40 protein-coding genes are annotated in these 42,612 nt (G+C 59.5%); 16 read left to right on the top strand and 24 right to left on the bottom strand.

Translation table 11 applies throughout. From position 1 onward, the window contains the following. Positions 1-726: 726 nt before the first annotated feature. The 12 genes from WA367_RS00200 to WA367_RS00145 form a co-directional block, all read right to left on the bottom strand. Complete coding sequence (locus WA367_RS00200) at positions 727-1,461, bottom strand: heparan-alpha-glucosaminide N-acetyltransferase (RefSeq protein WP_106573531.1); 735 nt, start codon at positions 1,459-1,461, stop codon at positions 727-729. A 95-nt stretch (positions 1,462-1,556) separates the two neighbouring features. Beyond that, positions 1,557-2,213: a DsbA family protein gene (locus WA367_RS00195; protein WP_106573530.1), complete on the bottom strand. Its 657-nt coding sequence runs from the start codon at positions 2,211-2,213 to the stop codon at positions 1,557-1,559. Beyond that, a complete protein-coding gene (locus WA367_RS00190) occupies positions 2,210-2,659 on the bottom strand; it encodes a disulfide bond formation protein B (RefSeq protein ID WP_106573529.1) in 450 nt (149 codons plus the stop codon). Before WA367_RS00190 ends, WA367_RS00195 begins: the two co-directional genes overlap by 4 nt. A gap of 3 nt (positions 2,660-2,662) precedes the next feature. Continuing rightward, positions 2,663-3,283 carry an SCO family protein gene (locus tag WA367_RS00185; protein ID WP_106573528.1) on the bottom strand — a complete coding sequence of 207 codons (621 nt, stop codon included), beginning with the start codon at positions 3,281-3,283 and terminating at the stop codon, positions 2,663-2,665. Then, positions 3,280-3,747 carry a copper chaperone PCu(A)C gene (locus WA367_RS00180; protein ID WP_106573536.1) on the bottom strand — a complete coding sequence of 156 codons (468 nt, stop codon included), beginning with the start codon at positions 3,745-3,747 and terminating at the stop codon, positions 3,280-3,282. Before WA367_RS00180 ends, WA367_RS00185 begins: the two co-directional genes overlap by 4 nt. 128 nt (positions 3,748-3,875) lie before the next feature. Further along, positions 3,876-6,554, bottom strand: a complete 2,679-nt coding sequence (locus WA367_RS00175; protein ID WP_106573527.1) for a heavy metal translocating P-type ATPase — start codon at positions 6,552-6,554, stop codon at positions 3,876-3,878. A gap of 81 nt (positions 6,555-6,635) precedes the next feature. Further along, on the bottom strand, positions 6,636-8,813 hold the full coding sequence (locus WA367_RS00170; protein WP_336054883.1) for a peptidylprolyl isomerase: 2,178 nt from the start codon (positions 8,811-8,813) through the stop codon (positions 6,636-6,638). A 2-nt stretch (positions 8,814-8,815) separates the two neighbouring features. Beyond that, entirely contained in the window at positions 8,816-9,940 is a 1,125-nt protein-coding gene (hflK, locus tag WA367_RS00165) for an FtsH protease activity modulator HflK (protein WP_336054882.1), read from the bottom strand. Next, entirely contained in the window at positions 9,940-10,902 is a 963-nt protein-coding gene (gene hflC / locus WA367_RS00160; RefSeq protein ID WP_106573524.1) for a protease modulator HflC, read from the bottom strand. The genes hflK (WA367_RS00165) and hflC overlap by 1 nt, the downstream gene beginning before the upstream one ends. Before the next feature lie 23 nt (positions 10,903-10,925). Then, positions 10,926-12,473 (bottom strand): FtsH protease activity modulator HflK, encoded by a 1,548-nt coding sequence (gene hflK, locus WA367_RS00155; protein ID WP_106573523.1) that lies wholly within the window; start codon positions 12,471-12,473, stop codon positions 10,926-10,928. A gap of 348 nt (positions 12,474-12,821) precedes the next feature. Next, complete coding sequence (locus tag WA367_RS00150; RefSeq protein WP_106573522.1) at positions 12,822-14,258, bottom strand: ATP-binding protein; 1,437 nt, start codon at positions 14,256-14,258, stop codon at positions 12,822-12,824. Continuing rightward, positions 14,255-14,983: a response regulator gene (locus WA367_RS00145; RefSeq protein ID WP_199190557.1), complete on the bottom strand. Its 729-nt coding sequence runs from the start codon at positions 14,981-14,983 to the stop codon at positions 14,255-14,257. The genes WA367_RS00150 and WA367_RS00145 overlap by 4 nt, the downstream gene beginning before the upstream one ends. 217 nt (positions 14,984-15,200) lie before the next feature. Here WA367_RS00145 and WA367_RS00140 point away from each other — a divergent pair, with 217 nt between their 5' ends. Continuing rightward, positions 15,201-16,181: an endonuclease/exonuclease/phosphatase family protein gene (locus WA367_RS00140; protein ID WP_106573521.1), complete on the top strand. Its 981-nt coding sequence runs from the start codon at positions 15,201-15,203 to the stop codon at positions 16,179-16,181. A 70-nt stretch (positions 16,182-16,251) separates the two neighbouring features. Further along, entirely contained in the window at positions 16,252-16,749 is a 498-nt protein-coding gene (locus tag WA367_RS00135) for a hypothetical protein (RefSeq protein WP_106573520.1), read from the top strand. A gap of 11 nt (positions 16,750-16,760) precedes the next feature. Here WA367_RS00135 and WA367_RS00130 read toward each other — a convergent pair whose 3' ends face one another. Both WA367_RS00130 and WA367_RS00125 read right to left on the bottom strand, forming a co-directional pair. Then, a complete protein-coding gene (locus tag WA367_RS00130) occupies positions 16,761-18,107 on the bottom strand; it encodes an Nramp family divalent metal transporter (RefSeq protein ID WP_106573519.1) in 1,347 nt (448 codons plus the stop codon). A 149-nt stretch (positions 18,108-18,256) separates the two neighbouring features. Further along, on the bottom strand, positions 18,257-18,670 hold the full coding sequence (locus WA367_RS00125; RefSeq protein ID WP_106573518.1) for a MerR family transcriptional regulator: 414 nt from the start codon (positions 18,668-18,670) through the stop codon (positions 18,257-18,259). Positions 18,671-18,817: 147 nt separating this feature from the next. Between WA367_RS00125 and WA367_RS00120 the strand changes: the two genes are divergently transcribed. The 9 genes from WA367_RS00120 (at position 18,818) to WA367_RS00080 (ending at position 27,351) form a co-directional block, all read left to right on the top strand. Further along, positions 18,818-19,330, top strand: coding sequence for a copper chaperone PCu(A)C (locus tag WA367_RS00120; protein WP_245414227.1), 513 nt, complete (start codon positions 18,818-18,820; stop codon positions 19,328-19,330). Between the two features lie 147 nt (positions 19,331-19,477). Further along, entirely contained in the window at positions 19,478-20,134 is a 657-nt protein-coding gene (locus WA367_RS00115) for a transglutaminase-like cysteine peptidase (protein ID WP_106573516.1), read from the top strand. Positions 20,135-20,297: 163 nt separating this feature from the next. After that, positions 20,298-21,409, top strand: a protein-coding gene (locus WA367_RS00110; protein ID WP_336054881.1) for an IS3 family transposase whose coding sequence is annotated in 2 segments (ribosomal slippage) — positions 20,298-20,550 and positions 20,550-21,409 — 1,113 coding nt in all. Because the reading frame shifts where the segments join, the coding sequence is not laid out codon by codon here. 546 nt (positions 21,410-21,955) lie between these two features. Next, positions 21,956-22,942: a L,D-transpeptidase family protein gene (locus WA367_RS00105; RefSeq protein WP_106573534.1), complete on the top strand. Its 987-nt coding sequence runs from the start codon at positions 21,956-21,958 to the stop codon at positions 22,940-22,942. Between the two features lie 503 nt (positions 22,943-23,445). Further along, positions 23,446-24,111: a L,D-transpeptidase gene (locus WA367_RS00100; RefSeq protein ID WP_442935507.1), complete on the top strand. Its 666-nt coding sequence runs from the start codon at positions 23,446-23,448 to the stop codon at positions 24,109-24,111. A gap of 65 nt (positions 24,112-24,176) precedes the next feature. Then, positions 24,177-24,809 carry a DsbA family protein gene (locus WA367_RS00095; protein ID WP_106573513.1) on the top strand — a complete coding sequence of 211 codons (633 nt, stop codon included), beginning with the start codon at positions 24,177-24,179 and terminating at the stop codon, positions 24,807-24,809. A gap of 10 nt (positions 24,810-24,819) precedes the next feature. Next, a complete protein-coding gene (locus WA367_RS00090; RefSeq protein WP_106573512.1) occupies positions 24,820-25,695 on the top strand; it encodes a peptidylprolyl isomerase in 876 nt (291 codons plus the stop codon). Continuing rightward, entirely contained in the window at positions 25,685-26,293 is a 609-nt protein-coding gene (locus WA367_RS00085) for a L,D-transpeptidase (protein WP_245414223.1), read from the top strand. The genes WA367_RS00090 and WA367_RS00085 overlap by 11 nt, the downstream gene beginning before the upstream one ends. 17 nt (positions 26,294-26,310) lie before the next feature. Then, on the top strand, positions 26,311-27,351 hold the full coding sequence (locus WA367_RS00080; RefSeq protein WP_245414226.1) for a flavin-containing monooxygenase: 1,041 nt from the start codon (positions 26,311-26,313) through the stop codon (positions 27,349-27,351). Between the two features lie 128 nt (positions 27,352-27,479). Here the strand turns inward: WA367_RS00080 and WA367_RS00075 are convergent, their stop codons facing one another. From WA367_RS00075 to WA367_RS00045, 7 genes are all read right to left on the bottom strand, one after another. Then, positions 27,480-27,935 carry a pseudoazurin gene (locus tag WA367_RS00075; protein ID WP_106573510.1) on the bottom strand — a complete coding sequence of 152 codons (456 nt, stop codon included), beginning with the start codon at positions 27,933-27,935 and terminating at the stop codon, positions 27,480-27,482. 19 nt (positions 27,936-27,954) lie between these two features. Continuing rightward, the gene (locus WA367_RS00070; protein ID WP_245414222.1) at positions 27,955-28,644 is read right to left on the bottom strand and encodes a class I SAM-dependent methyltransferase; all 690 of its coding nucleotides are present in this window, start codon (positions 28,642-28,644) and stop codon (positions 27,955-27,957) included. 174 nt (positions 28,645-28,818) lie between these two features. After that, positions 28,819-29,562, bottom strand: coding sequence for a DsbA family protein (locus WA367_RS00065; RefSeq protein ID WP_106573508.1), 744 nt, complete (start codon positions 29,560-29,562; stop codon positions 28,819-28,821). A gap of 21 nt (positions 29,563-29,583) precedes the next feature. Then, entirely contained in the window at positions 29,584-29,943 is a 360-nt protein-coding gene (locus tag WA367_RS00060; RefSeq protein ID WP_106573507.1) for a TFIIB-type zinc ribbon-containing protein, read from the bottom strand. Positions 29,944-30,097: 154 nt separating this feature from the next. Further along, on the bottom strand, positions 30,098-30,658 hold the full coding sequence (locus WA367_RS00055; protein WP_106573506.1) for a manganese efflux pump MntP: 561 nt from the start codon (positions 30,656-30,658) through the stop codon (positions 30,098-30,100). Positions 30,659-30,962: 304 nt separating this feature from the next. Continuing rightward, positions 30,963-31,583 carry a methyltransferase family protein gene (locus WA367_RS00050; RefSeq protein WP_146149226.1) on the bottom strand — a complete coding sequence of 207 codons (621 nt, stop codon included), beginning with the start codon at positions 31,581-31,583 and terminating at the stop codon, positions 30,963-30,965. A gap of 4 nt (positions 31,584-31,587) precedes the next feature. Further along, positions 31,588-32,739, bottom strand: a complete 1,152-nt coding sequence (locus WA367_RS00045; RefSeq protein WP_106573504.1) for a cell wall hydrolase — start codon at positions 32,737-32,739, stop codon at positions 31,588-31,590. 202 nt (positions 32,740-32,941) lie between these two features. On the opposite strand from WA367_RS00045, the gene WA367_RS00040 reads away from it, so the two are divergent. Both WA367_RS00040 and lnt read left to right on the top strand, forming a co-directional pair. After that, complete coding sequence (locus WA367_RS00040; protein WP_106573503.1) at positions 32,942-33,670, top strand: cytochrome c biogenesis CcdA family protein; 729 nt, start codon at positions 32,942-32,944, stop codon at positions 33,668-33,670. 97 nt (positions 33,671-33,767) lie between these two features. Next, positions 33,768-35,282 (top strand): apolipoprotein N-acyltransferase, encoded by a 1,515-nt coding sequence (lnt, locus tag WA367_RS00035; RefSeq protein WP_106573502.1) that lies wholly within the window; start codon positions 33,768-33,770, stop codon positions 35,280-35,282. Here lnt and WA367_RS00030 read toward each other — a convergent pair. Then, positions 35,266-35,868: a transglutaminase-like cysteine peptidase gene (locus WA367_RS00030; RefSeq protein ID WP_106573501.1), complete on the bottom strand. Its 603-nt coding sequence runs from the start codon at positions 35,866-35,868 to the stop codon at positions 35,266-35,268. The two genes, lnt and WA367_RS00030, sit on opposite strands and share 17 nt — an antisense overlap. 201 nt (positions 35,869-36,069) lie before the next feature. Between WA367_RS00030 and lspA the strand changes: the two genes are divergently transcribed. Next, positions 36,070-36,567 carry a signal peptidase II gene (gene lspA / locus WA367_RS00025; protein WP_106573532.1) on the top strand — a complete coding sequence of 166 codons (498 nt, stop codon included), beginning with the start codon at positions 36,070-36,072 and terminating at the stop codon, positions 36,565-36,567. Positions 36,568-36,644: 77 nt separating this feature from the next. Here the strand turns inward: lspA and WA367_RS00020 are convergent, their stop codons facing one another. Next, positions 36,645-37,373: a universal stress protein gene (locus tag WA367_RS00020; RefSeq protein WP_245414221.1), complete on the bottom strand. Its 729-nt coding sequence runs from the start codon at positions 37,371-37,373 to the stop codon at positions 36,645-36,647. A gap of 112 nt (positions 37,374-37,485) precedes the next feature. Next, a complete protein-coding gene (locus WA367_RS00015) occupies positions 37,486-38,790 on the bottom strand; it encodes a cytochrome b (protein WP_106573500.1) in 1,305 nt (434 codons plus the stop codon). Between the two features lie 356 nt (positions 38,791-39,146). Between WA367_RS00015 and WA367_RS00010 the strand changes: the two genes are divergently transcribed. Next, on the top strand, positions 39,147-39,614 hold the full coding sequence (locus WA367_RS00010) for a Fur family transcriptional regulator (RefSeq protein ID WP_106573499.1): 468 nt from the start codon (positions 39,147-39,149) through the stop codon (positions 39,612-39,614). A gap of 158 nt (positions 39,615-39,772) precedes the next feature. Further along, positions 39,773-42,274: a heavy metal translocating P-type ATPase gene (locus tag WA367_RS00005; RefSeq protein ID WP_106573498.1), complete on the top strand. Its 2,502-nt coding sequence runs from the start codon at positions 39,773-39,775 to the stop codon at positions 42,272-42,274. The last annotated feature ends 338 nt before the right edge of the window (positions 42,275-42,612 follow it).

Here is a 42,612-nt window from a genome sequence, read left to right as displayed (position 1 = left end):
CAAGCAGGGGTGGGTTCAAACATGGGTCACTTCTCGATGGAAAAATCCCTCAATCCCGGGTCAGTTCTCGGCGGAAATCAACACGGAGACAGTCCGGCGAATGCGGCGAAATCCGGCAGGCGAGCAACGCCTTCACAGAGTCGTGCATTGATTTCGGCGACCGCCGAGGCTACGCGAGAGTCGATGACTGCCGGTGCGACGTCACCCTTTTGCATCCATTGTGTCCAAAAATTAGTCCTCCGCCCCGCGTCCAGTACAATAATCGCCTTCTGCTGCGCGAGTCTTTCCCGCAACGGACCTTCCATGGCTGCAGGGACCGAGGGCGGTTCAAGGAAAACCATGTCGGCGTCTCCGCCTTTTTTCGATGCGATGGGGGGTGAGCGGTTCGACGAGGATGCATTGTCCCGACACTGGCCGGTTGTTCGCATCGAACACGGTTATCGAGTGCGCCGTGAAAATCGCTTGAGCGCAGAAGTGGTGGTGCAGATCACTATCTCCGATCGATCCGGTCCATCGCGCCCAGCGGTCGCCGATTTCGATTTTCCCAAACCAGTCCTGCACTCAAATCGTCATTCAATTTATGTCCGGGGATCACCAGATTCCCCGATGGCACCTCGACCATCATCGGTCGCGTTGGCACACCAGACCTTCGTTGGGATCGCCGCGGCGATCCGGCGACGCCGTGCCCCGAAGAGTTTGCCTGCATGTCTCGAACGGATGGCCCAATCAGCTTTGCGTGGTGAGTGCCCACGAGAGTGGAATGATAATCGCAAGCAGTATCGGTTGATGTATGAGATAGATCAGCAAGCTGCGATTTCCCATCCAGACCAAAATCCTCGTAAGCCATCCTTGCTGCGTGTGGTCGCCCAGAGAACTCCGATCACGTCGAGATGCGAACAGCTTTGCGCTTGCCATGCCCAGAAGCGTGACGCCGACCCACGGAAAAATGGGGACGAAATCGTTGCTGGGTGGAGGGTGTTCTGCAAATCCGATCCAAGCCAGCCACCGCGTGTTGAATGCCGGTGCATCCACAACGAATGGCAGCATCAGCACTATTGTCGCCGCGCCCAAACAGACTAAGGCGCTAGCGCGCAAGAACAGTATACCAAGCAGCGTGGCAGCCGCGATCGCGTGGAGAATACCGAAAAAGATGAAGCTGTCCGGAAAAACGAACCAGGTGATCAGCGTGATGACCATCGCGTAAGCGATGATGGTGAAAAGGCGGCGGGTAAAGGATCTCACGTGAACGGTTTCGCGATGTGCGAGCACCAGACTGACACCCACGAGAAACATGAATGTTCCGGCAAGGCTTCGTCCGAAAGCAAGCCAGACGGGATGTCGTGCTACACCGCTGATCATGCCGGTGAATTCCAGATCCCACACAATATGAAACAGGACGACGCCTGCGATCGCCAGTCCCCGTGCGACGTCAATCGCTACAACGCGCTGGCCGTGGGCCAATGTCTTTGCCTCTTCTCTGCGCAGTGGATTCGCAGATCCTCTCACGCGGCGCTCCGGCCTTGGCTAACGGGTGGGCATCGCTCCACGCGTGCGGCTCATTGAGTCCCTTGAGCGAGCTTGACTTCGCTCTCGACAAGATCGACGAGCTGTTGCGGCCCAAAGGTTTGCATGCTCTTGCCGTTGACGAAGAACGTCGGGGTCTGCTCAACCCGCCACGTATCGATGTCCTTCGATTCCTGATCGAGGACTGCTGTCACGTCCGGTGAAGAGGCGTCTTGCCGCGCGCGCTCGAGGTCCAACCCGGCAGCGGCGGCGGCCTGCCATGCCTTGTCAAGGACCGGCCCGCTATGCGGGGCCCATTCCGGCTGCGCGGCCAGGAGAGCTTCCAAGACGGGTTCGAAGAGATCTTGCTTTCGTGCGGCTTCAAGGATTCCTACTGCCTGGTCCGAACCGTCGTGGAATGCGGCGTATCGTAGAACGAGTCGGACGTCCTGAGGATATTGTGCAAGGATATTCTTTACGATGGGATAGAAGGCGCGGCAGGCTTCGCAGGACGGATCGAAGAACTCCACGATGGTGACAGGGGCGCTGGCCGGTCCGATGACTGGCGAGTAGTCTCTGACGAGGCTGGCATTGTCGGAGATCGCCTCAGCACTGCTTCCACCAACACGGTCATAGTAGAACACAGACCCCGCGAAGAGGATGGTGGAGACGACGGCAGCGGAGACGACTATCACCTGTCGACGGTTCATCGATAAACTCCGGGGCGGCACAGGAAAAGGAGCCCGCCGATTGCCGCAAAGGCAATCAGCGAGGCGAGCGGCAAGGGCACGCTGCCCAGAATGGTCATAGCTTCTCCAGCGCAAGATGGCCCGGCGCGCGTGCACGGGACTATCGCTTCTTCTAAAAGCCCGAAGTAGATCAATGTGTGAAGCAAGGCGATCGCCGCGCCCAATCCAACGAGCGGCAATGCATAGAATTTGATGCTGGAATCAGACCGAAATGCCGCGATTCCCAAGATAATTGCGAGAGGAAACATAAATATCCTCTGGAACCAGCAGAGATTGCATGGTGTCTGCCCAACGATCTCTCCAATGAACAAGGCAGTGAGCGTTGCTGCTACCGCGATCATCCAAGCGAACAATAGCCATAAGCCATTGCGCTCCTCCACCACGTCGTTGGACAATTTGTTCAACATTCATCAAGAACCCGTGACTTGATCTCTTGCTATGCGACGAAGCTTTTCCAACCGCGTCTCGCGTGGCTCGTGCATATCCATCATACCGCCAAAGCTGCCATCCGATTTCATGAGGAACACGCCGGCAGTGTGGTCCATCGTGTACTCGCCGGCCTCCAAAGGGACCTTTTTCGCGTAGGCGGAAAAAGCCTTGAGCGCGGCATCTGTCTCGGCAGCCGTACCGCGAAGCGCCAGGATCCGGCTGTCGAACGATGTCATGTAACTTGCCAAGGCTTCTTGGGTATCGCGCTCCGGATCGACCGTGATGAATAGAACCTCGAAACCGTCGGCTACAGGTCCCAGTTCCGTCATAAGGTCCGTTAGCTCGAACAGCGTCGTCGGACAAATGTCGGGACAGTAGGTAAATCCGAAGAAGACTAGATAGGGTCGACCGACCAGCGACTGATTGTCGACGCGTTCGCCGGTATGCGACACCAAGGAGAAAGGCCCACCAACTTTCGCGGTGCCAGTTGAAGTCTCGCCGGTGGGACTGCCACCGGATAGTTGCGTCGACACGATCACGAACATGCCGAGCACCACGATGGCGGCCCACACCGTGAGCCGGAAGGCCCGCAGTCCGCTCACGGCGTATGACCGCCGTGCTCATTGCCGCTGCCCGTTTCCACCGTGGGGTTTCTCTGCACGACAAACTCGATCTCTACGGTTCCGGCCCGGGCGAACTCCAATGTCGCCTTGAAGCTGCTCCCTTCGATCAGCTGCTGGTTGGGTTTGATGAGCATAAGGTGGATGCCGCCTGGCGCCAGCTCGACCGAGGCTCCTGCAGCGATCTCGATTCCATCGGGAAGTGGACGCATCCGGGCTATGCCGTCATCCATGGTCATCTGATGGACTTCGATCCGATCAGCTATCGGTGTCGAACCGCCGGTCAGTCTGTCGGGCTGTGAACCTGAATTTGTCACCGTCAGATAGGCTCCGGCGACCGGGGCAGCGGACGGCGTGACCCGTGACCACGGATGGCCAATCTTGATATCACCTTGCGAGAATTGGTGCGCAAAAGCTGACGTAGAAAGCAGCATCGCGGCCAACATGCAAATGGGCTTTACTGTCAGCTTGAACCCGGAAGACAATGGGTTTCCTCCAACTATTTTTCTGTCGCAGCTTTGTCGCCCTTTCGTGTCACAGGGACCACTACGCACTTCGCCGCATAGGCCTGCCATCATGTTTCACGAAGCCCTTTCCAGGCGAGCAGGCGCATGGCATTGGCGGTGACCAATACCGTCGCGCCGGTATCGGCAAGAATGGCGGGCCACAGCCCGGTCACGCCAAGAACCGTGGTTACGAGGAACACGGCCTTCAGGCCAAGCGAGAGGGTGATATTCTGGAGGATGTTACGCATGGTGAGGCGAGACAACACCACCATATTGGCGACGTCCTTGACACGGCCATGCAAGACGGCCGCATCGGCTGTTTCCAGAGCAACGTCCGTGCCGCTGCCCATGGCAATGCCGATGTCAGCAGCTGCGAGCGCCGGGGCATCGTTGATCCCGTCACCGACCTTGGCCACGAACTTGCCCTTCGCGCGCATCTCGCCGACGATCTTCTGTTTGTCCTGCGGCATCAGTTCAGCGCGTGTTTCCATGCCGAGCGACGAGGCTATGGCTTTCGCTGTCCGCTCATTGTCGCCCGTCAGCATGACGGTTTCGGCTCCAAGAGCGCGTAGTGCGGCTATACCGGTCTTGGCGTCCTCTCGCGGCTCGTCGCGTATTGCGAGGAGGCCCGCCACCTCCGTTCCGGCAAGCAGCACCGAGACAGTCTTGCCTTCGTCGTTCAGGGCGGCGATTTGCGATAGCAGCCCTTGGTCCAATGTGACCTTTTCGGCCGCAGCGCGCGGTGAAGCCAGAAAGAGCTTCACCGCATCCACTGTCCCCACCACACCCTTGCCGCCAACAGCGCCGGCATCGGTAGCGGCGACGACACGAACCTTGTCAGCCTCCGCCCTTGCCAGGATGGCCACAGCCAGCGGATGGCTCGATCCGGCCTCGAGGGCCGCTGCGAGCCGCAATACCTCACGCTCGTCGCGTGCCACACCGATGATGTCGGTGACCTTCGGCTTGCCTTCGGTAAGCGTCCCCGTTTTGTCGAGCGCGACGTAGTTGACTTTGCCCAGATTCTCCAGCACCGCTCCGCCCTTCATCAGGAGACCACGGCGTGCGCCGGCGGATAGCGCCGCGGCGATCGCCGCAGGCGTGGAGATGACCAGCGCGCAGGGGCATCCGATCAGCAGAACTGCGAGGCCACGATAGATCCAGGTGTTCCATTCCGCGCCGGCCAGCAGCGGCGGCAAGATCGCGATCAGTGCAGCCACCACCATGACGCCCGGGGTATAATATTTCGAGAAGCGATCAATAAAGCGTTCGGTCGGCGCCTTGGACTCCTGGGCCTCCTCGACCAATGCGATGATGCGGGAAATGGTGTTGTCGGCCGCTGCTGCCGTTACGCGCACCCGGAGCACGCCTTCCTGGTTCACAGTGCCCGCGAAGACCTTGTCATCGGGTTCCTTGCGCTTCGGCACGGACTCGCCGGTCACCGGCGCCTCGTCGACCGCGCTTTCACCGGAGAGCACGACGCCGTCGGCCGGCACACGGTCGCCGGGCCGAACGAGCACCACAGCATCTACCGTCAGGCTTTCAGCGGGAACGGTCTGCGTGGTGCCGTCGCGCTCAAGGAGCGCAGTCTTCGGCATCAGTGTTGCGAGCGCCCGTATTGAGGCGCGAGCCCGGCCTGTCGCTATCCCTTCAAGTAGCTCACCGACAAGAAACAGGAAGACGACGACGGCGGCCTCTTCGGCCGCATTGATGATGACGGCTCCGACTGCCGCGACCGTCATCAACGTCTCGATTGTGAACGGGCTCCCGTTTGCAGCACCGAGCAAGGCGCGTCGCGCAATTGGTATGAGCCCGACGGCCATGGCAATGATGAAGCCCCACGGCTGGGTCTGCGGAAGAACCTGCGAAAGCCCAAAGGCGACGGCCAGCGCGATGCCGCAGATGATCGTCAATTGCGCTTTAGAGGTTTTCCACCAGGGTCCGTCCTGCGGCCCGTGATCGTGGCCGTGCATGCCTTCCAGGGCATCAGGCGCCTCGGTAGCGATCCCGCTTCCTGTCAGTGCTTGGTCATGCCTACCGTCCGGCCGATGGACATGGTTTGCGGGGACGGTGGCCGGCTTTTGTCCGGCAGGGCCTATCGGCGCGGCTTTGTAGCCAAGGCTGGTGACCTTGCGGGCAAGTCCGTCGAGGTCAGCCTTGCTCCCGTGCGTGACGGTCATGGTGCCAGCAACAACTGAAACCTTCACATCGGTGACATCCGGCATGCGGCGCACTGCCGTGTCGATCTTTGCCGCACAGCTCGCGCAATCCATGCCGGCGACGCGAAAGCGGGTCTGATGAGCGCCTGCCGACGTAGTCTCCTCGATGGAACCACTCGCAGCGCGATCTTCGCCTGAATGACTGTCCCCCGCGTGATAGCGATCAGCATGGTCGTGCTTGCAATCCGGCCCGTGAACATGCCCGGCATGGTCATGGTCAGAATGATCGTGATCGTGGTCGTGGTCCGAATGGTCGGACCTCCGGTCTTGACCGTGGGCGGGCTCCGCAGCCTTCGACTTTTTCACCGCACCAAGGCGTGTGGCCTTATAGCCTAGCCGGTTGACCTTTTGGGCCAGTGTGTCGAGATCGAGCTTGTCTCCGTGTTCAACGCTCATGGTGCCAGCAACAACCGACACGTTCACATCTCTGACATCCGGTATTCGTCGGACCGCTTTGTCGATCTTGGCGGCGCAACTTGCGCAATCCATGCCTTCAACCCGAAAGCGGGTGCGGCGTGCTGCAGCGGTCATCTCAATGTCTCCTGTCTCGCAGGGACTACGTCATAGGACCTATAGCAGCTAGAGGGTCAAGGGGCTTTGAGAGATTCTTCGCTACTGCGATGGCGGTTGGTCGCGAGAGGCCGAGCGCGTGAGATATTTTTCCAGAACCTGCGGATACAATTGCACCTTGGCTTCTTGGAGTTGCCGCCTCTGCAATTCCTCGGCCATAGAGCGATGCTGTTGGTTGGTCAGGTACTCTTCGATAAAGGGTTTTGCCTCGTCAAGAGTTAACTGCTGCGGCGAGGTTCGTTCCGTCACTTCCACGATGTAGATGCTGCCTCCCAACTCGAAAGGTTTGCCAACTTTTCCCGGCTCCATGTCTTGAATCGCTTCATGGAATGGGTGGCTCATCAGTTCGCCTAGTGGATCCCCGCTTTCGCCGATCCAATCAGGGAACTCGCCACCCTTTGAAGCTGTTTCGACATCCTCGGAATACTCTTGCGCCACCGAGGCAAAGTCCGCCCCCGGGACAGCTCCGGTCAGCTTCCGAAAGGCTTCGTCTGAACGTTCGCGTGCACGACTCGCGTCCGCCTCGCTCGATCCAAGACCGATACGGACATAACGGATTCTCGACTTCGGAGGACTCACAAGGCGATCGCGATTGTCGGAGTAGAATGCTTGAATTTGCTCGTCGGTGACGTCGATCCGGTCGTCCACCTCTTCCTGCTCCATCATTTGCCGCAGCAGACGAAGTCGCGTTTCGTCGGCAAGGGGTTTGTTTGCGACGTCGAGCAACCTGTCATAGGTGTCCGATACCAGGAGCATGCGATCAATCAGCGCGTCTGCCAAACGTTTGAGACCCTCTGCTCCTTCGAACTGGTCGCGAAGTGACGCTTCCTCGTATTCCTTGTAGAAATCGCGAAGGCTGTAGCGCTGTCCCTTGATCGTGAAGAGCGTCTTTTCGCCGTTATCCGCGAACCATCGCTGTTCCTTTTGCGTGCGTACGGTTGTCATGATCGTCGGGCGGACTTCGGCTAAGCTCTTTGCGCCCGCGGGCATGACCTCCTGAAGGTGGACGACGTAATACGATCCGCCTGCCTGAAACACGCTCGCCAGTTCCCCGGGAACCAGTGCAAAGACGTTTTTGTCCCAATCGGGGTTCTTGCTGCCTTCGGGCACCTCCGCCCGGGATGAAAAACGTGCCTTCGAGAATCGCTCTGCTGTCGCCTGGAATGTTGCACCGCCCTGGATGCTCAGTAAGGCGCTGGCCGCCTCTTGTTGGGCCTTCGGGCCGAATTGTGATGCACTAAACTCCAGTTCATCAACGATGGCGCGGCGTGGCAATTTGAATTGGTCGATGTTCTGTCGGTAGTAGGTCTCAAGCTCCTCCTGGCTCGGAGCAGGTACATCCAGGAGATCGAAACTGCGAGTGATCGATCCGCTCGTTCGCAGCTTCTCCAAATAATCTTCGACAAAAGCGGGTTCCTGCTCGGCAACCAGGGTCCGCCGTATCTCATCGCGCACTTCGGTAAAGCTACGTCCTTCATAGCGTGCTTTGTTCTTATCGTAGTATTCACGCATGCTGCTCTCGGAGATTGAGATGCGCTCGGTATGAAGCTGGTCCGCGAAGGATTCGAGATTGAGATTTTCATTTATGTGTTTGATCGCATGTTGGAAGCTCTCGTCGGCTTCCGGCTTTCGATTTGCCGCCCATCGGAGAATTAGTTGATCGGATACGAGATCTTCAACCGTCTCAAGAAGCGCTTCTTGCGACATGGGACCAGGGCTGCTGGTGGACGAGGAGAGCACATTCAGGTGAGATTCGATGTCTTCAAGGGTTATCTGTCCCCCCTCGAATGTCGCGACGACGTTGGGGGCCGGAGGAGATGGGAGCGCCATGTCGGCGAAATAGTCCGACGTGAAGAAGACGAGCGCGGCGGGAATGGTCGTGATCGCGAAAATGCTCGCCACATACTGACCCAGTGTCGGTCGCCGTGCTGGCGCCGGCTGAGCCTGATCTGAGTCTGCCGTCGATTCTGCCTCCGACGGTGGGCTTTCCGTGGGCTGGCGGGTGAGCTGCTCCGAGTCATCGGGCATGGAATCCGCTGCGGCCGGATCGGACGCAGGAGGTTCTGGCGAGGCAGTCGCAATTTGTGGACCGGGTGCGATGGTAGCGTGACTGTCAGCCGATTCTGGAGGTTCGACCGTGCGATCGCTGTCCGGATTCGATGGCTTTCCTCTGAGGCTATCGCGAAAATCGGACCAGATCTGACGCCAACCATCGGCCATGGCTAGCGCTCTGCCTCACCGTTTGTTGGTGCGCCATTCTGAGCGCCATAAAGTCTCAGGTTGAAGCTGCCGCCTTTCGCGGTATCCAGAGCATAAACCTGCACGCGAGGCATGATTTTCTCGATGGTCTCAAGATACATCCGATATCGGGTCACATCTTCGCCGTAAGCTTCCGCGTTCTTTCGATACTCGTCCCAAAGAAGATCGAACGCGCGTGCCGTTCCGCTTGCGCGCGCCAGAACGGCGGATCGATAAGCGGCAGCCTGCGCCTTCAGCTGCTGTGCCTGACCCCTGGCTTCCGGGACGAGGCTGTTCGCATATCCTCGTGCCTCATTGATCAGACGGGCCTTTTCCTCGCGCGCGGTATTGACGGCTGTGAAGGCATCCGCGACGTTGGCAGGAGGGAACGCTTTCTGCAGATCAACGCCGACGATAACGAGGCCGGTCCGATACTGATCCAGACGCGATTGCGTCTCCTCGCGGATCGCTTGTTGCAAGGACTGCCGTCCGCTGGTTAGCAATGCATCAACCGGCAGACGTGTTACCAGCCTGGTGACCGATGCCCGGAGGGCGTCTCGGACGATGCGATATGGAGCGTATTCGACGTTGAGTATGTAGTTGGCTGGCTCGCGCACCTGATACTGCACGATCACTTCTACATCGACAACATTGGTATCGCCGGAGAGCGCCTGAAGTTTCGCCGGAGGTTCAGGATGTATGTGCTCTTCCTCGGGAGCGCTTATGCCTACTTGCTCACGTCGGACACTGGTAACATCGACGATATCCACGCGGTCGACTGGCCACGGTAGCCGATAGTGGAGTCCCGGTTCAACACTGGGTTGGACAATCGCACCAAAGCGGCGCACAACCGCGGCTTCTCCAGGCGCGACCGAATAGACGCCGGTCAAAGCATAGCCGATAGCGATCAGCATCACCGCACCCGCAAGCAGAGGGCCGGGCCTTAGGTGGCCGAGAGCGACCTTGAAGTCTGCAAATGCGAACCGCCCACCCTCCGCAATGGCGCGAACAAGGAGCTTCGATTTGATCGCGACGTCGCGGGCAATTTTTCCGCTGCCATCGTCCGCCGTCGACGGGGACTTTGGTGATTCTGCCACATCCTCGTCCATCATCTGTCGCGCTCCGAATCCGCGGTCACCTTGGGCGATCCGGCCGGCGATCCGGCAGTCGCGGTCGACGATGGAGGAAGTTTCAGAGCGTTTCGTGGATCCAGATACTGAAGCAGTTCGGAATCGGCGGGCAAAATCAACGTCGTGCCTTCATCAATGAACTTGTCGTAGGCTTCTAGCGTTCTGGAGAAGCGGTAAAAATCCTTGTCCCTGCCGAAGGAGCCCGCATAGATCGCAATCGCTTCCGCATCGGCTGTCCCACGGATCTCGGCGGATTCGCGGCTCGCGGTGGCGAGAATCTTCGCCTTCTCGGTATCGGCTTCCGCTCGTATGCTGGCTGCTTCTTCCGCGCCTTCCGAGCGAAACTGGCGTGCGATCGCCTCGCGCTCCGAGCGCATGCGCTGGAAAACGCTTGTGAGGTTGGCCTCCGGGAACGTGAGCTCCTTGAGCTGGATATCTGTGACCGTGAAGCCATAAGCACCCGTGCGGGCTGCAGCCCGCTCCTTAACGGCGTTCAAGGTGTCTGGAAGGCTCGCCTGTGAGGTATCGACTGTGACGAGATTTCCGAGCTCGACCTGGCCCAATGCCGCTCCGAGCTCAGCTTTAATAATATCGTTGAGCTGTGTGCTGGCGCCGCGCAGGCTGTTGACGTTCTTCAGAAACGCCAGCGCGTCCGTTACTTGCCAGGTGGCATAGGCCTCCACCATAATGTTCTTCTTGTCGCTACTTAGGAATTCCGTTTTCGGTAGGTTGTAGACTTGAATTTGCTTGCTGATTTTTAGAACGCTTTGAATGGGGTCGGGCGCTTTGATATAGAGACCAGGGTCACTGAGCACGCGGACGGGCCGTCCAAACTGCGTCACGATCGCGTACTCGGTGGTGTCGACCTGATAGAGGGTCAATGTTGCTCCCAGGAAGCCAAGGCCCAAGACGCCAAGAGCGGCAATTCGAACTGGTTTCATGTCGTAGTGGTCCTCGCCCGTCCCTATTGCATTGGGGGCAGCAGTTGAGCCTTGCCCGGTTGCGTTATCCAAAGATCCGTCGATTGCGGAATGATCGTCGGGTCCATCACGAATTTCTTGGCGCCGGCTAGCGATTTCTCCACGGCCTCGAGGTAAAGGCGCTGGCGGGTGATCTCCGGCGCCGCCGCGTAGGCTTGTCGCCGCGATTCGAAGTTCGCGGCATCTCCAGCGGATGTGGCGAGCTTTTCAGCGGCATAGGCTCGCGCGGCCTGCCGCGCGGTGTCGGCATCGCCGCGTGCGGTCGGAAGAACCTCGTTGCGGTAGGCGAGCGCCTCGTTGACGAAGGTGTTGCGATCTTCCCGCGCGCTCGCGACGTCGCGAAATGCATCAGCCACTTCGGGAGGCGGCGCACTCTCGAGCAATTGCACGCCGACGATCCGGATCCCCGCAGCACTCCGGTCGAGCGACGCCTGGGCAGCCTTCGCGGCTTTGTCCTGTATGGCGGTCTTGTCGACCGTGAGGACAGCGTCAACCGCGTCCTCACCAACGCTCTGGCGCAGGGCTCCCACGCCGGCCTGGAGGACGAGGTCGTCCGGCGCGGATACATTGAGAACGAATGCCGAAGCGTCGCCAACTGAGAAGTGAACGCTCGCCCGGACAGAGATGAGGTTCTCGTCGCCCGTCAGCATCTGGAGAGGGCCGGTCTCGATTCGTCTCACCAGATCGAGCGCAACCACGTCGACGGTCTCCATCGGGCTTGGCCAGCGATAGTGCATTCCAGGCCCGGCCTCTTCGATCACCTTTCCGAAGCGCCTCACCACCGCCACTTCCCCGGGCTGGACCGTGTAGATGCCGGTCAAGAAATAGAGAGCTATCAAGGCGAGCGATGCGATAGGAGCATAAATGCGAAACCAGCCGCGGCTATGGAGGTGACCGTGTGCGTCCTCGGCTTCCACTTGCAGCTGCTCACGATGGCGCAGCGCAGTGATCGCAGCAGCGGCGATCTCGAATCCAGAGAGAAAAATCATGACGACGACGATGGCCGCTGCAGCCGTGTCCAGGTTCTCCAGGCCGAGAGCGGCGCCTCCCAAGCCGGCGACAACGACAATCGACGCATATATGTCGACTTGAGAGTGGTAGCCGCTGGCAATCAATGCCGGGGAATCTGTCTGGCGGCCCACATAGAGCTTGTAGCGGGCAATGACGTAGGCGACCACGACGGTAACGAGAGAGGCCAGGGTGATAGGCCCAAGGTTCCTCAAATCGGGAGGCTCGCCTGCAAGGACCTCCCCGACAATGTCCAGCCCGACATAGAAGATCGCTGCCGAAACAAGGAGCGCCACCCAATTTTCCACGGCGCGAGCCCCGTTTTGCGCGGCTGCCGCCAGCTTCGTACGGCTCAGGAACAGACCAATCAGAACGAATACGCCGATCGCAAGATCCGCGAGGGAATGAATGGCGCTGGACCGGAGCGCCAGGCTTCCGGAAGCTGCTGACAACCAGAACTTGAAAAGGATCAGAAGTCCGTTGATGAGGATCGTAACGAATACGGTGCGCTCTTTACGATCCATCGGCTGTCGACTCTCGCGAAATGGAAACAGCTTCGGCGGCCGCGACGCTCCTTCGGGGGAAACGGCGAGACAAAGGGGGCTGGGTCAACAGCGGCGGCGAGCGGCTGACGACATCTCCCTCTGTTCACAACCGAACGGAGAGCCACGGTGCTACGCTGCACATACACGACAGAATTTACAGGAGTTCGTCGCAACCTCGCCCGGACATGGCGGAATTCGTCAGCACAGGACTTCTGACACATTCTGCAACACTTTTCTGAAGCGTCGCCCTCAGCTGACGTGGAAGCGATCATTCCGGTCCGTCGGTCACCGGCGCATTGACGCCGGCTACTTGCGTGGCTGGCGAGATCAATGCCTTGGGGCGGCCCCGCGATTGGCGACGTTTGTCCCTACTGGCATCAGGACCCGTACGCAAAGACCGCCAGCTTCGCCGCGGTTTTCCAGTTGGATAGATCCGCCGTGCATATCCAGAGCCATCTGGGCGATGGCCAGTCCAAGGCCGGCGCCACCGGTGTTGCGGTTCCTTGAGCTTTCAATGCGGTAGAACGGTTGGAATATGCGCTCCAACTCTTCATTCGGGACTCCGGGACCTTGATCGGTGATGCTGATGTCGATCATCCCTTCCCTGATCTTGGCAACCACATGAGCGCGCTCCCCATATTTGACCGCGTTGTCGATGAGATTGGACAATGCTCGCTTCAAAGCCAGTGGGCGGCATGCAGCGACTATTGTGCCGCAAGGCACAAAGCTGACGTCGTGCCCGATGTCCGAAAAATCGCTGCAGATCGCCTCCAACAGCGATCCGATATCCGTTGCCTGCGGCTCCTCCTGCGCGGTGCCCTCCCTGGCAAAAGCTAGCGTGGAAGCAAGCATCGCGTCCATCTCCTCGATCGCCGCGAGGATCCGCTGCCGGACCTCGGAATCGCCCAAACTCTCCGCCCGAAGACGAATTGTCGTCAGCGGCGTACGCAAATCGTGTGAGATGGCCGCGAGCATTTGGGCACGCCCTTCGATCGTCTGAAGGACCCGCTTCTGCATGTTGTTGAACGCCCGGGCGGCTTCCCGGACTTCACTCGGACCTGTCTCGGGCAAGGACGGCGCATAGACATTCCGAGCGAAAGTGGTGGCGGCGTGCGCAAACAGTGCCAAAGGGCTCGACATCTTCCTGATGGCCCACAGGGAAAGCGCCAATACGATGACCAAGAACGTCCCGGTAACCGCCAGCTGTCGCTCCCATCCAGGCGCCGAAGCCAGCGGCATCGATGTCGAGAAATTGAGCCTTTGACCCTCTGACAGCGGAACCGAGACCAGCACAGCCTGGTCGCGGTCGTGCCCATAGGCGAGGCGACTGATCCGCGAACCCAGCCACCGGCGCCAGCTATCTGGCGCAAGCGGCGTATTGCCGGGGTTAGCGTCGCTTATGTCCACCGATATCGGTTCGCCCGTGCCCGGTCGAACCTGTCGTAACAACAGGTCGGCCAGCGTGCTGTTGCTGGTGCCAATAGGTTGAAGCGTGTTGTTGGTGTCGTCCTGCGTTATTCTGACGTTGAACAGGTGGCCATCAGAGGAACGAACGATCCGATCCCTCCATTCGCTTGGAACGTTTGAAACAATATTCGCAATAGACGCAATATGCTGGGCGATGTGTTGCTCTTCTGTGCGCGTCAACGACTCAACTCGATCTTCTGACAGTACGAGCAGGGTGACGATATGCGTCGCAATAAGGCCCGTCACAAGAATGACAACTGTCCGGCCGCTCAGGCTTTTCGGGAGCAAACCGATCATCCACGCGACACGTCGGCTGCAAATACATAGCCGTCGCCCCACACGGTCTTGAGGATTTGTGGGTTTTGGGGATCCTCCTCGATCTTCCGCCGCAACCTGCTGATCCGGGTGTCGATGCTGCGATCAATGAATTCGGACTCACGGCCCCGGGTCAAATCGAGGAGTTGATCCCGCGTGAGCACGATCTGCGGCCGCTCAACGAATACTTTCAGCAGGTTAAATTCGGCAGTGCTCAAGGAAAGCAACGCATCATCTATCGACTTCAGAGAGCGTGTCGCCGTGTCGAATGTCCAGCGGTCGAACCGCCACAAGCACGCAGTTTTGCTTCGCGTTCCTGCGGGAACGGATCGCGTCCTTCTGAGAACCGCGCGGATTCGGGCCACGAGTTCCCTGCCGCCGAAAGGCTTTGTCAGATAGTCGTCAGCGCCCATCTCGAGACCGAGGACACGATCAAATTCGTCGCCTTTCGCGGTGAGCATGACAACTGGAATGTTGGTCGTGGCTCTGAGATCGCGACAAAGGGTGAGCCCGTCCTCTCCTGGCAACATGAGATCGAGAACGACAAGGTCGACGCTGCTTTCGATGAGCTGCCGACGCATTTGTCGTCCATCCGCGGCTGCGCTGACACGGTATCCTTCTTTGGCGAGCAGCCCGGCGACCAGGTCTCGAATGTCCTGATGGTCATCAACCACCAGGATATGTCCGTTCAAAACATCCACTGACACACAGGTCACTCCCTGATCGCTACCACAGGGTGAGCGACGTTTGCGGGCTTCCTGTCTCAGCCGATCGATAAGTCTCGCTCCAGCCTAGCGTACAATCTCAAGCTGCTAGAGATTCAAGAGGGTTCTGACGTAGGTCGCCGCGTTAGTTTGACTCACTGGCAAGAGCGAGGAGGAGGGACTATTCGTTCATGCGTCCCGACCGTCTTGCGGCTGCAGAATGCTCGATACGCTTTCACCAAGTAGTCTACATAGGGCGGGCATCGTCGCGATGGCAGCCCTGTGCATAGGGTTTTCCGCAGCATCGTTGGGATCGATGGTTCTCGCGACCACCATCTGGATTGCTGATCTCGCTAACTTCCTGCGCCCGCATCTTCTGCTCACTGCGACGTGCCTGTTTGTTCTTGGCCTGGCCTTCCGCCACCTCGTCGCGGCACTTTTCGGGACACTAGCGCTGCTGAGCGGTGTATTCCCGTTCTTTTTCCTACCACCGCCTGCTTCTTCGCAGATCGGCGCGCCGCTTACGGTGGTGACCGCCAATGTCTATGTCGATAACCCCGATCCGGCGGACTTTCTCTCGCTTCCATCAATCGCGGCCGCCGACATCCTGGTGCTCCAGGAGATGACGCCGCGATGGCAGGACGCGTTGGCAGCCAGCGGCATCTGGCCATTCGAAAGCAGTCGCGACCTACACGCCAACACGGACATGAAGCTGTTCAGCCGATTTCCGATCCTGACCGCGAGAACCGTGTCTCCCGAAAGCGCCGACACGGGCGGCAGGTTTGCCGTCCGTTATGAACTGCGTGTGGGAGGCCGGACCCTCATCGTCTATGCGGTTCATCCGCAGACGCCGAGAAGTCCGCGCATGTGGCGCGAGCGGTCGGCCTATCTGCGTGATCTTGCACGGGCGCTCATGTCCGAACGCCAGGACACTCCCGTTGTCGTCGCGGGTGACTGGAACACCGGCTCGTGGTCTCCCTTCTTCAAAGACCTGTTGTCCTCCACGGGTTACAGGACGACTGAATCCCGATGGTGGCCCCTGCCGACCCGATTCAGCATAAGGTTCGGATCGTGGACGCAGCTCGGGACACCAATTGATCGCATCGTGCTGTCGCCAGCGGTGGGATTGGACAGTTTGGCGACGGGGCCAAAATTCGGCTCAAATCACCTTCCAGTCATTGCGAGGCTCACACTTCCATAGGTCAGGCCATCGATCCCAACTTCAGGCACGGTGAACGGATGCATCAAGACGCGCGGATCGGAAGGCGAGCATGCGGCTAAGGCAGACAATCGGCGTTTTGCTTGCGGCATCGCTTGCCGGCGTTCTACCGGCTTTGGCAGAACCGCCGACGGGCGCGTTCCTGTGGTTCCCAGAGCAAGGAGCAGTACCTTCCTCCGCGGACTGTGATGCGCTCGTGCGGCGCATCAGGCCGTCCCGTGAGAAGGCCGACGCATTGCTTTGGGGCCGAGTGCCGTTCGGTTCGGACATGGAATACTATCTGTTCCTGGATCAAAGGAGGATGGAGACGACCTATGCCGCGGAGGGCGACTACGATACGGGGTCGGTCCGTTTCGGCCAGACCCGCGGGGACGAGACCGCCTTCGAGCTCATCCCCGATGACCATCCGACGGTGACGATTGCCGGGAATATCATTGCGCCTGCGGGCAGCTCGGTCGTCAAGGTCATTCTGCGCAACGTTCCTTCATCCAATGGCGCCGCCGATAGGGTGACCTATTTCTGCCGGTTCGAGGACAACACGGAGGCGTGAGGACGCCGGGATCAAGCCGCAGACGCAAGAAAGTCGAAGAGCAGCTTGACGTTCAGGGCAGCGATGGCAAAGGCGATAAAGAAGGCGATGGCGACCAGCGCACGGGGCGCCACCAGTTCACCCATCTTTTTCCGGTCGGCCGTGAACATCACCAGGGGAAACACCGCGAAAGACAGCTGAAGGCTGAGGATCACCTGGGTCAAGATCAGGAGCTGGGCGGTGCCGCTCTCTCCGTACCAGATGGTGATCGCCGCGGCCGGAATGATGGCGATCGCCCGCGTGATGAGCCGGCGAAGCCAGGGTGGCAGCTTGATATCGAGGAACCCTTCCATGACGATCTGTCCCGCCAGGGTCGCCGTCACCGTCGAGTTTATGCCACAGCACAGGAGCGCGATTCCGAACAAGGTCGGCGCGATGGCCGCGCCCAGCATCGGTGCCAGCAAGCTGTGGGCCTCGCCCAATTCGGCGATTTCCGTCCTCCCGGTCGTGTTGAACGTGGCGGCAGCAAGGATGAGGATCGACGCATTCACGCAGAGCGCGAACATCAGTGCGACCGTGGAGTCGATCGTGGCGAACTTCAGCGCTTCGCGCTTTTCCGGCAGGCTGTCGCCATAATTCCTCGTCTGCACGATCCCGGAGTGGAGATAGAGGTTATGCGGCATCACCGTCGCGCCGAGGATGCCAAGGGCGAGGTAGAGCATTTCGGGATTGGTGACGATCTCGGTGGTCGGGGCGAACCCGCGGATGACGTCGCCCCAGTTCGGATCCGCCAGGGCAATCTGAAGCACGAAGCAGACGGCAATTACGGCCAGCAGCGCGATCACCAATGCTTCGACCCAGCGGAAGCCAAGTCTTTGCAGATAGAGAATGAGGAAGACGTCAAGCGCGGTGATCACGACGCCAATTTCCAGCGGGATGCCGAAGAGCAGGTTCAAGCCGATGGCCGTTCCGATGACCTCGGCGATGTCGGTCGCGATGATCGCGATCTCGGCCAGCACCCACAGGGTACGCGACACGGACTTTGGATACGCATCCTTGCAAGCCTGCGCCAAGTCCCTACCGGACGCGATGGCGAGCCGCGCGCAAAGGGATTGGAGGATGATCGCCATGATGTTTGAGATCAGGGCCACCACGAGCAGGGTGTATCCGAAGCGCGATCCGCCTGCGATCGACGTCGCCCAGTTGCCCGGGTCCATGTAGCCGACAGCGACAAGATAGCCCGGGCCGATGAAGGCGGCGGCCCGGCGCCAAGACGAGTGCATGCCCTGCACGGGCACTGACCGGTGCACATCGGACATCGAAGGGGCGCTCGACCTGCCCTTCCAGCCGTTGGCGACGTCCGACGTCGGATCGGTCATATTGATCTCATGTCTTGCAGTTGCGACTTATTTGCATTTAAAGCTAGGAAAGCGCTTTTTGCAAGAGGCGCTGGCTGACGTCGCGCCGCAATTCAGAAATCTTTCTGGGATCGTGCGAGAAGCCGACGTTTGGATTCTCGCTAAGGTCGCTAGTGTTCGCTCACGCACATGTCGTGGTTGGCGAGAGACCGCAGGACGTAGCAGTGTTTGATCTGGTCGTCGTGGTTGCGGGACGTCATGCGATCAAGCTCCTTCTCGAGAAGACGGAGCTTGGCGATCTTGTTGCGAACGGCTTGAAGCTGCCGAACGGCGATTTCATCGGCATCCACGCAAGGACGGTCGGGATGGGCGCTTAGTTCCAGGAGCTCCCTGATGGCCTCGATTGTGAACCCCAGATCCCGAGCATGCTTGATAAACGACAGGCGCTCTCGATCATGTGATTCATATCGCCGCTGGTTGCCCCCGGAGCGTTCGGCAGCAGCCATCAATCCCATCTGTTCATAGTACCGTATCGTAGGAATTTTGACGCCGGTTGCCCGCGACAGTTCTCCAATCGTCAGCATGTGTTCCTCCAGTATCTATAGTTATTATGGCTTAGGATTTCTCCCTGCAAACGCGTTCAATTGCCGCATTGTCCGGCAGCATTGAACACAGGTTTGCCCAGATTGTGCTCAACTAAGGGGCAGGCACTGGAGAGGGAACAATTGCTTGTGAATAGAGCACTTTTGACAGCGGCGCTGGCAATCTTCGTCTTGGCCACGCAGCTGGACGCATCCAACGCCGTACAAGATCATGGCAAGCCGCCGCCGATTTTGACGGTCGAGCACGCGGAGATTCTAGTGGCAGACAACGAGGACGACAGCGCTGAAGGCTATCTCACAATCTGGAATGGCACCAATCAGCAGATCAGCCTGGAGGCGATCCGAAGCGATGCATTCGGCAAAATCTCCATCTTGCGAACCGAAATGAGTTCGGGCCGGACCAGCACCGGGCCAGTGGAAGGAATTGTTCCTGTGCCGGGTCACGCCGAATTGACGATGCGCCCTAGCGGCATTCGCTTGCTCCTGGAGGATCCCCTGCCCCGAACTGACTGGTTGGCCGACAGCCGCCTTACGCTGGTCTTCGAAGGTGGCCAGGAACTGGAAGTTACCGCCAATGTCGTCCAATCTCGCGATCAGTTGACGGTACATCATCACGGCCAGGGAGACGTCGCCGTTGACTGATCGCGTATGCGGTCCCCATCGGTGAATCAAACATTGAAGCGGCGCATAAAATTTTCGGATAGTTCTCCCTTAATTTAACTCACTGATTTTCCATCGTTTTGAGGCTTGTATTGTATCTGTTTCCCAACACTACGGGGAGACGGTTCAATGATACGCTTTGTTGTTTGCGCCCTGGCTCTCGGGTTGTCCTGCGTCGTAGCTTCGGCCAACGCCTTTCATTTCAATCCGACCCAACCGACCAATGCGCGCAATATGCTCACGTACGGCGCGACAACCATGCCGGTGGGATACTACGAATATTGTCGTCGCTACCGAAAGGAGTGCGCGCGCGGACCGGAGGGGATGATGATCAAGCTTACCGAGCCTCGGTGGCGCGAAATCGTCTCGGTCAACGCTGAGGTCAATGCCGCGGTTGCGCCGTTGACCGATATGGAGATTTTCGGAGTTGAGGAGCGATGGGAGTACCCGACGACGGTGGGGGACTGCGAGGACTACGCCCTTGAGAAACGCAAGCGCCTGAACGAGAGGGGCTATCCCTTGGGAGCCCTCTTGTTGACGGTCGCCCGTGATGCCAAGGGCGGTGGACACGCCGTTCTGACGGTGGTCACTGACCTCGGCGACTTCATCCTGGACAATCTGGAGCAGAAGGTCCTCCTGTGGAAGGACACGGAAATCTACTATCTGAAGCGTCAGTCAGGAGATGACCTGAATCGCTGGGTCAGCCTGGTGAATGAGGAAGACCTTCTAATCTCGTCGGGCAGGAGCCAAGCGCCTTCCACAGCGGCGGCGAGTGTCAAAAGATAGACAGCGGTCCCGCCGTACAGCATCTCAATGGTGTTGTGCCCGAGCCCGACGCACACCATCCCGAACAACGTGGCCAATGCTAGGTAGGCTATCGGTGCTGACCTGCTCCCCTGAGATGTTCCCGATTTTGGGTTAGCCTGTTCCTCGACAAAGGAGACAGGCAATGAAGCGATCACGGTTCTCGGAAGAACAGATCATCGGGGTTTTGAAGGAGCATCAGGCCGGCATGACGGCCAGCGAGTTGTGCCGCAAGCATGGCATCTCGGATGCGACCTTCTACACCTGGCGCAAGAAGTATGGCGGCATGGAGGTGTCGGAGGCCAAGCGGCTGAAGGCGCTGGAGGAGGAGAATGCGCGCCTGAAGAAGCTTCTGGCGGAGTCGATGATGGATGTATCGACGCTGCGCGAGATGCTGACAAAAAACTTCTGACGCCCGGCTCGAGGAGGAATGCCGTGAGTTGGGCAGTCGAAAAGAAGAAGTACTCGCAACGGCGGGCCTGCGCCCTGGTTGGCATTGCGCCGCGCGTCTACCGCTATCGCTCATCGCGGCCGGACGATGTCGGCCTGCGCCAGCGGCTGCGCGAGCTGGCGGCGGAGCGCCGGCGCTTCGGCTACCGCCGCCTGCACCTGCTCTTGAGGCGGGAGGGCATGACGGTGAACTGGAAGAAGCTGTATCGCCTCTACAAGGAAGAGCGGCTGACGGTTCGAAAACGCGGTGGTCGCAAACGGGCTCTGGGCACAAGAGCACCGATGGCCATCCCGCAGGATCCGAACCAGAGATGGAGCCTCGACTTCGTGTCGGACACGTTGGTCGACGGCCGCCGCTTCCGCATCCTGTGCGTGATCGACGACTTCAGCCGGGAATGCCTGGCGACCGTCGTCGACAACTCGATCTCGGGCGAGCGGGTTGCCCGCGAACTCGACCGGATCGCCGAACGGCGCGGCTTTCCCTGCATGATCGTCTCCGACAACGGCACGGAACTGACCTCGAATGCCATGCTCAAATGGCAGCAGGACAGGAGTGTCGAATGGCACTACATCGCGCCTGGCAAGCCGATGCAGAACGGCTTCGTGGAAAGCTTCAACGGTCGGCTCAGGGACGAATGCCTCAACGAGCATCTGTTCCGCAGCTACCGCCATGCCCGTGAGGTCATCGAGAGATGGAGGATCGACTACAATCTGAACCGACCCCACACGAGCCTCGACGGGCTCACCCCGAACGAGTTTGCAACCCGGTCGAGAATGGACCACAACGTGAACAGGGCTAGCCTATGAATGGGTACATCAAGGGGAGCAGGTCAGTGCGACCAACGCAAAGCAGGCCAAGCGCAAAATCATCGAGAGATGGACCGAACTGGACTTAGGTCGGTCCACTTTCTCACCGACAAGGGCGATCGGCCACTCAAGCGTGGGTGATTGGACCGTTATCCAGTTCGGAGGATGACTGAGTTTCGTTCGTCTCAGTCCGAACGTGGCTGAAACTTATCCAGTATACGGCAACGACGAAGGCCACCAGGAGCCCGCAGATCACCCAATTCATGCGTCGCCTGCGCCGTGCAAGTGTCTTGGACTCGTCTAGGGTGAGGTGTTCAGATCCTTCCGGCATGGCGTGGCTGGGTCTCTCTCCTGGGGCACTTGGTCCTGCTCTTACCTAGTTGATCTTCGGCACAGCGGCATAGTCTATTTGCTGCGGTTTTTTGACGCTCGCGAATTTGTGGGCGGAAACGTCATCTTAACTATGATACGCGAACTTTCGGACAAGCCGCCGGAAGGGGTGGGCGCCGACACATATGGTTCTAGATGATACTTACGGCCGTCAGGATGGGGGGAATTGCAGCGCTTGCGCTCTTTTTGAGCGCATGTGTTTCCACTGTTCTCGACGTTGACGGGAAGGCAACTCAGCCGATTCCCGCCGCCCTCGTGGCGGATATGTCGCGCAAATCCATGTCTCCCTCGGCACCTGTCCTCGTCCGGATCTTCAAGCAGGAAAGCGAGCTGGAGGTCTGGAAGCGCGATCGCAGCGGCAAGTTCGCCCTGCTCAAGACCTACCCGATGTGCCGCTGGTCCGGAAAGCTCGGCCCCAAGAGGCAGAATGGCGATCGTCAGGCTCCCGAGGGCTTCTACCATGTGTCCGCCGGGATGCTGAACGCCAACTCTCAATACTACCTGTCGTTCAACCTCGGCTATCCGAACAGGCTGGAAGCGGCTCTCGGCTACACGGGAGAGGCGCTTATGGTCCATGGCGCCTGCTCGTCGTCCGGCTGTTTCGCACTAACGGACGAAGGCGTTGCCGAGATCTATGCCGTCTCGCGCGAGGCCCTGAAGGGCGGCCAAGGGTCGTTCCAGGTCCAGGCGTTTCCGTTCCGGATGACGCCTCAGAACATGGCGAAGAACCGGAACGACCCGAACTTTGCATTCTGGTCGGACCTGAAGCTGGGCTACGACATTTTCGAGGTCACACGCCGGCAACCGAAGGTTTCCTATTGCGAAGGACGCTACGTCTTCGACAGGGAGTTCGAAGGTGGAGAGCCACGGGATCCTTTGGCGTCATGTCCGCCAGCACTGAACGCTGCTGATCCGTTGGTCGCCGGACGGCAGCAATCCGATCGCGTCGCTATGGACGATCTTCTTTCGACCGGCAGCGTGCTTTCGGCACATGCCTATGCCGACGGAGGCATGCATCCGAGCTTCCGCAAGTTGCTGGAACGCGGCGGTCAGTCCGCTCTCGCCAAGCGGACCTCGCTGACATCAGTGCCGATCAGCCGTCCCGACGCTGCACTGGCCGACCCTCACTCGCCAGATGAGTGACGCGATGGGACGGACACTGCTCGCTCTCCTGATGCTATGTTTCGTCAGCCTTCATGCTGCGCTGCCGACGGCTACGGCCGGCGAGCAGTCCGTCACGATCGTGTCGCTAGTCGCGGGGGATGCAGTGGAGGGCGACGATGACGCCGCCGCACCTGTTTCGCCCGACGCGGCAGCGAAGTGCCATGACGGGTGCAGCTGGCTTGCGGAGTGGCATGTACCTGCCGTCGGTGGAGTACCTCAATCGCTTCCCGAGAGGCGCACGCGAGCGATCCCTCCCGGCCTCATCTCCTTAGATTCCCCACCGCCCCGATAACGTCTCGAACCGAGAGCGCGCGAGCGTTGCGCCGAGCTGGACATGCGCCAGACCCGACAGCGTGATGCGTGTTTCTTGCCTTTCGGCTTCGCTTGCCCAGCAAGCGCTGGATTTTCGATGACCTATTGCGAGCGGAACAGTGACCTCAAAAGACGTTCGAACGACACCATCCCGGCGACAATTTCTAAGTTTGGCTGCGGCGGCCGCAGGCGGACTGGCCTTGCCCGCCTGCTCGACTACGGGGGACCCGACTGCGGTACCGGCACCGGAAAAGCCCGCCACCGACCCATCCTATGTCTCGATGTACCGGGCGATGCCGGAGGAAGATTTCCCGATACCGGCGGTCGACCTTACCAAGGTCGACAAGCGCTTCTACAGGCAGCTTGTCGACGATCCCACGGGTGAACGACCCGGCACAGTCGTTGTCGATACGAGATCGTACTTTCTGTACCTCGTCCGGCCAGGCGGCAAGGCAATGCGGTATGGGGTGGGGCTCGGTCGGCAGGGATTCACCTGGTCCGGCGAGGGTGTCATCCAATGGAAGCAGAGGTGGCCAAAATGGACGCCGCCGGCGGAAATGATTGCCCGGCAGCCCGAGCTTGAAAAGTGGAGCGCGGACAATGGAGGCCAGCCACCCGGACTCGACAACCCTCTCGGTGCCAGAGCCCTTTACATTTTCCAGAACGGTGAAGACACGCTTTATCGTCTTCACGGCACGCCCGAATACTGGACCATCGGCAAGGCCGTTTCCAGCGGCTGCGTCCGGTTGATGAACCAGGACATCATCGACTTGTACGACCGCGTCGCGACGCCGACCCCCATCATTGTGCGGGGTGGTACCCGCGCATTTGTATGAAAAAGCCCCCTTGCCTCTCAAGGGGCTAGAGCTTGCACAACCCTGTCCTCGCGAAAGGACCCAAGATGAAACGTCGCAGTTTGATTTTCGGCATGGCTGCCGTCGGTATGTCTGCCACATATCCAGCCCTGCTTTCGGCCCAGCCTACGCCGGAGGCCCTGCTGGCGCCGGGACCGCTGCCGGAGAAGAGTTTCGGGCCCGAGGACGCGCCTGTCACCATCATCGAATACGCGTCGCTGACCTGCCCCCATTGCCGCACTTTTCATGTGAACGTGTGGCCCGAGCTCAAGAAAAAGTATGTCGATACGGGTCAGGTCCGCTTCATCATGCGGGAGTTTCCCTTTGATCCCCGGTCCTCGGCCGGCTTCATGCTTGCGCGGTGCGTCAGCGACGACAAATGGTACCCCACCATCGACCTGCTCTATCGGACCCAGGACAATTGGGCGCGGGTGTCAGACGGCACGGCCGCGCTCAAATCCGTCATGGGCATGACCGGGATGGGCACCGCCGACTTCGAGAAATGCCTTCAAGACCAGGCTCTGCTCGAGAAAGTCACAGCCGTTGCCGAGGGGGGCCGATCCTTCGGCGTCGATTCCACGCCCACCTTCTTCATCAACGGCCAAATGCAAAAGGGCGCGCTCAGCATCGAGCGCTTCAGCGAGATCATCGATCCGCTGGTAGCCGCCGCCAGGCAATAGGGAGGTTCTCATGATGGGTTGGACCAAGAACAGGTACCGGGAGAGCGGGATTTTGATCGGCACGACGATCGTTTCGCTGTCGCTGTTGCTCGGCTCGGTCGCCGGGGCGCAGGACGCGAGTGTTGTCGGCCGCGTCAACGGCCAGGACATCACTGCAGATGATCTTGCCATTGCCGAGCAGATGTATTCCCAGCAGCTCGGACAGATGCCCGAAGATGCGAAGCGCTCGATGCTGGTGGACGCCCTGATCGAGCTCAGGATTGTCGCCGAAGCCGCGCTCAAGGCCAACGTCGCCGACCAGGAAGCCTACAAGCGGCAACTGGCCTTCTTCGAGGCGCAGAGTTTGCGCTCGCTCTTCCTCGAGCAGCGCGTCGCCGCGGCGGTGACGGATGAGGCGGTGAAGGCGGCCTATGACGACCAGGTTGGGAAAATCCCGCCCGTTCTTGAGCGCCGACTTCGTCACATATTGCTTCGAAGCGAGAGCGATGCCGTCGAGGTCATTGAGGCCCTGAAGGGGGGCAAGGCCTTCGCGGAGCTGGCGCAGGAACGCTCGGCCGACGAGGTCTCCAAGGTTAAGGGCGGAGACCTCGGCTTCGTGGCGGAAGGCCAGGTCGTACCCGAGGTCGACGCGGCGGCGGCGAAACTGCAGCCCGGAGAATTCACGCAGTCACCCGTTGCGAGCGCCTTCGGCTTCCACGTCGTTCTGGTTGAGGAGACACGCAATCGGCCTGCCCCAGCTTTCGAGGCCGTCGCAGCGCAGGTTCGGCAAGCACTCGAAGCCACGGAGGAAAGACGGATCATTTCCGAGCTTCGGGCGGCCGCGAAGGTGGAGAAGCTTGTTCCGGATGTCGCGCCGCCAGAGGGAGACGATGGCCATGAGCATTAGTTCCGAGGAAATCGGGGATGTTCGGTCGCCTCTCGGGATTGGTCGACGGACTTTTATCCTTGGCATGTTCACCTTGCTGGCGGCACCCGGGCAGGCCTTGGCGAACGGGGCGCAACGCAAGTTCGTCCTCGAGGAGCGCTTCCTTCCGCAGGTCGTAAGGACACCCTATGACTATCTGGCCGGAACGATCGTCGTGGTTCCGCGCGAGAGATTTCTCTATCTGGTCGACGGTGCGGGCTTTGCGCGTCGCTATGGCATCGGTGTCGGCAAGGCAGGCCTGGCGTTTTCGGGTTCGGCGATCATCGGCAGGAAGGCAAAATGGCCGTCATGGCGTCCGACCGACAACATGATCCGCCGCGATCCCAAGAAATATGCCCGCTATGCTGGCGGCGTGCCAGGGGGGCCGAACAACCCATTGGGGTCACGGGCTCTCTACCTTTATCGTAACGGCCGCGACACGCTCTACCGTATTCACGGAACGACCGAGCCTTGGACCATCGGCAAGGCTGTTTCCAACGGCTGCATCAGGATGGTGAACGAGCATGTTGAGGATCTTTACGAGCGTGTGCCCGTAGGAGCCCAAGTCGTCGTTGTCTGATGGAAAGACCTGTCTTGGTGATCGGAGCCGGACAGGGGGGGCTCGCAGCCGGGTATCACCTGAAGAATGCCCGCGTGCCGTTTGTCATCATCGACAGTCATCGTCGGGTGGGAGACAACTGGCGGGTGCGCTACGACTCGCTCACTCTGTTCACGCCACGCCAGTTCAGCGCCCTGCCGGGACTGGACCTGGCGGGCAACCGGGAACTTTATGCGAGCCGCGACGAGTTCGCCGACTATCTTGAAGCATATGCGACACGTTTCCGACTGCCGATCCAGCTTGGTCGACGTCTGATCCGCCTCTCGAAGGCTGGAGACGGTGAATTTGAAGCTGCGTTGGACGATGGATCGCGTATCAGAGCCAGCGAGGTGATCGTCGCGTCCGGAGCGTTCCAGGTCGCGCTTGTGCCGAAGGTCGCGGCGCAGTTCGGACACGAGGTGCTCCAGCTGACCACCGAAACCTACCGCAATCCGAACCAGCTGCCCGACGGTCCGGTCCTGGTGGTCGGAGATGGAGCAAGCGGGCGGGATATCGCTGTGGAAGTGCAACAAAGGCAGCCCGCCATGCTGGCGACGGGCAAGCCTCGCAAGCTCTTTCCCGAGCGAGTGCTTGGCAAGTCGATCTGGTGGTGGCTCAACCTGTTTGGCGTACTGAGAGCCCCCGCGGAGTCGCGGATTGGCAGAAAGCTTAGACAATCCGATGCGTTTCCTGACCGTGACCGGAGCATCGAGAGCCTCGCGAAGCGCGGCATCCGGGTGCTGCCACGTCTCATTGAAGCAAGCGGCGAAGCGGCCCGGTTTGCCGACGGCGCGACGGCGGACGTCCGGACTGTTATATGGGCTGTCGGCTATCGGGACGACACAACCTGGCTCGATATCGAAGATGCGAAGGGGCCTGACGGAGCTTTCCTGTACGAAGCCGGTATCTCGGCGGTGAAAGGCATCTACTTTGTCGGCCGGCCATGGCAACGCAATCGAGCATCGGCGTTGATCATGGGAGCCGGGTCGGACGGAGAAATTATTGTCCAACGATTGCTGTCGGACAGGGCAAAGCCATAGTCATCAAGCGTCGAAACACCGCTTTCAAGGTGCTTCGACGCTTTTCTTCCTAGAGATGGGAGCTTGCAAGTCGTCTCCGGATGGTCGCCTGCTGCCAGGCACAGTTGCCTGGCGCAATCCGGAATGGATCAAGCCGCAGGAACGTCGGCAAGCAGCTCGTCAAACAGCTTTTTTGCTTTTGGCGGATGCTTGACTGCCCTGGCTTCATCCAGGTTGCTTGGCGCCCCGACGGCGATAAGCATCACCATCCCCATTCCGTAGTGCGGCACACATTTTACGCCATAGACGCCTTCTTTCTCTATGGTGATGGTGATCTGTTCATTCAGCTTGCCTTTGAAAGGGAGCGCGTTTTCAGGCAGCATCCCTTTTATGCTCTCTGCGTTGTGGGACTTGTCGGTTGGAATGAAGGTTATGGTATCGCCGGGGGAAGCAGCCACGAAGTCCGGCTCGTACACCATTGCGCCCTTCTTCCCTTTGTTCAGCATCTGGACCTTATGGTTGACCCCGGTCTGTGCTCGCGCGGGCAGTGCCGCCAGGGCTGCAAAAGCCGTTGTGCCGGCCAGCATCTCGCGTCTCGTGAACATATCGAGCTCCTTGCTCTTTCTATTGACTGGAAACCCGTTCCCCTTCCCAGCACATAGCGGCCGGGTTTTGCCTATGGATGAGAGCTGTATGGGCGTGGGCGTCTGCCACCACATGCGGTTCGGAGGCTGATGCCACCTTCGGATCAACCCGCGTATGTGAAATCCGATAGACCGACGCCGGCGGCAGGTTCCACATGACGGTCCCAAGCAAACTCGCTTCCAGGCCCAGCCTCTCAAGTATGGCGTGCGCAACGGGGCACCGAGCGCCATAGGTGAATTGATAGAGATTGCCGCTGGGCCCGAGCCTGCGCGCTACGCCCTCGACGATGCGAAATACCGTGCGGGAGGGCATCGAAAGGAGTGGCAACCCGCTGATAACCGCACCGTATGCGACATCTCTCCCGACGCCCGCCCCTGACAAGCGAGCCGCACTGCCCTGGACAATTCGAGCGCCCGGAAACCGGCGCGAGAGCAAATAGGCAAATCTCTCGTCCAGTTCGACCAGAGTCAGTTGTTCCGACACCAAGCCACGTTTGAGGAGAGCCTCGGTGAAGACGCCGGTGCCGGGTCCAAGTTCGAGAACTGACCCCGTGTTGCGGTCGATTGCCTTTGTCATCAAGTGGGCAAGAGACGTACCTGAGGGGAGCACCGCCCCTACCCTCAGGGGGTTGGCGAGCCACTGGCGCAGGAATGTCAAACGCTGCGGCATCTGAGGCATCCAGCGCCAACCTTTCTTGCCAAGCGATGTGGCATGGCGTGCCGGTTGCCGCTGATCGTCGGGCGCGACAGTGAGGCTGGGTTGGCGAGATGCTTCAATCCAAGGTACCGAAATCGGATGCTAGGTTTGCTGTCCAAAGAGGCAGAGGATTGGTCTCCAGAGGGCTCATTTCTGGCGGACCGCTTCGATTGCATCGGCAAGCGGTTCCTTTCCAACGGCGCCCTCGATGATTTGATCTCCAACGACGAACGAGGGCGTTCCTGTCAGGCCGAGCCGCTGCGCCAGCGCGAGGTTTGCCGCGATGATGGCCTCGACCGCGGGAGTAGCCATTTCATCCGACAGCTTTTTGCGGTCGAGTCCCATCTCTTCGGTCAGGTCCAAGGCCCGGCTAGCGTTTATCTGCCCTTGCATTTCCATCAATCTGACATGGAAATCACGCGCAGCGGCGGCGCCAGCAACGCGCCTCACGGACAGGGCCACTTTCGCGGCCTCGACCGAGCCCGGCCCAAGAATGGGAAACTCCTTCAGCACGATCCGCAGCTTGGGATCCTCGGCGACAAGTGCCTTGACGTCAGGCGCCGCCCGCTTGCAATAGCCGCAGTTGAAGTCGAAGAATTCAACGAGCGTAGCATCCCCGTCCGGATTTCCCAGGATCACATCGTCGCTCGATCGGAGCAACGCATCAGTCTCGGCCGCTATCGCTTGTGACCTGGCCTCGGCCTGAGCTGTTTGGTTCCGCTTCTCAAGCTCCGCAAGTGCTTCCTCGATGATCTCCGGGTTTTGCATGATGTATTCGCGGACGATCTTCTCGACCTCCGCCCGATCGATCGATTGGGCATAGGTCGGCGAGGCCGTTGTCAACACGGCAATGGCGTACCACCCTAGCCGACCAATGCGCGCAGCCTTCATGGTTCCGCTCCTGGTGGGGTGTCAGTCGAACAATCGGCCGAGGAACGAACCGTGCCTTCGACCATGGTGTCCGCCATGACGATCATGGTCGCTATAATCGCGGCGGTGATCTTCGCGGCAGTCGTTCGATGTATTGCGTGAGGCTGCTTGCGCACGGCCGCGACCGGCTTGCCCCTGGGCGTACTGGGCCTCCTCCGCCGCGCTCCGTTCGATAATCTTGTCGAGTTCGCCGCGATCCAGCCACACGCCGCGACATTTCGGGCAGTAGTCGATTTCGATACCCTGACGCTCGCTCATAACGAGGTCGACCCTGCAATGTGGACAAAGAGCCCCGGTGGCTTTGTCGCCTGGTCCTAGCGAGTTGAGAAGCGTTCCTGACATCGCGATATCCAACCTATTTGAGTGCACCAAAGCACCCCGCTAACGGAAAGGTAGGACCTCGAGCAGGCTGAGGTTCAAGTGTTCAAATGTCGCAGCTCCCTTTTGGAAAGCGACGCCGCTAAACTGTTGCGCGGCCACGATTTCAAACGTCTTTTCACATCGGCGACAGGTGTTCGAGCAGGATCATCGTCCCCAAGCCGCAAAGTGCAAGACCTGCAATCAGTTCGGCTAGTCTGCCGAGGCGATGGCCAACCAGCCTCCCGACAAGCAGGCCGCCCGAGGACATCACGAAGGTGGCAAGCCCTATTGCTACCGCGACGATGACGATGTTGACCTGAAGAAATGCGAGAGAGATACCCACTGCCATGGCGTCGATGCTGGTTCCGACAGCGGTCGCCATCAGGGCGGCGAGCGATCTTCCCTTGGACGGGTTATCAATAGAACCCCAGATTGCCGCGCAGAGCATATGAATGCCGACGCCCGCGAGGAGGGCGAAGGCGATCCAATGATCGACAGCTTGGACAAAGCGGCTGGCTGCAACGCCGGCGATCCAACCGAGAATGGGTGTTGTCGCCTCGACAATACCGAAGATCAAACCTGTCCGTAACGCATCTCTCAGGGGCGGCGAGCCGATGGCGGCCCCTCGTCCGACAGAGACAGCAAAGGCATCGATCGACATGCTCAGGGCGAGCACGGCAGTGGTGTAGGGCGACATTGGACAGCGATCCCGACGGACATCTACCGGGGCGCCAACCTCTGCTCGTCCGCATAGGAGAAGTGGCGCCACAGTCTTGTCGGGCCGTTGAATCGGCTGACCGCGCCATGCGCATGCGCGCAAGCCTGTTGACACGGTCCCGCGCGGGCGCGGTGACTACTCCCTGATTGGCCGGGAGATAGGAACGTGAATCCAAAAAGTCAAATTAATTCAGCTAGATGAGCACTTGATACTCATTTGCATCTGGCCGGACTTCGCGTGAAGCGTGGCGTCGCCGACGCAGCACTACACGGAGCGGGCCAGCCTACAAGGGGAGTTGCCAGCCAGAGATCACCGCCGCTTGGCGCAGTTCTTCAAGCACTTCAATTCCGACGATGGCGACAAGGAACCACATGACTTCCGTCAACGACCGTACAAATGCCCGAGAGTGGACAATGACGGTGTCTTCGCTTTCCGGCAAATCGAGGCGAGGAAAGAAGCGAGGAACTCTCGCCATGTATAGCAGGTAATCCGGCCCAAAGAGGGACAGCAACCGCTTTTCCTCATTTCTGATTACCGGTCGATAGTAAACCAGGAATGCGACCGCGCTTATGATCATCAAGACAATGTTCTGAGCCGCAAGGCAGACGCCGACGAGCCCGAGAAAGGAGAAGAAATAGAGAGGATTGCGGGTAAGGGAATACGGACCGCTTTGGCAGAGATCCAGATCCTTCCGACCTCCGATATACAGAGTGCACCAGAGCCTTCCGAGAACGGCAGCAAACACCAGGAAGAATCCGAGAAACTCGATCAGGCTGTAGCCCAACGTTTCGAAGCCTTCCGGCTGCGTAGCGACAAGCATCGCAAGCCAGGCTGGGGCCAACAGCCAGGTTACAAAAGTCCTCCTGCGTTCGACCGGGGATTTCGTACCAATAGTCCCTAACAACGATCTAACTCCACCCCCCGCCGAATGTGCGGTAGAATATATGGGAACCGATCTGGGTCATGCGCTCCATGGAGCGAGCCCAACGCGGGCTGACGTAGGTGGCATTGTAATGGGTCGATGACGCGACTTCGGGTAAGAATATCTTCCCGCCGGTGACTGCCATGGCCACGTCCTTTGCCAGACGATACGCGCGCCGATCTGCAATGACATCCGGAATGCCGTCGCAGGCAAAGGAAAACTGGCATTTGTTGATCCAGCTGTCATTTTGATAAACTACGTCGCAGACGCTTGCTGGATATGCAGGGTTGCGCACCCGATTGAGAATGACCTGCGCGACCGCGGCCTGCCCCCTCACCTCCTCGCCCCGAGCCTCGAAATAAATTGCGGTGGCAAGGCACTTTTGCTCGGCTGTCGAGAAGACGGATTCCGGTAGAGGCTGCTTCATCCAATCGTGGTCACCTTCCATCGTGGGCGGAACGAAGCGACCGGCTGTCTCGTCGGTGCCGAGCAAAGCCGCGAAGGCATTGGAGGAGGCGTGGAACTCATCCTTTGGGGCGTAGGCCGTGGCCAGGATGTCGGCGCCATCGTTGCTGACCAGGTCGGCGAGCGCCGCCGGCACACCGGCCAGACGGTCGTCCGCCGGGCTATGAAACGTAGACAGGCCCGCCACCATTTCGGGATCTGCCTGTTTTGAAAAGCCCCGCAGAAAGTATGACGCGTCGGTCCCCGACGAAAGTAGCCGCGAAGTCAACGCCTGCTCTCCAACGGGGGTCTCCAGGTTTTTCCGATACGCCACGCTGACCAGACGTGGTTTCTTCGCTTCTTCAACCACCCGCTGGGACGTGGAAGAAACCTCTCGATCCGCCCGCAAATTGACCCGTTGACCGCCGAGCACCAGATCCAGGTTTTCGTCATCGCCAGGAATAGCGGCACTGGGCAGCCGGAGCTCCTTCAGATGAGAGCAGGTGTCGGCCTGCTCGACATATACCGCCCAGCGATCCGGCCCGGGAGCGATTCCCAACTCGGATTTGGTGCCCTGGATCCCCGTGGGCGATGCGAAGCCGAACACGAACCAACTTGCGCCGAGAATCGCGAGCACACGCCGATGGCCGTTCGATGATCGTCGCTCGAAAGCGGCTTTCGGTTTGGACCGCAATATCTCATTCTCCGGATGCCCCACGCAGAAGGAGAATCGATTGTTAACCTTGATGGAAAGTTAACACTACTGCGACTGCGCGTCGCAATGTCACGGCAGGCTTATCCAGGCTCCCATTGAACCTCATGTCGCTTGAGCATTTAGACCGACACACAAATGGGGTGAATCGGGGATTGCAGTCGACAGAGGAAGGACGACAGCCTTGGCGATCGATGTCTCAGCCGTCGGACTTCTCACGGCCATTGTGGCGGGTGCCATATCATTCGTTTCCCCATGCGTTCTCCCGCTTGTGCCGGGCTATCTTTCGTTCGTGTCCAGCGGCGTCGATCCTGCGTCCAGGCAGCTTGCCGATCGTATCAGGGTCGTCTGGTCAGCGCTTTTTTTCATAGCCGGGTTCTCTACCGTCTTCGTGATTCTTGGGCTTGGCGCGCAGGCGTTCGGCGGCATTCTCCTGCGGTACAATGTCGAGGCAAATCTCCTTGGCGGGGCGCTGCTCGTTTGTTTCGGCCTTGTGATGACAGGACTGATCAAGATACCGGCGCTGCTCAGAGATTTCAGACTGCCTGGGCCGCAGACCATATCGGGACCAGCCGGAGCGTATACGCTTGGACTTACATTCGCTTTTGGATGGACGCCGTGCATTGGCCCGGTGCTCGGCTCGATCCTCACCCTTGCGGCGGTGTCTGCCGGAAGCGGTGCGGTTCTCCTTGCAGCCTATAGCGTCGGGTTGGGAATCCCCTTTCTGATAGTTGCGGTCGCCTTCAGCAGCATCGCGGCCGGGTTCAAGCGCATGCGATATGCCGGCCATATCCTCAACGTCCTTGCCGGCTGCATCATGATCGCCATGGGAATATTGATGATGACAGGCCGTCTTACGCTGATCGCATTCTGGCTGCTCGAGCGCTTTCCGGGACTGGGCTACATCGGCTAGCGCGGTGCGGCGTGATCCACGAAGAACGGGGGCCGATTCAATTTCGCGGATCAAGTCGCGCCAACGCTATCGTCACTGCGTCCCCATTGCAGTCACGATGGGCGGCCTGAGCGGCCTGGGGTTCGCACCCTATTTCGTCTTTCCTCTCGCATATTTGGGCCTTGCCGCGTTCGCCTCTCTGACACGTCATAGCCAAAGCGTCCTGGCTGCATTCGTCGCCGGATGGGCCTTCGGCCTGGGTCAGTTCATCGTTGGCCTGAGCTGGATAACCGAAAGCTTTGCGGTCGAAGCCGAACGATTTGGAATGCTGGCCTGGCCCGCGGTGACCGCTCTTTCGGCATTGCTGGCCTTGTTCCCGGCATCCGCGGCGATGGCTGCTCGTTGTCTCGGCGGATCGGGGCCGGGTGCGCTCATCGTCCTCCCGGCCACGTGGTCCATCGCGGAGATGGCCCGCGGCGCCATACTGACGGGATTCCCCTGGAACCTCACTGGATACGCCTGGGGATTCAGCGATGAAGTTCTTCAGGCCATTTCGGTCACGGGCATCTATGGCCTCGGGCTTCTGACAGTTCTCCTGGCGGTCTTGCCACTCCTGATCACCGAGAAGTGCAAGCTGGGCCGTCGGTCCGCGGCACTCCTTCTGATCCTGGTGCCAACGATCGCTTTCGCCGCTCTATGGACTGGCGGGGCGATACGCCTGGCCGCAGCCGACATCGGGGAAAATGGACAGCGCGTTCGGATCGTCCAGCCGAACATCCCGCAAAACCAGAAATGGGAGGCCGGCCAAGCGAACGCAATCCTCGACAAACTTCTGGCGCTCAGTACGTCCGGTGAAAGCGATCGGCCACGCTACGTAGTCTGGCCCGAGACGGCGTATCCTGTCCTGTTTGAAGCTGGTCGCAACATCCATCCAGCCCTCACCGCCAGCGTACCGACTGGGGGCCTGCTTCTCTTCGGGGCGGTCAGGGAAGCTCCTGCGCGTCGCGCTGATGATCCTGCCCTACTGAACAGCGTTCTCGCACTCGATGAGATGGGAGGCGTCGTTGCAGCCTACGACAAGAGGCGATTGGTGCCCTTCGGTGAGTTCACCCCATTCAAGTGGGTTCTCGGCGCCATGAAAATGACTGTCGGCGATATCGACTACATTCCGGGTGAGAGCAGCGCGCCGATTCAGCTTGTCGGATTGCCCGCCGCGAGGGTCTTAATCTGCTATGAGGCGATATTTCCACGTTCGGGCGACGACCAAGCAGGGTGGATCCTGAACATCACGAATGACGCGTGGTTTGGCATGTCCGCGGGACCCTACCAGCATTTCCTTGCCGCGCGAGCGAGAACGCTTGAGGCGGGTCTGCCGCTCATCCGGGCGGCCAACAGCGGTGTCAGCGCGATCGTCGACAGCTATGGTCGGGTGACGGAGATACTTCCCCTGAACGTCAGCGGGGTCATTGATGGTCCATTGCCCGCACCAGCGCCTACTGAGACATTGTTCCGCCGGGCCGGAAACATTCCGGTCGTGGTGTCCATAGCGCTGCTCATTGCCGCTGGCGCGGTCACCCGACGACGATCACGGCAAACCCCAGGAGTTGCTGTGGCCCCTAGTGGACGGAGCTGACCAGCGGCGTGTCCCCGTCTCGTATCGAAACCCATCGACCGGTATGATCGATCGCTTGTCGCTTCAGGTAGGTGTATCCGGTTTCATCCCAGTTCAAAACCGTGTCCGTGAGATTGTCGAGAACAATGTCTCCCCCATCGGTTCGAACGGTCAGCACCGCATGCCCATCGCCGTTCGGGCGTCGCAGCACAGTCAGGAGCAGGTTGGATGCTGAGATGCCGTCTTCCATCAGGACGCGGCGCTTCGCCAGCGCATAGTCCTCGCAGTCCCCCGCATCTACGGGATAGGTCCAGTATTCTTCCTTGCCATACAGCTCGAGGTCGCTTTTCGGCTGAATGGCCTGATTCACGGTGACCGTGAGCTTCTCCAGACGCCCGAGGAGCTCCGTCGACATCTTCAGCGGCGTCACGTCGCGGGTGCGAATTGAGCATTCTGAAGCGTTGCGCTTGCAGAACTCATAGTGTCCGATCGGTTGCGATGTGAGGCTTCCTGTCATCATCGCGGACGGATGGGCCCATGCACTGCCGGCGCCAAACGTCCAAGCGGCCACCGCACACAAAGCAGCGATCGACTTTCGAGTGGTCACTCCCCGATCCCCCGTCGATTTTAACCGATATTACCGATCCCTTAACGGCTCGTGCGGTCCGCGTCCATTACGGGCGGGCCACGACTTCGTGAAGTGTCGATCCATGCCCCTAGCTTTCCACAGGAAGCTGCCGGCCGGCGATTGAAGCTCAAGCAGCTAGAGCGACGAAGCTCTCATCCCCGAACGTGACGGAGGATGACCGTGAAGCGATCCGCAAATTCAACTCGAGTGCTCCTCGGTCTCGCTTGCGTGGCGTTCGCGTTTTCGATCGATCAACTGTCCAAGTTTGCAGTCGTCGAGATTATCATGCAACCGCCAAGAGATATTTATATAACTGCATTTCTCAATATTGCGCTTTCTTACAATACGGGGATCAGCTTCGGAATCCTTTCCGATTATTTTTCCAGCGCCCCTTCTTCGCTGTCATTCATGACGTCAGTCGTAGTCGGATTTTTGTTTGTTTGGATGCTTAATACAAAGACCAGTGGCCAAGCAATGGCGCTGGGACTGATAGCGGGAGGTGCGAGCGGGAATATCTACGACCGAATGCGGCAAGGCGCTGTTACTGATTTCATCGACTTTCATTTAGGTGCCTGGCATTGGCCGACATTCAATATTGCTGATATAGCTATTGTCGTTGGAGCGGCAATCTTGATTGCTGATTCTTTCCGCTCCAAGCCTGGGCACCCTGCTGGATGATGCCGTTGCGCACTACGATCCGGATCGAGCGCTTGTTCGATAGCTCACACCATCCTCGATGGTCAGTGAACGCAAAGTCAGTGCGCCATGAACCAGCCGATTTCGGTGCTCTTCAGCATTTCTGTGGTTACGCCCCCAAAGATGCGTTCGGCGAGTGAATTGCGTCCGAAAACGCCAGTCACAATCAGGTCGGATCCCTCCCGACCGGCCTGCTCAAGCAAGCTCGAGCTGGCGTCTCCTGCGGTGTTTGGAACGTGCAAATACTGCGCTTTTGCGCCATGGGAACGCAGGTGCGTCGCAACAGCATCGAGCCGTTCGCTCGAAACCTCATCGCCGACCCCGACGACGGAAACACTTTCGGCGCGGACAAGCAGAGGGAGGGCATCATGAGCCGCGCGTCGGGCTTGCGCGGTGTCCTTCCAAGCGACCAGAATGCGGGGGAAGCGAGCGTTTGCAACCGAGCGCCCTAGGCGCAGCACGGGCACGCCGGAACCAAGGGCGACGTGAGCCGGATTTGGCAACACGCTTTCGTCTTCATCGGATGAATCCGTGATCAGCAAGTCTGCGGTCAGGAGGTGCGCCCGCATTGCAGCGGTTGGTTCGCCAATTCCCGAACACCAGTGGACCTTGTCAGAATCGGCGCCAAAGACCTTGTCGACGATGCTCCGACTGGACGCCAACGCGCGTTCCATCAATCTGGTCTGCTCTTCGGCCCAGAAAACGTTCGGAGCTAAGACGTCCTTCATCGACGTTTTCGGCCATGCGTAGGAAGCGACGGAGATTCTTGCGTCGAACGCCTTGGCCATCTCGCGGGCGAATTCGAGGGTCCTGGTTAGGTTGCTCCGCGGACATGCATCGACAACGATTTAGCGGAAGTCAGTCACGGTAGAACTCCTATGGCCTGTTCAAACAATATACTTATTGTTCTGCGGACTTGCGTTCCCCACCCTGCCTGGAAGTGCCGCCACGGTTCCGCGCAGCGGCGGACAACACCGCTTCGGTTATCGAGTTGGGCAACCGTCGAGGCGTCTCGACCAAGCCCAGCACAGGCATCGCCACCAAAAAGAAAGCGAAATAGATGACCGTCGAGATCTGCATCAGCACCACATAAATGCCATCCGCCGGTTTGGCCCCGAGCCATCCCAGGAAAAGAGCGTTTGCGGCAAACAACCAAAAGAACACTTTATACCACGGGCGATACACTGCGGATCGCACTTTCGATGTATCGAGCCATGGCACGAAGAAGAGCACCGCGATCGCGCCAAACATTGCCAGGACGCCCCCCAGCTTCGAGTCGATCGGTCCGATGTTGAACGTCACGGCGCGGAGGATCGCATAGAATGGAAGAAAGTACCATTCCGGGACGATCTTCGCCGGCGTCTTAAGAGAGTCAGCCTCAACGTAGTTGTCTGGGTGGCCCAAGTAATTCGGTATGTAAAAGACGAAGTATGCGAATACGAGTAGGAACACTATGGCTCCAAATGCGTCCTTCACGGTTGCGTATGGTGTAAATGGCAGGGTGTCTGTCTCGTGCTTGACTTCGATGCCTGTCGGGTTGGTTTGACCCGTGACGTGCAATGCCCAGACATGGAGCACCACAACACCTGCAATCATAAATGGAAGCAGATAATGCAGTGCGAAAAATCGGTTCAGTGTGGGATTGTCGACGGCAAAACCGCCGAGAAGCAGCTGCTGTATCCACTCCCCCACAAGGGGTATCGCCGTGAAGAAGCCGGTGATGACGGTCGCGCCCCAGAAACTCATCTGGCCCCATGGAAGCACGTACCCCATGAACGCCGCCGCCATCATCAGCAGGTAAATAATGCATCCCAATATCCAGAGAAGCTCACGGGGGGCTTTGTATGACCCGTAGTATAGCCCTCGGAATATGTGGATGTAGACTGCGATAAAGAAGAACGATGCGCCATTTGAATGGAGATACCGGAGCAGCCACCCCGAATTGACGTCGCGCATGATCTTCTCAACGGAGTTGAATGCGGTCGCCGTATTCGTGCTGTAGTGCATGGCGAGCACGACTCCAGTGAGGATCTGGAGGCCGAGCATCAGCGTCAGGATGCCACCAAACGTGTAGAGATAATTGAGATTGCGGGGAACTGGATAGGAGACAAAGGAATCGTGGACCAACCGGGGAAGTGGCATCCGCGCATCGATCCATCGTCCGAGGCGCGTTTTGGGGCTATACGCTGACGGCGATCGCGACATCTACTTCCCTCTCGACGGTCAGATGGCGTAGGTTTTCTTCGTCGGTAACATCTCAGGTTGCTTGAGGTTCAAGCGCCGACATTCCCGTTTCGATGCGACAAAAGGACATGCAGAAGTGTCGATGTCCGACGCATTCATGGTCGCTGAGCGTAGCCCGTTCGACCCGCTAGGCGCCTTGTCATCGGCGAGGGCGACGATTTCAACCAGATAAGGAAGCCGCAGCGTCGATCAGGCCATGCGTTGGCAGATGAGTCTGAACTTGTGCTATTTTGGAACGATCGACATCACGGGGCGGGGAAATGAGGGGTTTGGGAGCTGGTGTATAGAATGATATCCGGCAGGATTGGCTGATTGCGATGCAGATCGATCCAATTGATATCGTCAAGATCTGCAAAGAATGCGGTCTTCGCTTGACAGGCCAGCGGCGCGTGATCGTCGAGGTTCTTCAGCAAGCGAGGGACCATCCCGACGCTTTGGAACTTCATCGGCGTGCGACGAAAGTCGATCCACGGATAGCGCTTTCAACGATATACCGAACACTCAGCCTTCTCGAGGAGAAAGGAATCCTTGAGAGGCACACTTTCGGCAGCGGGCCTGCTCGCTTCGAGCGTGCCGACGCTGAACACCATGACCATTTCATCGATGTCGAGTCAGGCCGGGTGGTCGAGTTTCGTTCTGATCAGATTGAGCAGCTTCAGCAACAAATTGCGCAGGAGCACGGTTTTGAGATCATCAGCCACAGGCTGGAAATCTATGTAAAACCGGCGAAAGCGCGAAAGCGGAAACCTGAAGAGGCGCCGCGAGGTCGCGACCGGAGCAAATAAGCGTTCGACACTCTCGCAATCTTCAGTATTGGTTGGGCTACGCAAAGGCCCCTCAACAAGCAGGTTTCAGTGTTAGGGGCGAAGCTACGACTACTGAACAGTCTGGGGATGTCATCGGCTGGCCGGACACGGAATATTTTACATGGGAGCATTTCTAGATGACAAGCAAGCTTCGTCTGGACATTCCGGTCCTGCTCCCTGAGATCGACGACGTTGCAGATGCTTGCGTCAAGCGTCTGACTGATGACCTTGAGGTTCGACCGGGTGTCGAGAGAGTCCACATCGTGGCAGGTGAAGGCGCGGAGCCTGCGAAACTATGCCTCCATTACGACCCGGAGATCCTGCCGCTGGCCCGGATCCGCGAGATCGCTCGGACGGCCGGAGTGCAGATTTCGGCTCGCTTCGGGCATCTGACCTGGAATGTCTCCGGGATCGGTCACGAACGTCGGGCCCGCACCGTCACTGAAAAGCTGCGGTCTTTGGACGGAATTCTCGAAGCCGAGGCGAGTGCTGCCGGCATTGTGCATATCGAATTCGATCGCAGCACGATCTCTGAAGACAGAATCGCGTCTTCAATGCGCGACTTGGGCGTCAAGCGGGTGGGCGACGCCTCGCCGGCGTTGGCGAGAAAACAGGATCCACATGCCGGCCATGATCATGGGCCTGGGGAGCGACACTCCGAAGGTAATGGCCATGATCATTCGCACGGTGAATTCCTCGGGCCCAACACGGAACTGATCTTTGCGCTCACATGCGGTGCGCTGTTGGGGATCGGTTACGCGATCGAGAAGTTGGTGTCAGGCGCGCCAGGGTGGCTCCCCACCGCCTGCTACATCGCGGCCTACTTCTTCGGCGGCTTCTTCACCTTGCGCGAGGCTATCGACAATCTCCGCCTCAAGCGATTTGAGATCGACACGTTGATGCTGGTCGCGGCCGCTGGCGCGGCCGCGCTCGGCGCGTTCGCAGAAGGCGCTCTACTGCTTTTCCTGTTCAGCCTAGGCCATGCGCTTGAACACTACGCCATGGGCCGCGCCAAGCGCGCCATCGAGGCTTTGGCGGAGCTTGCTCCATCGGTCGCGACCGTCAGGCGCGAGGGCGAGACGGCAGAAATTCCGGTTGAGGAGCTCGTGGTCGGCGACATCGTCGTTGTTCGCCCGAATGAGCGTCTTCCCGCCGACGGCTTCCTTAGCAAGGGTACGACCAGCGTCAATCAGGCGCCGGTGACAGGGGAGAGTATCCCGGTCGACAAGCGTCCGGTTGCCGATGTCGCAGCGGCGCGTGCGCGGCCTGATTCCGTTGACGGCGCTTCGCGCGTCTTTGCCGGCACGATCAATGGTGCGGGTGCGATCGAGATCGAGGTGACGCGAAAATCGACCGAAAGTGCGCTTGCCAAGGTCGTCAAGATGGTGAGCGAAGCGGAAGCGCAGAAGTCGCCGACGCAGCGTTTCACCGAGAAGTTCGAGCGAATCTTCGTGCCAGCGGTCCTGGTGCTCGCGATCCTGATGCTGTTCGGTTGGGTCGTCATAGACGAGCCGTTCCGCGACAGCTTCTATCGGGCGATGGCCGTGCTGGTGGCTGCCAGCCCCTGCGCGCTCGCGATCGCGACGCCAAGCGCCGTCCTGTCGGGTGTCGCTCGTGCGGCACGCGGCGGTGTCTTGGTCAAAGGTGGCGGACCGCTCGAGAACCTGGGCTCGCTGACGGCGATTGCCTTCGACAAGACCGGGACGCTGACGGAGGGCAGGCCCCGCATCACCGATATCGTCGCCGCCGACGGCGTCACCGAGCAGGAACTGCTGGAGGTGGCTATCGCCGTGGAGAGCCTGAGCGACCATCCGCTGGCCGAGGCGATCGTGCGCGACGGCAGGGAAAAGTTGAGCGGAAAGGTCGTCGACGACGCGTCCGATCTCAAAAGCCTCACCGGAAAGGGCGTGACGGCGACGCTCGACGGGCAGACGGTGTGGATCGGCAAAGCCGAGATGTTCGGAAGCGACGGCGTCCCGGCTCTCAGCGCCGCCATGACCGGGGCCGTCGCGCGTCTGAGGGACGGCGGCCGGACGACGATGGTGGTCCGCCAGGGCGACCGCGATCTCGGCGCGATCGGCCTGATGGACACGCCGCGCGCCGCGGCGCGCGAGACGCTGAAGAAGCTGCACGAGATCGGCATCACGCGCATGATCATGATCTCGGGGGACAATCAGAAGGTCGCCGACGCGATCGCGAAGGACGTCGGGCTCGACGAGGCCTGGGGCGACCTGATGCCCGAAGACAAGGTGGAGGCGATCAAGAAGCTCAGGTCTGAAGGCAAGGTCGCCATGGTCGGCGACGGCGTCAACGACGCACCGGCGATGGCGAGCGCCACGGTCGGCATTGCCATGGGCGCGGCCGGCTCCGATGTGGCGCTGGAGACAGCCGATGTGGCGCTGATGGCTGATGACCTGTCGCACCTGCCCTTCGCAGTCGGGCTCAGCCGCCAGACCCGCTCGATCATCCTCCAGAACGTCGTCGTCAGCCTGGGCATCGTCGCCGTGCTCGTACCAGCGACGATTTTCGGATTGAGCATTGGCGCGGCCGTTGCGGTGCACGAAGGCTCAACCCTTCTCGTGGTCTTCAACGCCTTGCGGCTGCTCGCTTATCGTGATCCCTATCGAGCGGCGGCTTAGACCCCAAAGATGCGGCGCACCTCTTTCGACGGCCGGTGATGCCGGTAGTCAGTGCGGGGCTGGAACGCTCGCGGGTGCCGCCGGACACGTGGAAGAAGGCGTATGACACGGAGGGCTTGGGGTAGCCTGGTGTTTCGGCTTGCCATTCTCGTGATCGTCATTGCCGGTCTGCTTCCGGGCGGATCGTACTGTGAGATGGTCCGGAAAGGTCAAGTTTGTCTCATCTCCCCAGCAGGTAACGATCAAATGAAGGGATGTTGATTTCCGCTGAGAGCTGACCCGGGATTTTCGTCGAGAAGTGACCCGCCTTCATGTATGGTTTGGGTCTCAGGTTGTGG

It is taken from the genome of Nitratireductor sp. CH_MIT9313-5, from assembly GCF_037029545.1.
Classification (GTDB): domain Bacteria; phylum Pseudomonadota; class Alphaproteobacteria; order Rhizobiales; family Rhizobiaceae; genus Chelativorans.
Note: the sequence above shows the minus strand (reverse complement) of the source record. Positions and strands in the feature narration are given on the sequence as shown.

Excerpts from the sequence above, each read along its gene's own strand:
- WA367_RS00085 (WP_245414223.1), top strand. The coding sequence starts at position 25,685 with ATGAGCATTAGTTCCGAGGAAATCGGGGATGTTCGGTCGCCTCTCGGG.
- WA367_RS00130 (WP_106573519.1), bottom strand. The coding sequence starts at position 18,107 with ATGACCGATCCGACGTCGGACGTCGCCAACGGCTGGAAGGGCAGGTCG.
- hflK (WP_106573523.1), bottom strand. The coding sequence starts at position 12,473 with ATGGATCGTAAAGAGCGCACCGTATTCGTTACGATCCTCATCAACGGA.
- WA367_RS00015 (WP_106573500.1), bottom strand. The coding sequence starts at position 38,790 with ATGTCGCGATCGCCGTCAGCGTATAGCCCCAAAACGCGCCTCGGACGA.
- WA367_RS00180 (WP_106573536.1), bottom strand. The coding sequence starts at position 3,747 with ATGTTGGCCGCGATGCTGCTTTCTACGTCAGCTTTTGCGCACCAATTC.
- WA367_RS00065 (WP_106573508.1), bottom strand. The coding sequence starts at position 29,562 with ATGAAGGCTGCGCGCATTGGTCGGCTAGGGTGGTACGCCATTGCCGTG.
- WA367_RS00135 (WP_106573520.1), top strand. The coding sequence starts at position 16,252 with ATGCGGCTAAGGCAGACAATCGGCGTTTTGCTTGCGGCATCGCTTGCC.
- hflC (WP_106573524.1), bottom strand. The coding sequence starts at position 10,902 with ATGAAACCAGTTCGAATTGCCGCTCTTGGCGTCTTGGGCCTTGGCTTC.
- WA367_RS00140 (WP_106573521.1), top strand. The coding sequence starts at position 15,201 with ATGCTCGATACGCTTTCACCAAGTAGTCTACATAGGGCGGGCATCGTC.
- WA367_RS00170 (WP_336054883.1), bottom strand. The coding sequence starts at position 8,813 with ATGGCCGATGGTTGGCGTCAGATCTGGTCCGATTTTCGCGATAGCCTC.
- WA367_RS00090 (WP_106573512.1), top strand. The coding sequence starts at position 24,820 with ATGATGGGTTGGACCAAGAACAGGTACCGGGAGAGCGGGATTTTGATC.
- WA367_RS00190 (WP_106573529.1), bottom strand. The coding sequence starts at position 2,659 with ATGTTGAACAAATTGTCCAACGACGTGGTGGAGGAGCGCAATGGCTTA.
- WA367_RS00070 (WP_245414222.1), bottom strand. The coding sequence starts at position 28,644 with ATGCCGCAGCGTTTGACATTCCTGCGCCAGTGGCTCGCCAACCCCCTG.
- WA367_RS00105 (WP_106573534.1), top strand. The coding sequence starts at position 21,956 with ATGGGGGGAATTGCAGCGCTTGCGCTCTTTTTGAGCGCATGTGTTTCC.
- lnt (WP_106573502.1), top strand. The coding sequence starts at position 33,768 with ATGGGCGGCCTGAGCGGCCTGGGGTTCGCACCCTATTTCGTCTTTCCT.
- WA367_RS00175 (WP_106573527.1), bottom strand. The coding sequence starts at position 6,554 with ATGACCGCTGCAGCACGCCGCACCCGCTTTCGGGTTGAAGGCATGGAT.
- WA367_RS00010 (WP_106573499.1), top strand. The coding sequence starts at position 39,147 with ATGCAGATCGATCCAATTGATATCGTCAAGATCTGCAAAGAATGCGGT.
- WA367_RS00020 (WP_245414221.1), bottom strand. The coding sequence starts at position 37,373 with ATGGCCAAGGCGTTCGACGCAAGAATCTCCGTCGCTTCCTACGCATGG.
- WA367_RS00115 (WP_106573516.1), top strand. The coding sequence starts at position 19,478 with ATGATACGCTTTGTTGTTTGCGCCCTGGCTCTCGGGTTGTCCTGCGTC.
- WA367_RS00060 (WP_106573507.1), bottom strand. The coding sequence starts at position 29,943 with ATGTCAGGAACGCTTCTCAACTCGCTAGGACCAGGCGACAAAGCCACC.
- WA367_RS00095 (WP_106573513.1), top strand. The coding sequence starts at position 24,177 with ATGAAACGTCGCAGTTTGATTTTCGGCATGGCTGCCGTCGGTATGTCT.
- WA367_RS00075 (WP_106573510.1), bottom strand. The coding sequence starts at position 27,935 with ATGTTCACGAGACGCGAGATGCTGGCCGGCACAACGGCTTTTGCAGCC.
- WA367_RS00125 (WP_106573518.1), bottom strand. The coding sequence starts at position 18,670 with ATGCTGACGATTGGAGAACTGTCGCGGGCAACCGGCGTCAAAATTCCT.
- WA367_RS00150 (WP_106573522.1), bottom strand. The coding sequence starts at position 14,258 with ATGATCGGTTTGCTCCCGAAAAGCCTGAGCGGCCGGACAGTTGTCATT.
- WA367_RS00005 (WP_106573498.1), top strand. The coding sequence starts at position 39,773 with ATGACAAGCAAGCTTCGTCTGGACATTCCGGTCCTGCTCCCTGAGATC.
- hflK (WP_336054882.1), bottom strand. The coding sequence starts at position 9,940 with ATGGACGAGGATGTGGCAGAATCACCAAAGTCCCCGTCGACGGCGGAC.
- WA367_RS00055 (WP_106573506.1), bottom strand. The coding sequence starts at position 30,658 with ATGTCGCCCTACACCACTGCCGTGCTCGCCCTGAGCATGTCGATCGAT.
- WA367_RS00195 (WP_106573530.1), bottom strand. The coding sequence starts at position 2,213 with ATGAACCGTCGACAGGTGATAGTCGTCTCCGCTGCCGTCGTCTCCACC.